Origin of the sequence: Spirosoma panaciterrae DSM 21099, from assembly GCF_000374025.1 — a bacterium.
GTDB lineage: Bacteria > Bacteroidota > Bacteroidia > Cytophagales > Spirosomataceae > Spirosoma > Spirosoma panaciterrae.
On record NZ_KB893244.1, the window covers coordinates 1 to 57671 of the forward strand.

Here is a 57671-nt window from a genome sequence, read left to right on the forward strand (position 1 = left end):
TCTCCGGTGAGCATCAGTGCGGGGGTGAACCTGTTCAACCTGACCTCGACGACTCCGCTGGGTTGTACCACCACCACGGCCATCAACGTGACGGGGGTAGAGGCTCCGATCTTACCTCCGCTTAACCTGAGCTTGTGCGTAGGCACCAGTCTGGACCTGAGTGAGTTGGTAAGTCCAACGGGTTCCTTGTCGGCTCTGTCAGGTCTGACGAATGTGTTCCGGCTGGGTAATCTGATCACGGGTCAGATCCTGACGTCTCCGGTGAGCATCAGTGCGGGGGTGAACCTGTTCAACCTGACCTCGACCACCCCGCTAGGCTGCACCACCACCACCGCCATCAGTGTAACCGGGGTAGAGGCTCCGATCTTACCCCCGCTCAACCTAACGTTGAGTGCTGGTACAAGTCTGGATTTGACAACACTCATCTCGCCAACGGGGGCACTATCGGCTTTAGTCGGTTTGACGAATGTTATAACAGCAGGCGTTCAGGTCATTACAACCCCCGTATCGATAACCGTTGGAGTGAACCTGTTCGATGTGACATCAACTACGCCACTCGGTTGTACAACGACGACGCCAATTATTATCATTGGTACCCCGAACCCTGCAGTCAATATTGCCGTGACACCCGGTGATTGTCAAACCGCTACGAATCAGTATAGTGTAACGGGTACGCTGTCGTTGACGAATGCGGTAGATGGAGTCGCTACTATTACCGATGGCAGTAACTCAACCACCGTGGTGATTACGGCGGGGGCTACTTCGGTTCCTTACGCATTAAGTGGATTGGTGTCGGGAACAGGCGCTCATACGATTGTTGTCAGCTATGCCACAAAGAGTGCCAGCACCACATATGCCGCTCCATCAAGTTGTCTTCTGGCTCAGCTACAGGTGAAAAAGTTAGTCGATAAGGCGACTGCACAACAAGGCCAGGTGCTGACCTACACATTGGTGGTTTCGAACGTAGGTAACGGCGATGCCAGTAACATTACGGTTCGTGATTCTACCTCTGGCGGATTGTCTTATGTATCGGGCTCTGTTACGACTCCGGCTGGCACAACCTTTACGCCTGGTAATCCGGTTAGCTTCTGGAATATTGCCAGTCTGACGGCGGGCCAAAGCCTGAGCCTAACCTTCCAGGCCAAAGCCGACAGCTCGGGGATTCTCTACAACGTGGCGACCATTCCGGGCGATACGGCCAAGGCCTGTACATCGGTTCCGGTGAAGGTATGCCAGGGCAGCGATTATCTGTTCGAGCTTTCTGTAGCGCCGGGACGTAGCAGTTACCAATGGTATAAAGATGGCGTCGAGATTGTAGGTGCCACCACCAACGTCCTGAGCGTGACGGCTGCTGGTACGTATTCGCTGGTGACCGATGGAGGAAGTGGCCAATGTTCGGACTTTAGCTGTTGCCCCTTCATCGTAGAGGAAGATACGTTGCCGACCTTCCAGGCGGTTGCCATACCCGTAACCTGCATTGGCAACACAGCACAGGCAAATGGGCAGATTGTTCTCAGTCAGTTTCGGACAGGCTATACGTACCAGTATTCATTGGGGAACACATTCGATGCAGGTGCTTCATTGTCTGGTGCGGCCCAGGCGATACCGACTGACGGAATCATTGCGAATAATCTGACTAACCCTGTTACGACCCAATTGTATACGGTTCGGGTTTACAATGGCAGCGGTTGTTATCAGGATGTGACGGTGATGTTGACGCCCACTACCTGCGCCTGTCCGGCAAGTGTATGCGTGCCGTTGGTAATAAGACAAACCAAAGGCCCCAAACGGACTGGTCTTTAGTATCATTTCAGAAGATAAAAGCCAATAATCTACCTTAGATCGCTTTGCCTGACAGGCCTCTTTTAGGAGTTTCTGTCGGTACGGTCTAAGGTAGTTTATTCTTAACTCGTACGGGTTTTTGTACTGCTTATATACAAATTTGCCTGATTATATTAACCTATTGTCAATTGATTTTTACTTATTTGTTGTCAACGTTTAATAAATGTGGTATAAATTTTGAAGGCGGGCGGTGATTTTGCTGAATAGGTATATTCTATAAGGAATATTGTAATTTATTAGTGGATTAGTGATTGTTTTTGGCCTGATCGTTTACCGTAATGGTATACGGCATACTTTTTGGCAAACGGTAGATTGATTTTACTGATTTGTCTATGTCGGTCCATTACATGTCTACTTTTGATAACTTTTTTGAAGGAAAGCCCGCTTTTCTGGAAGATAGGAAGCTTTGTGAAGCGAAGCCCTACCGTTTCGACCCTGTCGTCAGTATACAATCGCAGCGACTAATTGCGCTGATAACACTGCTACTGGTATCGATCGGATTTGCCAAAGCCCAATGCTCCATTACGTTAACGCCCACTGTATCGGGCTGCTATTCCGTAAGTGGGGTGAGCAAAGCAACCGTTAGTGTTGAAGTGGCCTGGAGTAATGCACCTGCCAACGACTACATTGTTGTCACAACAGGTACGCAAAGCCGGACCATTATTCCTGGCGTATCGGTTATTACGTATCCTCAGCCGTCTACAATCGTTATTACGGGTAGGCAGAACATTGTTTCTCCGCAAGTGGTAGCCTTCGAGCTTACCCTGGCCGGAGGGGCGAGTACGGGTACTGTAACCGCGAAATTTGCCGGCAACACCAGTTGTCAGGCTAGTCAGACCTATGCGATTCCGGCCGCCTGCCCTCCCACGAGTTGTACGGGTACGCAGTTGGGTGGAACCGTTTTTCGGGATTTCAATGCCGACGGGGTTAAGCAGGCAACCGAAACACAAGGGGTTGCCAGTGTAACCGTTACGGCTTTCGACTGTAATGGAACCAAATATGGCCCCGTTGTAACGGATCAGTTTGGTAAATATGTTTTTACGTCAGCTACAATCACTTATCCCGTACGGCTTGAGTTCAGAACGGCAGCCGGAAACGATATGGGGACTATTTATGGGGCCAGTAGCCATTCAAACGTGCAGTTTGTTGAGCAGGCCACCTGTGCGGTCGATTTAGGTATTGCCAATCCGTACCTCTACTGCCAGACCAACCCCCAGATTTTTATTCCCTGCTATACGTATGGTGATCCGCTCAATTTGAGCCCGACTCCACCCGTTGCTACGTCGGCTCTGTCGGCCAGCGCTGCTGCGGTGGTTAGTTTTCCGTACGACGAAAGTACAACCGGAGCTACAGGAATGAGTCACTGGTCTGATGCCGGTCAGGTAGGTACGGTATGGGGGCTGGGTTATAACCGGCTTACGAAGGATGTTTTCATGGCCGCCACCTTGCACCGCCACTCAGGGCTGGGACCTTTGGGCATTGGGGGGATTTATGTAACCCACACTAAATCGTCTACGATAACGGAAGGCTTTATTGATGTTACGACTTTGGGTGTGGATGTAGGCGCTGCCTCAGTACCCGAAAATGGCTCGGCTGGTCGAGGACTCTCGGCCGACCTGACCAAACCCAGTCATGATCCCGATGTATTTCCGCTGATCGGTAAAGTCGGGATAGGCGGGTTGGAAGTGTCGGAAGATGGACAGAAACTCTGGTTTGTTAACCTGAACGACAAAAAGCTGTATAGCATCGATATTTCGGCCTACAATGCATCCGGTACGCTGCCAACTAATTCAGATGTAAAATCGTACGTGATTCCGGACCCGGGTTGTGTAGGGGGTGAGTCACGCCCCTGGGCTTTGCACATCTATAACAGTAAGTTATATGTAGGTACCGTGTGTGATGCGTTCGACTCAAAAAGTAAGTCCAGATTACGGGCTTATGTGTATGCCTTTGATCCGAACACCTCCTCGTTTTCGTCCGTTTTCGATTTCCCATTGACCTATCCCAAAGGCTATGGTATATCACCGTTGAATTCGGCAGGGCAGGCGGGGGCCGACAGTACAGGCTGGTATCCCTGGGCCGATACATTCAGTGACCTGGTGATCGCTTCCAGCACCGCTGTTTATAAAAGTCTGGTGCATCCTCAACCCATTCTGGCTGATATTGATTTTGACGTTGATGGATCGATGGTATTAGGATTTGCCGACCGGACCGGCTTCCAGGGCGGTTATAACAACTATAGTCCTAATCCTTCGGAAACCCAGCTATATACAGTGAACCCAGCCGCCGGAGATATTTTACGGGCCTATTATTCCAACGGTTCGTATATTCTGGAGAACAATGGTCAGGTAGGACCTTATACGGGGGTTGGCGTGAATAACAATCAAGGGCCAGGCTTTGGTGAGTTTTATGACGATAATTACATAAGTGGTAATCGCTATACGCATACCGAGCTTGTATTGGGTGGTTTAGCCTTGCGGTTGGGCAGTGGCCACGTTGTAGGAGCAACGATCGATCCGGTTGCCAATATTGCCAATTCGGGCGGGGTTAAATATTGGAACAACGAAACGGGTATAGCCGAAGGGGCCGCTATTGTGTACACCACCAGTACGGCACCGGGTACGTTTGCGAAAGCAAGTGGCCTGGGAGAACCCGAACTGAACTGCGACCTGCTGGACGTGATCGAGATCGGTAACCGCGTTTGGGTCGATTCCAATAAAGATGGTGTGCAGGACCCCTGCGAAAAAGCGTTGTCAGGTGTTCAGGTTGATCTGTACAAAGGCACAACCAAAATTGCCTCAACAACGACGAATGCGGATGGCGAATACTATTTCTCGTCAAAATCTGCGCTAACGACCGGCACCTGGCTGGGCACCGATGCCGACACAACGTTACTTCCGAATACGGCTTATACCCTGGCGTTCGGCGCAGGTCAATTCAGTAACAATATTCTGACGGTACAGGGAAGTAAACTACAGTTGACCGTTGCCAACAGTACCACAACGAATGCCAGTGATCTGAATGATTCGGATGCTCTCATCGGAACCATCAACGGGGTATCTACACCTGTTATTAGCCTGACAACAGGGAATGCCGGGTACATCAATCACAATCTGGATGCCGGGTTCAGTTGTCTGACAACGACGGTTGCCAGTATATCGGTTACGGCGGCTACCTGCAATGGGGGCACGGCGAACAACAACGCACGGATTACCGTATCGGGTATTCAGAATGGCGACAAGGCGTTTCTGGTGGCCGCCAATAGTTCACTGCCTTCGTATACCGCCACGGGTAGTCAGCCCGTATCGGCATCGGCGGCTAGTTTCACGGGGCTAAGCAATCCAGCCAGTACAAGTGGGCAGAGTTATAGTGTTGTGGTTTACAACGGTCCATGCTGCTATACCGTACTTACCACAACGTTGCCCTACACCAATTGCTGCTCCTTGTCGGCTACGGCCACACCAACCGCCTGTAACAGCGTGACCAATGGCTATACGGTAGATGGCACCATCAGCATCGCCGGGAATACATCGGGTGGAACAGCTACCATTACCAATGGCATCGTAAGTACCACGGTTACCGTTGCCCCGAACGCAACGACGGCCAGCTATTCGCTGACGGGGCTGATCTCCGATGGGGCAAGTCATACGGTTACGGTGAACCTGTCGAGTTGTGGATCCGCTACGGTTGCCTACACGGCACCGGCTTCCTGTTCCGTAGCGCCACCAGCCCTGGCTGTATCGGTCAGCAACCCGGTTTGTAGTACCCTGACAAATAACTACACGGCTACCGGAACGGTGTCATTGAGTAATGTAGTGGCCGGTACGCTGACCATCACCGACAATGGTACCAGCCTGACGACCATCAGCGTAACCAACGGACAGACGACAGCCAGTTTCTCGGTGGGTGGAATCAGCGATGCCACCAGCCATACGGTAGTTGCTACGTTGAATGGCGGTACTGCTGCCAGTACAACCTATTCGGCTCCTGTTGCCTGTACCGTCTGCTCCACCAGCATCACAACGGTTAGCCTTCTCAACGGACAGGTAGGGACGGCCTATAGCCAGACTCTTACGGCCAGTGGAGGCAAACCCGGTTATACCTATTCGGTATCGGGTAGCCTGCCCAATGGGCTGACGCTATCGACCAGCGGGGTTATTTCAGGAACACCAACGGCCAGTGGCAGTGCAAGCTTCACGGTGAACGTAAGTGATGCCCAGTCCTGTTCGGATGCCCAGCCGCTAACCATCACGATCGATGCTCTACCAGTTTGCTCGCTGGTAGCCACTGCTACACCAGGGGTATGTACTACGGCGACCAATACGTATCAGGTGACGGGTAGTATCTCGGCGACAAATGCGGTTGTCAATGGGGCTGCTACCCAGTCGTTAACGGTTTCGGTCGGTAGTATCAGTACGGTTGTTACGCTGACGGGCAATGGACCCGTGAGTTACACACTGGCGGGTCTAACCTCCGATGGGTTAACCAAAACCGTATCGGTGTTAAGCAGTGCTACGGCCTGTGGCTCTACCAGCGTAACCTATGCTGCCCCGGCCAGTTGTACGGTCTGTTCGCTGAGCGTGACCACTACAGCACTTACGTCGGCTACAGTCGGTATCCCGTATAGCCAGACGATCAGTACTACGGGTGGTACGGCTCCATTGACGTTTACGACCTTAAGTGGTAATCTGCCTGCTGGATTGGTACTCAATGGGGCATCAGGGGTTATTTCAGGGACAGCCTCAACCAATGGAAGTTTCCCGGTAACCATCCTGGTATCGGATAGTAAATCCTGTACGGCGACTGTACCGCTAACGCTGTCGGTTGCCTGCGAAACGATCCTATACAGTCCCCTCACATTACCGAGTGGGCAGGTTGGAACGCCTTATTCGCAAACGTTGACACCGTTGAATGGACTGCCTCCGTATCACTTTGGCCTCACAAAGGGTAGTTTGCCCGATGGCCTGACGCTCGACGGCACCACGGGAGTTATCAGCGGTACACCAACGGCAACGGGCGCGTTCAGTTTCACTGGTTTCATCAATGATGACTATGATTGCCCGACAGTTGTAAGCTATACCCTGACAATAGGCAGTGCGCCCGTTTGCTCCCTAACGGCCACGGCCACACCAGGTCAGTGTACAACGGCAACCAACCAGTATACGCTGACGGGTACGGTATCGGCCACCAATGCCACGGGTACACAATCACTCACGATTTCGGTTGGTAGTGTCAGTACCGTGGTAAGTCTTTCGGCCAACGGACCCGTAAGTTACTCCCTGAGTGGATTAAATTCGGATGGAGCTGTGCATACTGTATCGATACTGTCATCGGCTACGGCTTGTGGCTCGGCTTCGGTTACGTATACTGCTCCGGCGTCCTGTACGGTGGCACTGGCTGGCCTGGGCGACTTTGTCTGGATCGATCTGAATAAAGACGGCATTCAGGATGGTATTGAGCCCGGTATCGAAGGCGTTAAGGTGACCTTATATGTTAACGGTGCTATTTCTTTGACGACCACGACCAATGCCGACGGTCTCTACTCCTTTACCGGCCTGACGCCGGGTAGTAGTTTCAATTACGCTGTAGGCTTTACGGCTCCCACGGGATATACGGCCACAACTCCGCTCAGTGGTACCGATAAGGCCAAAGACAGTGATGCTGACCTGATTACGGGTAAGACGGCTTCGGTAACACTGACTCCGGGTGAATTCAACCCGACTTTGGATGCAGGCTATATTGTTCCTGAATTGCCAGCCGCCGTTGCCAGCCTGGGTGACTTTGTCTGGCTCGATTCGAACAAGAACGGAATCCAGGATTTCGGCGAGCCGGGTATTCAGGGCGTAACCGCTACTCTCTATGTCAACGGGGGAACTTCATCGACGACCGTGACCGGTGCCAGTGGGTTCTACAGTTTCACGGGCCTGACACCCGGTAGTTCCAACTCGTACGTGGTCGGATTTACGGGCCCAGCGGGGTATACTGCAACCACGCCGTATAGCGGAACCGACCGGACGAAAGACTCCAATGCGAACCTGATCACGGGTAAGACTGAATCGGTGACGCTGGCTCCGGGTGAGTTCAATCAGACCCTGGATGCAGGTTATTACCCGCTTCCTCCCGTACTGACATTGGATAAAGTAGTCGATAAGTCGAAGGCGAAACAGGGGGATATTCTGACCTACACGCTGGTATTGACAAATGCCGGATCAACGACGGCTACGAACGTTACGGTTCGGGATTCGACTACCATTGGCCTGAGCTACGTGGCCAACTCGGCTTCGGCTCCGGTAGGTACTACGTTTACGCAGGGTGATCCGGTCAGCCTCTGGAAAGTAGCAAGCCTTACCCCAGGTCAAAGCCTGTCGCTGACCTTCCAGGCCAAAGCCGACAGTTCGGGCATACTCTACAATGTGGCGACCATTCCGGGCGATACGGCCAAAGTGTGTACGTCGGTTCCGGTGAAGGTATGTCCGGGCAGCGGTTACCTCTTCGAGCTTACCGTGGCCACTGGCCGTAGCAGCTATAAATGGTACCGCGATGGGATTGAGATTGTCGGTGCCACCACGAATGTACTGAGTGTGACAGCCGCAGGTACGTACTCGCTGGTTGTAGATGGAGGCAATGGGCAATGCTCCGACTTTAGTTGCTGCCCGTTCATCGTGGAAGAGGATACATTGCCAACCTTTAAGGCAGTGGCCGTGCCTGTTACCTGTGTCGGTAATGTAGCCCAGGCTAACGGCCAGATTGTTCTGAGTGAGTTCAAGGCTGGGTATACCTACCAATATTCGCTGGGGAATACGTTCAACGCATCGGCAACGCTGTCGGGAGCCGCCAAGGCAATTCCTGGTAATGGCGTGATCGTGTCGAACCTAGAGAATCCGGTTACCACGCAGAGCTATACGATCCGCGTGTACAACAGTAGTGGTTGTTATACGGATGTGACGGTATTGCTGACACCAACCGTTTGTGGATGCCCACCGAGTGTTTGTGTACCGCTGGTGATCCGGCAAACCAAAGGACCTGTAAGGGGCCACTAAGCCTACCCAGTAGTTTTCCTGCTCTATAAACTACCTTAGCTTGTATTGCCTGACGGTCTTCTCTCCCGAAGATGATCAGCAAAACGAGCTAAGGTAGTTTTGTTAAGGAGCCACGCAAATGTTGGCCATACTAAAATGGTACAATAGGGCTGATTGGTAGAATTTTATTCGTTCAATCGAGGAGATTAGGAAATAAAATGGTTACTTGAGTGTCCAGAACTCACTCAGCTAACGCACTTGTTTCTTCTTTCTCAAAGCCTCATGAAAAAGTGTATCTTTTTCTGCCTGGCAACAGGCGTTTTCCTCGTAAAGACCCTATTGGCCAGCGCTCAGTCCTTTATGCTGGAAGCTATCAAGAGCTATCCGTTCCCCAGTGGCCTGACCAGTTCAGCGCAGGGTTCCCGCCTGGCCTGGGCGTTCGATGAACAGGGGAAACGGAATGTTTACGTAGCCGAAGGACCAGATTTTACCCCCCGCAAACTGACAAATTACACCGACGATGATGGGCAGGAAATCACCAGCCTGTCGATTTCAGACGATGGCAAATGGGTGGTGTACGTACGTGGGGGCGATCATGGCTCCAACTGGGACGATGAATTGCCTGTCAACACCAATGCGTCGCCTATAGCGCCTAAAGTGCAGATATGGACAGTGCCTTTTGCAGGTGGTGAACCCAAAGCCATTGCCGAGGGCGATGAACCGACGCTTTCGCCCAAGGGCGATCGATTAGCCTTTGTGAAAGGTGGACAAATCTGGGTAGCCCCCATCGATGGGTCAGGCACAGCAAAAGCCATGTTCAACGCACGAGGTACCAACGGCTCCATCGAATGGGCGCCCGATGGCTCCAGACTGGCGTTTGTCTGCGACCGTCGGGATCATGCCTTCATCGGCGTATTTACCGACGAAAAAACACCGATCAGTTGGATAGCGCCCTCATTTTCCAGGGATGATTCGCCCCGCTGGTCGCCGGATGGCAAGCGATTGGTGTTTGTACGTACATCAGGTACGGGTGGCGCACCCGACTCCATTATGGCCCGCCGTCATCGCGGCTGGTCGATCTGGACCGCCGATGTGGCTACCGGGCAGGCTTCCCAACTCTGGCAGGCGCCCAAAACACTGGCAGGCTCGGTACCTACGACGCATGGCGGCTACAACCTCCACTGGGCGGCTGGCGACCGAATCGTATTCCTGTCGTATCAGGATGGCTGGCCGCATCTGTACTCGGTAGCCGCAACAGGTGGAACGCCCCTGCTACTGACCCCCGGGATGTTTATGGCCGAACATATTACGCTTAGTGCTGATCGTAAATGGCTCCTGTTCAGTGCCAATACGGGGCCTGATAAACTGGATATTGACCGTCGCCATGCCGTGCGGGTTCCGGTCGATAAGGCCGCGATGGAAGTGCTTACGCCCGGTTCGGGTCTGGAATGGATGCCCGTCGTTACGGGCGATGGTTCGACAGTAGCCATGTTTAGTGCAACAGCCCAACGCCCGCCACTTCCGGCTGTAATGGCATTTACCAAAGGAACGCCTAAACTGCTGGGGCAGAATCTGATTCCGGCTACATTTCCACAGAATCAACTGGTTACGCCCAAACAGGTCGTATACAAAGCGCCGGATGGCATGACCCTACACGGGCAGTTGTTTGAACCGACAGGCGGTTCAGGAAAGAAACCTGCGATTATCTACGTACACGGTGGTCCGCCACGTCAGATGCTGCTCGGCTGGAATTACTCAGATTATTACGCCAACTCTTACGCCATCAACCAGTACCTGGCCAGTCAGGGATTTGTGGTGCTGTCGGTAAACTATCGGCTTGGAATTGGCTACGGTTTCGAGTTTCATCAGCCTGCCAATGGCGGGGCATTAGGGGCGTCGGAGTATCAGGATGTGAAAGCGGGAGCGCAATGGCTGGCCGAACAACCGCAGGTCGATCCTACCCGCATTGGTATTTATGGGGGTTCGTATGGAGGCTATCTGACTGCACTGGCCCTTGCCCGTGACTCTAAACTCTTTGCGGCTGGGGTCGATATTCACGGCGTTCACGACTGGAGCCAGCAACGGGGCGTCGGTGGGGGAGAAGCACCCAGTGCCATGCGGTTTGAAAAAATCCCCGATCTGGAACCTGCCAGCAAACGGGTGTACCAATCGTCGCCCATTTCATCCATCAACACCTGGACATCGCCCGTGCTGATTATTCACGGCGACGACGACCGGAACGTTCGGGTTAGTCAAAGTACGGATCTGGTCCGTCGGCTCGAAAAACAGGGCGTATCCATGGAGACAATCATCATTCCCGACGATACCCACCACTGGATGAAGCACACCAACGCCCTCAAAATGGGTAATGCCACTGCCGACTATTTCAAACGGAAGCTTATGAAGCCACGACAGTAACGTAGTGATGTAGCCGCAACTCCCAACTCTTTTCTTAACCAATCAACAAACCCATGCAATTTTTTACGAACACGCGAAAGCTGGAAGCGTTGCTGCTGGCGGGCCTCCTAATGGCTCAGGTGCCACTTCGGGCGCAATCCATCGATGAAGCGTACAACCAGAAAATCAGGGAATACACCACCGACAAGCGGTTTTTGCCCGCATCGGTACTGAACCTGCCCGACGATCCTAAAGTGCCGTCGCCCCTCAGGCATTTCGGGCAGATCGTTGGTACGCCGGGCGTCATCCACCGGACAGCCGAGATTTACGGCTATTACCAGAAGCTGGCCCAGACATCGCCCAACATCAGCATACAGCAGGTGAGTACCACCGAAGAAGGCCGTCCGGTTCAACTGGTAGCTATCGGGAGTGAGGAGGCTATGAAACGGCTCGATCATTACAAAAAGCAACTTGCTCTGCTGGCCGATCCGCGTAAAGTTGGTAATCAGGACATCGAGAAAATTCTGGGCGATACCAAGCTGGTGTACTATCTGAACGGGGGGCTGCACTCGCCCGAAATGGGATCGCCGGAGATGCTGATGGAACTAGCGTATCGGCTCATTACCAGCCAGACACCCGAAATCAAAACCATTCGTGATAACATCATCGTCATCATCAATCCGGTATCGGAGCCCGACGGCTGGGACAAACAGGTCGACTGGTATTATCGCTATACCAAAGCCCGGAAGGACTACGACGATGGTTTTCCGAAATCACCGCCTTATTGGGGAAAGTACGTCTATCACGACAACAACCGCGATGGGTTGCAGGTATCGCAGGCCATTACGAAGGCGATGTTTAAAATCTACTACGACTGGCACCCAACCGTCAGCCTGGATTTGCACGAATCGGTTCCTCTGCTGTACATCTCAACCGGAACGGGCCCCTACAATGAAACCATCGACCCGATCACCATTGGCGAATGGCAGACAATGGCCAACCACGACATTACATCACTGGCCGCGCAAGGGATTCCGGGCGTGTTTACCTGGGCGTTTTACGATGGCTGGTATCCGGGGTATGCCCTCTGGATTTCCAACAACCACAATGCGGCTGGGCGTTTCTACGAGACCTTCGGAAATGCCGGAGCCAACACCTACCTGCGCGATCTGGCCAACCAGAAATATGCGGGCGATGAGGTGACTTCGAAAGAATGGTATCGGCCCGATCCGGCTACTGAAAAAGTGTACTGGTCGTATCGGAACGGCATCAACTACATGCAGGCGGGGGTGCTGGCGTCGCTTTCGTATGGGGCTACCAACAGCCGGATGCTGCTGAAAAACTTCTACCAGAAAGGGCTGAACAACATTCGGAAAGGCACCGAAGAAAAACCGCGTGCGTTTGTGATTCCGAAAGACCAGCGCGACCCGGCTATGGCGGCTTATCTGGTCAATCAGCTTCGGGCACAGGCTATTGACGTGCACAAAGCCGAATCCGGTAAAAATCAGGGCGATTATGTGGTGTTGCTGAATCAGCCGTACCGAAATCTGGCCGTATCGCTGCTTACCAAACAGAATTACCCCAAAGAAGCCAAGTTTCCACCCTACGACGACATTGCCTGGACGTTGGGTTATCTGTACGGCGTGGACGTTAAAGCCGAAGACAGTGTAAAATATGCGACAACCGATCTGAAACTAATCAGTGACGACGTCAAATACAGCGGGAAAGTTGATGGTGATGGCTTAAATTATGTGCTGAATTACAAGGGGCAGAATAACCTGCTGCCCGCCTTGATCTGGCTGAAAGGGCAGGGTAAACAGGCCAAAGCAGTGGTGCTGGATGCCAGAACCACGCTGGAAGGGATTAAAGATACGCTGGCGGCAGGTGCAGTGGTGTTCAAAGGATTAACGGCCGATCAGTCCCAAAAGCTGGCTACCCAGTTCGGGCTTGATTTGCAGGCGACGAAAGCGAATGCCGACACCAAACAGCATGAGGTTAGTCTGCCCCGCGTAGCGATCTACCATAGCTGGTACAACACCCAGGACGAAGGCTGGGCACGCTACACATTCGAGCAGCGCGGTATTCCATACACGTCCATCAACAAAGATCACCTGAAGGCTGGGGATCTGCGGAAGAAGTTCGACGTGATCCTGATTCCCCGGATGCGCGGTTCGGCCACCAACTTCATTCACGAAATCGACTCTCGCTTTGGACCGTTGCCGTTTACCAAAACGTCGGAATTTCCATCGCATGGTTTTCCCGATGCTACCACCGATATTACGGGAGGACCGGGTTTTGCCGGGGTCGAAAATCTCAAAAAGTTTGTGGAGCAGGGCGGTGTACTGGTTACGCTCGATAACTCATCGGCCATGATTGCCGAAACAGGTATCACCCGCGATCTGGATCAGGCCAGTGCCCCAACACTCTTCCATCCCGGCTCTATCGTGACGGTGAAAAACCGCAAGCCCGACAGCCCGATCATGTACGGTTTTCCTGAAACCTTCTCTATTTTCAGAGGCATTGCGCCCCTGCTGCAAACCAAAAAAGCCAATCGCGATATGATGGTGATGCAGTACGGTACAAAGCCTCTGAAAGACGAAGAAGAGTATAAAGGTGCGATTATGGGTATGCCCGACAAAAAGCCCGTAAAAGAAGCCACGAAGACCGCAACGCCGAAAAAAGAAGAACCGTATGTGCTCTCAGGTATGGTGCGAAACGAACAGACCATCATTGGGCATGGCGGTATTTTCAATGTTCCGGTCGGTGCAGGTCGCGTGGTCGCGTTTACGTTCGATCCGCTACACCGTTTTCTGAACCACCACGACGCACCACTGGTCTGGAACGTGCTCATCAACTGGAACCATCTGGATGCATCTGCCAATCCCACAACAACGGCTGAAAAGACAAATTCGGCCGGGAAAGTAAGCGGGCAATAAAAAGAACCGCACGGGTATAGATCGCACAGGCGTCCCCAACTGATGATTAGGATAAACTAAGATCTGTTGGGGACGCCTGTGCGATTCTATTTATTGTAGTTCAACACCCAGTTTAAACCGAATTTATCAGTGAGTGAGCCAAATAGTGCACCCCAGCACATATCGGCGAGTGGCTCCTTGATCTGACCACCTACAGCGAGTTTGCTGAAAAACAGACGGATGTCCTCTTCACGGCTGCAATTGATCGAGAGGGTAACCGAATTTCCGACGACCAGGCTAGCTCCCATCATATCGGACCCCATCAATAACAGATGCCCTTTTTGGGTCAGACCGGCGTGTAGAATCCTGTCTTTGGCTTCGTTGGCTACCTGATCGGCTATGGGCGAATCGCCTATAGTTTGAAACGTAAGTTCACCTCCCAGACATTCCCTGTAAAACCTCATCGCTTCACGGCAGTTGCCGTTGAAGTTCAGGTAAGGATTGATTTGCGTCATCGTATGCTAAGCAACGGGCCGGTCGACCTCGTAGTAAAGTCCCACAACGCCTGAACTAAACGCTTTGGATCGGGTCAACTTCAGCTTAACCCGGTCATTGATAAGGGCAAACAGGGGCTTGCCTGCTCCCAGAATGATCGGCTCCAGCTTAATCCGGTATTCGTCAATCAGGTTTTGCCCGGCAAGGGCTGCTACCAGAGACGCCCCTCCAAAAACGATGATGTCGCCACCGGGTTGTTGCTTGATCTGCGCAACTTCTTCGGCCAGGTCGTGCTGGGCCAGACGGGAGTTCGTCCAGTCGACGGTTTGCAGCGTTTTAGAGAACACGATTTTGGGGGTATTGATCATCCAATGCGCGAAATCGACCAGTTCGGGAGGAGTGTTGGGCATGGCCGGTACGGTAGGCCAGAAGCTGGCAAAGCCTTCGTAAAGTACCCGACCAACGAGCATCGTATCCACCGTTTTCTGGAAGTCGGACGCCATGAATTCACCCATCTCATGATCGTCCATTGTCATCCAGTCCTGTTCATTATTGGGGCCGCATACAAAACCATCGAGCGATACGTGCATGAATAAAATTAACTTCCTCATTGTGATAGAATTAGTTGTTGTTTACAGGGCAAATATAGGGCATTTTTGATGGCTTTTCAGGGTGACAATGCGGCAAAAAAAGGGTTGATTACGACACGGAAATTGCCTATTTTTGACCCATGAAACACATCTCCATACTCGTTCCACATGGGGCTATTTTAGGTAGTCTTGAAGGGTCGCGCCAGCTTCTTACCCAGGTAAATCAATTTGCTAAAGCGAAAGGAGCCAGGCCGTTGTTTCAGGTACAATTAGTCGGGTTATCACACGAAATTCAATTGAGTGGCGGCTCGTTTACGGCCCATGCCGATCGACTCCTTGATGAGGTCAAAAAAACCGATTTAATTATTATTCCAGCGTTGGATGGAGATATACAAAAAGCCATTGAAATAAATCGTGATTTTATTCCCTGGATTGTGAAGCAATACCAGCGCGGAGCCGAAGTAGCCAGCCTGTGTTTAGGGGCTTTTTTACTAGCGTCGACGGGTTTATTAAAAGGGCGGCAATGTGCTACCCACTGGCTGGCTACGAATGAGTTCAGGCAGTTATTTCCAGACGTAAATCTGGTTACGGAGCGTATTATTACCGACGAACAGGGCATTTATTCAAGCGGTGGGGCTTTTTCGTATCTGAATCTCATTCTTTACCTGATCGAAAAATACGTTGGTCGTGAGGTGGCGGTATTGTCGGCCAAAGTGTTCGCCATTGAAATAGAGCGAGATAGCCAATCACCTTTCACTATTTTTCAGGGACAGAAAGCACATGAGGACGATTCGGTGAAAAAAGCGCAGGAATATATTGAAGCAAATTTTCAGGAAAAAATTACGATTGATCAGCTGGCTGATTTAGTATCGGTAAGCCGAAGAAGTTTAGAGCGTCGATTCAAAAAAGCGACCTGCAATACCGTAATTGAATATATACAGCGAGTGAAAATTGAAGCCGCCAAAAAACACTTCGAAACGAACCGAAAAAATGTAGCAGAAGTGATGTTTGATGTAGGGTATACCGATACAAAATCTTTTCGAACAACCTTTAAAAAAATTACAGGTTTATCGCCCCTCGATTACCGGAATAAATACAACAAAGAAACTCTGTCTTTAAACTAATTTATTTAAAATTTAAACAGGCACTTAGCCATACATAATCCAGCACAGTCAATCAGGTTTTTTGGTCAGAATGACAGAAAACGTAGATTACAGTAAATGTCGTACTTAGCATGTTAATGTGTCGAGTTCAGATTGGCATGACCGCTTACCGCTTAAACTGCGACAGAATGTATTCGTAGAATATGGCCGTTTTTACGTCGGTGGCAATGGTTAATGCATACCCGTTATCGTCGAGGTAGGTTTGTCCAGCATTGGGTGGACGGGTGCTCACATTAGCTTTGACGTGCTCAGTGGTAAAGCATTCCGGAATAGCCAGGTAGCTCGTTGCCAGAATATCCCACATGAAATACGTGTAGTGATAACTCGGAATGGTGTCCAGAGTAAGCGCCCACAACTGCCCGGTCAGGTTCGAAAGCGGATGGTCAATCTGCGTCGCCAGTCGGGACAAAAACTGTTTGGTTACGGGAACGTGGTTCGTTACGTCGAGCGGAATCAGCGTGAGGGGTAACTCGTACGAAACCAGTTTTTGCGAACTGATCGGGTCCCAGAATACATTCCATTCGGCACTACCGTCGTGCTGAAACGTTTGCACATTCCCGGTAGTCCGAAACGCACCCGCCATCCAGACAATGGAGCCAATCTTAGCTTTTAACTCCGGTGCTTTTTCGAGTGCCAGAACCAGATTTGAGCAAGGACCCGTCATAAGAATGGACACCGGGCTATCGGCCGCTTTAAGCCTGTCAATAATCAGATCGGGGGCGCTCAGGTAGCGGTAGGGGTCGGGCGATTGGGGCAGGTTGATCAGCATCGGCAGAGCGTTGATGATTTCTGGTCGGGCACGCCATTCGCTCGGAAACGCGTTGATGCCGTAATAGTCGCCCCGGCCAAGCGGAACCGACTCCTTCCCCATGAGCTGAAGCAGCTTATAAGCTGACTCAAGAGCGGGTTCAATAAAGCAGTCGGCAGGGGTCACTGTAACCCCGATCAGTTCTACATCGGGCATGGTCAGGACCAGCAATTGCGACAATAAATCGTCGATGGCACCGTCGTGGTCCATCAAAAGAGGGGTAGGCATTACTTTTTCTTGGCTAAGTGTTTAGCGAGCAGGTTTAGGGTATGATCCAGGGCTTTGGGGTCGCTCCATTCATCATGACCGGGTACGATGATCCGGGCTTTTCCGAACTGAGCTTGTACGTTCCGAATCGAGTTGGCCCATTCGGCCAGATTGGCATCGCCAAGGTATCCCATGCCAAAGGCTGCGACACTCTTAACTAAACACCCACCATGCAGAATCCGCTGATTGGGTAGATACACCACAATGTTGTCGCTCGTATGACCTTCGCCCGGAAAGTAGCAGCGAATCGGCTCTCCACCAATGGTAAACGTTGTGTCGGATGGTAAAATGCCTTCGGGTGATGGATAGCCTTCTTTAATCGAAAGTTTCGCGGTCAGTGGCGTACTGACGACCCGAACTCCCGCTCTCTGGAGAGCACCCGTACCGCCCACCCGGTCGCCGTGTGCGTGTGTAGCAATGCAGAGCCGAACAGGTTGGTGTAAATTCTCCTTTACCCACTGAAGTAGTTGCTGGGTATTATCGGCAATCGAGTCTGTATCCCAACCCGTATCGACAAGAACAACACCATCTTTGGTCTTAATAATCAGGCCGTTGGAAGGTACTGGTTCGTTTTGGTAAAGGCCATAGGTGATATGGACATACACCTTATCGTTGAGGGGGATAACCTTGAGTTTAGGCTTCTGAATCGACTGAGCGAGGGAAAGATGGGTGAGGAGGGTTGCCAGGAAGAATACTAAGAAGCGCATGATTATCAAGGAGTTAACATTCGTGGTTAGATTTTATAGAGCGCAGATTTTTAGGATGCCGGTTCGCCGGAGCGATTATGATTTACAAGGTCATAAGGTCGTAAGCATCCTAAAAATCTGTGTTCTATTTGTTTTCAGATGGGGTCTTGGTTTGATAAGTATTCCAATTGCCGATTAGCTTATCGACCACTACAACGCCCGTTCGGTAGGCAGCTTCCAGCGCGGGGATGTAGGCCGTATAGCGCTCACCTACGGCTTTGCCGCCATTGGTCAGATTCTGGGCGGCCGTTACGCCCGATGGCTGCATGGTGTAGTTGCTGGCTGTTCGGAGAACCATATAGCGATTGATGTCGGCTTTCCCCGCTTTGGTCAGCCATTGCAACGACTGGCCGGTGCCAGTATCCTCCATCGCTGAGGTCACAAAATTACCTTTGCCGCCGGTCCAGTAGCTGACCCATTGGTTCGCCCAGTCGTTGAGGTATTTGCCGTGCCAGAAGGTCATAGCCGCAATATGGTCGCCCATCATCACCCGAGGAGGTTTTTGGGCTTCGGGAAAATCGCGGTATACAGCCCGCATTTTCTGAAGTGTTTCGCTATCGTCGAGCTTCACAGCTTTGGTGAGGCTATAAGCCCATTTCGCCAGGTCTGGATTCAGATGGTAAGCGACCTGGAAATCATTTTCCTGAACAGGTTCTTCGTAGGGTTTGGCCCGGCGTAAAGGCAGATAGCCCGTCGACCAGTCGCTGGGAATCTCGCGGGGGTCGATTTCGTGGGCCAGATCGCCATCTACCAGCCATTCGGCCCAAACGGCCGACCCGGCTGAACCATCGTTTGGGTCGATACCGGCAATGCCCGCCACCAGCCAGTAGGCTTTCGAGAGGTCGAATCGAGGGTCCATGCCCAACGCCATAATGGAGGCCGCCGAACGCGCTGTCCCCATACCTGTACAGATACCCAGCACCTGTTTGTCGGGATTGTAGCGCAGGTCGCGGTAGCCTTGAGGAAACGGAATCGTTTGCGAGAGCGGCAGCCGTTCAACCCAGTACTGAAATTCGCCCGGTCGGTCGCCCGTATCGGCCCCGATTTCGAACATGGTAACGACAACCACCCGGACCGGAATACGATTGGTGGATTGACCCAGCGTCGTTAAGCTGATAACGAGCAGTAGCGACAGGAAGAATGGTTTCATGGAGAATGGCTTATAACTGTGGTATCGGGTACTTCTATCCGACACCAAAAACAAATGATAAAAACGACCTAGGGCTTCAACACACCGATTTTCAGGTAACTGTTTTCGTGATAAACCCGGTGTGTCGCTTTCTGATAGTCAGAGTCCTGGGCTGTAAAAATGTTCACGAATTTCTGCGGATTGCGGTCGGCCAGGGGGAAACAGCTACTTTGTATCTGTACCATCAGCCGATGTCCTTTTTTGAACGTATGCAGCACATCCTGCAATTCAATAGCCACAACGGACGGTTTATTTGGGACAAAAGGCTCTGGTTTGCTGATGTTGTTGCGATACTTACCCCGCATAATTTCGCTGCGAACGAGTTGCTGATAATCGCCATAGACCACGTCTTTTTTCTGTGGATTTTGCTGGGGGGCATCGGGCGGATACACATCGATCACTTTTACCATCCAGTCGGCGTCGGTCCCAGTGGTCGACACGGTCAGTTGCGCCAGAATCGGTCCGGCCAGCGTCAGATCTTCGCTGAGCGGTTCGGTCTGAAACGTAAGTACGTCGGGCCGGGCAGCCGCGAATCGCTGATCATCGACCATGTAATCAGCCGAAAAGCCATCGTTGATTTTGCTGGCGAAGGGAACGGGATGCGCCGGATCGGACAGGAATTCAGAAAACGTAGCCCCTGTCAGGGAAGGCGAAAAGCCTAATTTACCCCCAGCCTGTAGGTACACCTGCTTTGGTTGGGTTTCTTTGGGTGGGTAAGTGTCGAAGGTTCGCCAGCGGTTCGTGCCAGTTTCAAATACCGTGGCCTCGGGCAGACCCAGCGGAGTTGTTTCGTTGAACAGATAATGTTTGAAGAATTTTGCTTCGATGTTCTGCTGGTAATAGGGCGACGTTGCCGAACCAAAATCCAGGTCATTGAGCGTTTGACCCGATGGCCCCGACCAGCCACCATGTACCCACGGGCCGACAACGAAGATATTCTGAATACCTGGATTCTGCTTTTCGATGGCTTTGTAGGTGTTGAACGTACCGTACAAATCCTGCTCGTCGTACCAGCCACCCACTACCATAACGGCATGTTTGATGCCCTTTAGATGGGGCAGAATATTTCGTTTTTTCCAGTGTTCGTCGTAATCGGGGTGCTGGAAGTTTTCGTAGTAATATTTGTTTCGGCCTTTGAAATACTGACTTTCCGAATTGGCGGTTGGGCCCATGTTCAGGTAAAAATGGTAGCCATCCGGATCGTTGATCTCAAAGAGCAGGGGTGGGTTTTGTTTGGTGGGTTGCTTATGTTCCTGAAAGTACGGGTAGAAGCTAAAGTTGGCCGCAATCTGGAAGGCTCCGTTATGAAACGCATCGTCGCGCCAGAGATCGGCCATGGGAGCCTGGGGCGAAGAGGCTTTTAGCGCCGGATGGCCCGATACCGAGCCTGCTGAGGTAAAGAAGCCCGGATAGCTAATGCCCCACTGCCCTACGTTGCCGTTATGATTTGGAAGGTTTTTGAGCAACCAGTCAATGGTGTCGTAGGTGTCCGATGCTTCATCGTGGTCGGCATTCGATTTCTTTACAGTCACATGGGGCGTCATTTCGACAAAGGTGCCTTCCGAAGACCATCTTCCCCGAACGTCCTGGTACACAACGATATAGTTGTCGCGTAGCATAAACGGATTTGGTCCTACCCGCCGACGGAATCGTTCCGTACCATACGGTTGGCAACTGTAGGGCGTGCGCTGCATGATGATCGGATGCTTTACCGATTGGTCTTTAGGGGCGTAAACCTGGGTGAACAGCTTTGTGCCATCCCGCATGGGGACCATAAATTCCGATTTGGTGTAATTCTCACGCACGTAAGCAGAGTCCTGAGTGGGCGTGTAGGGATAGGAGGGGGCCGACGGTGCGGGGGCTGGTGGATTCGATTGCGCAATGGCAAAGACCGGAATCAGCAGCAGGCAGGCAAGGTGTAGTTTCACTGCGTTGATGACATTCATTTTCGCCACAAATTAGCGTTAAATTGCATCAGGTCGGTTGAGGTACGCTCAAAACCGCCTGACATTTCCTGAATAAATGGACTGCCCTGGGTAATAGTCGGATCTGGTCGATTGGATTGTCGATTCAGGCTGAGTGGCCCAACCCGTTGGATGGTGGGCATCTTTGTCGCATTTACTGGCTTCTTTATAGAAATAGTTTTCTTATTCTGGGAATTAATTTGCGCTGTTTGGATTTGACCAGCCATTCCTTAACTTGCTCAACAACACACCTCAGGTCTTCGGGTAGCGCCTTGTTTATCAAACGGTTGCTTCGTGAATTGATGGATTTTTGCGGAAAAAACACGCGCTCGCGTGCTCACAGTTTCAACAGGTCGATGGGAGGGTTGCCAGGCTGAATGACTAGCCCTGGTTAAGCCCGACTCCGTTCAAATTCGCTTCTCGGCGGGTTGACGGGCCGGCTATTGCCTGCTTCGGCATTTGGGGAGCATTATTTTTCGCAACTATATAACCTGACTATTCATGAAACGTCGTTTTGTCATTATTGCCATGCTCCTGTTGCCGTTGCTGTGGAGTCCGCAACGGGTTCATGCCCAGACGGATTCTCTTCGGATTACGGTCAATGAGGGAACCAATATGGCGGCTGCGCTCTCGCCCGACGGGCAGTCGCTGGTTATTGATTTACAGGGAACCATCTGGCTGATGCCCGCAAAAGGGGGTACGGCAAAGGCACTGACCGACTTCCGCGATGATGCTCACCAACCGGCCTGGTCGCCCGATGGGAAGCGGATTACATATTTTTCGTACCGCGACGGTACCTTTCACATCTACAGCATACGGCCCGATGGGTCTGATTTACAGAAACATACCAGTGGTGAATTCGATTGTCGTGAACCCGTCTATTCGCCCGATGGAACGCGGATTCTGTTTTCATCGGATCGGGGAGGGAGTTACAACCTTTGGGAGCTATCCCTGAAAACGAAGGAACTGAAACAACTGACGGATAACGCAGGGAATGAGTATTACCCGGCCTGGTCGCCCGATGGCAAACGGATTGCTTATATCGCCACCCGGCCCGATGCTTCCGGTTTATATGTGCTGGAGGGAGGCAACGAAAGACTGGTCTGGAAAACAACGGCTACACTAGGTTCTCCGGCCTGGGCAAGGGATGGCTCATCATTGCTTCTTCAGATGGTGTCGGATGGGGTTACATCGCTAGTGATCAAAGATTTGGCTTCGGGTGAGGGGCCTAAAGTGATTTCGGAGGCTCGCGAAGATGTATTCCCTTTTCGACCTTCGGTAGCCTCTGATGGCTCTGTCTGGTACACGGCCGATGGAGCTATTAAGCATAAAACCACCGACTTTTCCAGAACGGATAAACTGACGTGGCAGGCTACTTTTGCCCTGAACCGGAAGCCCTACCAGCGCAAAACGTACCTGCTCGATAACCCAAAACCACGGGTTGTAAAAGGGATTCGTGGCCCTGTGGTATCGCCCGATGGGAAGGCGGTCGTGTTTTCGGCACTGGGCGATTTGTACTGGCTGGACATCGGTACGCCAACGCCAAAACAACTGACCAACGATGCGTTTATCGAAGCAGACCCCTGTTTTTCGCCCGATGGTCGGTATCTGGTGTTTTCATCGGATCGGTCGGGGAGTATCAACCTATGGGCGCGGGACCTGCAAACAGGGCAGGATCGGCAGTTGACCAATGGCACCGAAGAAATCAACACCCCTACCTTCGCGCCCGATGGCAAACGGATTGCCTTTTTCCAACTCGACCGGGCGGCTTTTGGCCGGAGTGTGTTGCATACGATTCCGTTCCCGACTTCCGAAGATCAGCCCTTTGCCACACCCAAAAAAGTCTATGACCCGCTGTTTGGCCCTGGTCCGCCGAGCTGGTCGCCCGATGGCTCAAAGTTGGCCGTTTCAGCGCTGGATGTTTACTCCAGCCGTTTTCGCGAAGGGCTGAACCAGTTTCTGCTTCTTCCTAGTATGGGGGGTACGGATATATCGGAACTGAAACCCGATTCGGCTAGTCAAACCATCAGTTTTCGTGGACATAGCGGTCCAAGCTGGTCGCCCGACGGCCGATGGATGGCCTATGTACTGGAAGGGATGTTGTGGACGCTGCCCGTTACATCCGATGGAAAACCAACGGGCCCAGCCATACAGCGAACCAAAGCCCTGGCCGATAACATGAGCTGGACTGCCGACTCAAAAAAGCTGGTGTATCTGGCCGTCGATACGCTGAAGCAAATGGATATGACGACGGGCCAGGTATCGACTATTCCGCTGGACTTTACGTATCAGGCCAAACTGCCTGCCGGGCCGACCATTATTCATGCCGGGAAACTGTTCGATGGTAAGACCAACAAGTACCTCGAAAACGTGGACATTGTGGTAGAGGGCAGCCGGATCAAAGCGATTGAACCACATAAAACCGGGCGAGCGGGCAAACTGGTCGATGCCTCGAAACTGACCGTATTGCCGGGGCTTTGGGAAATGCACACACACCAGACCATTCTGGCTGGCGAAAAACAAGGGCGAATCTGGCTTAGTCACGGCATTACCAGCATTCGCGAAACGGGAGCCGACCCGTATGATGCGCTCGAACGGCGCGAAGCCTGGGATGCGGGAGTACGCCCTGGGCCACGAGAGTTTTACACGGGTACGATCAACGAAGGGTATCGACTCTATTACGGGCTGGCAACCAGCATCCGCAGCGAAAAGCAGCTTCGGATGGAACTCGACCGGGCCCAAAAACTCGACTATGATTTGCTGAAATGCTACGTTCGGTTGCCCGACCGATTGCAGCAGATCGCCACTGACCTGGCCCACCAGATTGGTATACCCGTTACCTCGCACGAATTGTATCCGGCCGTTAAGTACAATCTCGACGGTGTTGAACATTCGTCGGCCACCAGCCGCCGGGGGTATTCGATGAAACTCTCATCGACCAACCATATCTATGGCGATGTGCTGAATCTGATCGCCAGGTCGGGTATGAACATGACCCCAACGGCTAGTTTGCAGGGAGGGTTTTCATTCCAGACCCGCCGGGATACCAGCCTGATGAGCTATCGGCCCTTCACTCATTTTTACAATGAAGTTTATCGGAACAACCTCATGGCGCAGCAGCAAACCATGCGTCGGGTCATGCCCGGTGCCGTCGAGAATTTCAAAACACTGGCTCGTAACGTGAAAAAATTCATTGATGCAGGAGGACGCGTTACGCCCGGTACGGATTCCCCACTGATTCCGTATGGGCTTAGTTTGCAGGTGGAGCTGCAAAATTGGGTCGAAGGAGGGGTGACTCCGTTCGAAACACTTCGGGGAGCTACCCTCTGGTCGGCCGAAGCGGCAGGCGTTGGGAATGATTTGGGGAGTATCGAAGTGGGAAAACTGGCGGATATGATTGCTGTTGAGGGTGACCCTCTGACGAAAATTCAGGATGCCATGAATGTGAAATATACCCTCAAAAATGGCCACGTCTGGACATTGGATGAGTTGTTAAAATGATGTAAATTAGGGCGATAGACCCGCCCGGGCGGGTCTATCGCTGAATACGTTACAGCAAACACAACACTACTGAACCATGAAGACGAATAAAACGACTGAAACAACCCAAAGTGTTTCTGATTTCCTCAACTCCGTAACTGACGAGACAAAACGGGCCGATAGTTTCGCGCTTGTCGACATCATGCAGGCACAAACCGGGTTCGGTGCTAAACTGTGGGGGCCGAGCCTGGTCGGGTTTGGCTCCTATCATTACCAATACGACAGCGGTCGCGAAGGCGATGCCCCACTTGTAGGGTTTTCGCCCAGAGCCAATGCCCTGACCTTGTATCTCGGTACATTTGAGGGGAAGGACGAATTACTGCAAAAGCTGGGTAAGCACAAAACGGGCAAGGGGTGCATCTACATTAAAACCTTACGGGATGCGAATCCCGAGACCCTCAGCGAACTCATTCGTCGTTCGGCACAACGAACGATTTCAGATGCCGTGTCGTAGGCGAATGGCGTAAAAAGGGAGAAATGATGGTATTAACCTGGCTCCAGTTATTTCATTTTAGCCTCCAGCCATTGCTTAGCCAGAGAAGCCTCAACGGGTTGTAGCCATTGAATGCATAGATCGGCCTGATCTTCCGTCAGCTCGCCGAAGCATTGTTGGTTCACCTCGTTCAACTTTTGGTAACAGGCTTCTAATTGTGTTTGCCCCTTTTCCGTGATCGTTAACCGTTTGGTCCGTTTATCAATTGCATCACCTTCTTCCTGAATTAAACCCGCTTTTTTGAGTCGGTCCAGAATTAATAAGCCCGATGACAACTCATTGAAATGAGCCCCGATCACATCGGTCTTCTTAAGGTTTGTGGTATATGCGACTGTACTCAAGTATAAAAATTCGTCGAAGCTAGTTAAGCCATACTCTTTAAAAGCCGCTATGGCCTGAAGTGTATGTAGCTTGGCAATTCGACCGAGTAATTTGACCAGTAGGCTGATCCGATCCGGGGGAACAGGCGATTGCCAAAACGTAGCAGGATTAGTTGCAGGCTCTTGACTGACCAGATAAGCCTGGCAGAACTGAGCTATGTCTGCTTTGGGATTTTGCTCTTCATAGCTCGCCCATAGATTGACCAATTCAACCGTTTTATTCATGTATATCATTTATGATGCAAATATAAAATAATATATCACCTGTGTTTTTTAAAAGCATTTGTGATATATATTTGTGAGATAAAACATCATAAATGATATAAATATGGGCAATTTGCAAGTTAACGGGTTAACGGGGGTGATTATGTCCTCTGCCGAGCCAGAACGGTTGGCAAGCTTTTATCGCAACGTGTTAGGGATTCCTTTGGCATTGAACCAGCATGGAAATACACCTGAACATTGGGAGTGCGATTACAAAGGGATTCATTATGCCATACTCCAGCAAAAGGTGAAGGCTCAAGCGAACGTAAACACCGTTTTATCATTTGCGGTGGAGGATATAGACGAATTTGTCAGGGGCCACGAGATTCAGCTAATACATCCCATTCTGGATTTAGGAGAAGGGGCTTTTGTGGCCAGTTTCAAAGACCCTGACGGCAACATCCTACGCTTTTGGATGAACAAGAAACAATAAATGACGACGAGGTTCTATCGAACCTTTAAAAGGAGTTATGATCTAGGATTTGGATTAACGATTTGCCCCTTAATTCCCGAATTTGGACTTGATCTAATCTCGAGCCAAATCCATCTTCGGGAATTAAGGGGTAAAACAAGCTGGGAAAGGGAAAACCCTAAACAGTTTTCATACCATCAACACATACGTAAATAAGAGTAGTGGCGAGTTGGTCCAGTTAACTAACCTTGGAAGGAGCTACGCCATAGGCTTTTTTGAACGCAAACGAAAAGTGCGACAGATCTTCAAAACCCAGGTCCAGATACACATCCGATGGGGCTTTGCCTTTTTCCTTGATGAGGTAATACGCTTCCTGCAAACGCCGATGCTGTAGCCAGCGGCTAGGCGAGCTATGAAATATTTTCTCGAAATCCCGTTTGAACGTGGCCAGACTTCGGCCCGTCAGGTAGGCAAATCGTTTCAACTCTACATTGAAGTGGAAGTTTCGGTTCATAAATGCTTCCAGGTCAATTTTGCCCGGTGCCGAAAAATCGAATAGTATCGGTTTTACTTCCGGGTTAACACTAAGCAATAGCAGAATCGCTTCTTTCAGCTTAAGCGTGAGCAGGTTTTCATTGCCCGGCTCTGTCAGGTGCTGGTACGGATACAGCGAATCCATGTAGCTTTTGTAAAGCGGATCGGGCTTTAGCTCCAGAATGGCGTCACCTTCCTGATGAGTCTCTGCTGTAATACCATATTCCATACTTACAGCACGAAGCATTTCCTGCGTAAGGTAGATCGACAATGACTTGAACTCCCCATGTTCGGGAGGGAACTTGGTGAATTTGACAAGGTGGTTCCGTTTACTTAATCGAAAATCGCCTTCGCGGAAGAGGTACTCGTTGGTGCCATCGGTAGTTACGAGCGTTCCGGCGATCTGGTAGCTGAAAACATGTTCGGGCACGAACTGTTCGCCTTCCCGGCTTCGGGTGTAGTAGCATGAATAGGCAATGGGCATGTGCTTTTTTTCGTCCAGCATAAGATAAAGTAGTGGATTGAGTGATTGGGTGAATACTACGTATACCACCCAATCACTCAATTGCTCAATCACTCAGTTCGTCTGCATAGCGGCAAATCGTTTTCCGGCTTCCGTTTCCAGAAAGTTTACCGAGTCGTCATGATCGGTAGAGAGGCTGACGGGAAGCCACTTTTCTAACTCGGCCCGACGGGCGGCATCGGCTTGCTTCAGAAAGCCAATGGCTTCACTGCCCAGCACCAGATGCGTAGGTGGTTCTGGGTGGTCGACTAAATTGAGCATAACCTGTGCCGCCTTGGCCGGGTCGCCTACCGGTACAAAGGTATCGCCTTTCAGGTGATTGACCACCCAGCCGACGGTCGATTCGTAGCCTTCTACTTCAGGAGCGTAACTCATGGAAGCACTGGCCCAGTCAGTACGGAAACCACCCGGTTCGATGGAGGTAACCCGAATGCCCAGCGGAGCCACTTCTTTGGATAAAGCCTCGGTAAAGCCACCTAGCCCAAATTTAGCGGCCTGATACATCGTCAGCCCCGGATTGCCTACTCGCCCACCAATCGAACTGATCTGTAGAATACGACCAGAACGTTGGTTGCGCATATACGGTAGTACAGCCCGCGTGAGTTCGATGGGCGCGTATAAGTTGGTCTCCAACTGACTGCGCACCTGTTCGTCGGTAAATGCCTCAGCCGCTCCCGTAATTCCAAACCCGGCATTATTCACCAGTACGTCGATGCGCCCGAAATGGGCAATGGTTTGCTCGACAGCCGTTTTAATTTGCTCCTTATCCGTTACATCCAGTTGAATCGGATAGAGTTGGGTGGGGTACTTTTCGCGTAGATCAGTCAATTGCTCGGGTTGGCGAGCTGTTGCGGCTACATAGTCGCCATGGGCGAGTACGGCTTCGGTCAGGCTCCGTCCGAGCCCGCGTGAACTTCCGGTAATAAACCAAATTTTTGTCATTGTCTTTGTTTGTTAACGAGGACAAAATTCGGGGGGATTCGACCGGACAACTTTGTTAAAACGCTCAAAATTGGTTTGTTGAAACGCTCATGCAAGGATCGTTAGCGAGCATCAATTGGAGTCGGGAACCGATAAACCGGCGGCCCGATTGAAGCCGACCGTTTCCCGGTAAACCTGCGGAGAAACCGTTGCATGGCGTTTGAAAAAGCGGCTGAAATAAAACTCATCCTCGAAACCTAGTTCATGGGCGACCTCCTTGATGGTTTTTGGCGTCAGGTATAATTCCCGTTTGGCTTCGATCACGATTCGGTCGCTAATCAAATCGGTCAGGGTCTTGTGGAAGTGATACCGGGTGATTTTGGCCAGGGCTTTAGGACTAATGTTTAGCAGATCGGCATAATCGCTGGGAGCATGTTTACGCCGGTAATGCTGTTCGATGGCATCTTTCAGCTTTTGGATAACAAACGGTTCCGGGTGATCGGGCAGAGTGATTGGCTCCTCCTGGGCTGGGAATTGAGCCCGTTTTAACCGAACGGCCTGTATCAGGATGATTTTGAGGTAGGAAATCAGTAACTCCTGCTGAGCCAAGTCAACTTTCTGAACCTCAGCCGCCATTTGCTGAGCCAGCCCTTCGAACTGGTTCATCTGCTCCTGCGTCAATTGAATATATGGCGGCTGGTAGCTATTGTTGAACAGAAACCCATTCGCCGAGATTTCTGCATGATGCCTGAAAATACAGAAAAACTCTGGATGGAAATCAATCACCCAGCCACGGACGGCTTCGTTCGTTTGAAGCTGAAAGGGCTGGAAGGGCGAGAAGGCCAGCAAGACATGGCCCGAAATCGGATACTGGGTAAAATCGGCCGTCAGGTCTGCCGCTGCTCCATTCCACAAGATCAGGCTGAAGTAATTGTAGCGTTGTAGAGACGAAAAAAGCGCGGAGTCCTCGAACGGATAAATGCTGAAAGCCAGGTTTCCGTTCTGAGGATTGACCATTGTATAGCGGTCGTGTGTGTACATGCGGGAGTAACAAAAACGGCTCTATAGATTGTTCACTATCGGGTGCTACCTACCCCGATTCGTACGGCGCGTCTTTGGCTTTTACGGTGTTTCGTAGCGTACTGATCTCCTGCTCCAGTTTGGCAATGTAAGCCGACTGAGCAGAAAAAACCTCCTGCATGTCTGCTTCGGTGTAGCGGGGGGTAATGTGTTGTGGACAATTCCAGTCAAAGGCGTCGATCCGAAACAGCAGCATCCGCTCGGGGGTATGAGCGTAGTGGGTAGGGTCCAGTTTGGCGAACAAATCCGGTCGGTCGGCTAGCTCTACAACGGAAGCTTGTGCGTAGATTTTCAACCGTGTCTGTCGGGGATAATCCATCAAAAAAAGCGATACCTGAGGATGAGTAAGGATATTCCCGACGGAGATGTATTGTTTGTTTCCTTTAAAATCGACCAGTCCCAACGTATGTGAGTCGAGAACATGCAGAAACCCGGCAGGGCCACCCCGATGCTGGATATAGGGGTAGCCGTTTTCGCCGATGGTAGCCAGATAAAAACTATCCCGTTGGCTAATGAAGCTTATTTCCGGTCGGCCAAGACCATCGACATACACGGCCTTTTCGAATCGGGCATAGGCATTCCGGCTACCGAATTTCTCCTGAAGTTTGCGTACGTTCTCGGTAAACGCAAGCGATGCATAGTTATTGGCCATATTGTTTAGCTAGGTGTAAAGTTTTGACGGAAGTGCTTGTCAAAACTTAGCGAAACTTACGATCTTTTTCGTCAATCGGGGCATCGTTGATACTGGCAAAACGTTTGCGCATCAGGCCGTTATCGTCAAACTCCCATAATTCATTGCCATAACTTCGGAACCATTGACCCGTGGTGTCATGCCATTCATACTCAAAACGAACAGCCATCCGGTTTTCACGAAATCCCCACAGTTCTTTTTTGAGCTTATAGTCGAGTTCGGTTGCCCATTTGCGGGTCAGAAAAGCCTTAACCTCATCCCGGCCGTTGATAAATTCGGTTCGGTTTCGCCATTCCGTATCGGCCGTATAGGCCCGACTTACCTTTTCGGGGTCGCGGGTGTTCCATGTATCTTCGGCCATTTGTACTTTCTGAAGGGCTGTTTCGAGGGTAAACGGAGGAAGAGGCAGCCGTTTCTCCTGATCGGACTCGGGTTGGTTGAGTACGTCGTCCCACAGGGTATCACCACAGGCATCGGTAGCAAACGGACGGCCATCGTTAAAAAAATCGTTAAATGGGTTCATCGTATTTTGGGGTTTAAACGGGTTGCTTACCGAGCCAGCCACATGGGTCATTCGCTCGGTAAGCGGATGTGAAGAACTACACCGTTGCCAGTTCGGGCGCTGCCGGAAAGTCAATGGGAATGTTGGTCAGGTTGTGCAGGTAATTCATGATGATTTTGTCGGCAATGGCGACTACCACATCCACGAGCGATTCATGGGTATAGCCCGCAGCATAAAAAGCATCCAGCACGCTGTCGTTGTTCAGGTGCCCTCGTTGCTGGGCGATGGCCTGAGTCAATCGGACGAGGGCATCGTATTTTGGATTGAATGAAGCTGAACCACCACGAATTTCCAGTATCTGGTCGTCCGTGAATCCATTTAACTTACCCAGGGTGGTATGGGCCGCCAGACAGTAGTTACAGCCGTTTACCTGGCTGACAACCAGATTGATAACCTCTTTCTCGCGTTTGTTGAGAGACGATTTGGCCTGCTGAAGCTGGAGATAGCTACTCAGTGCGTTGTTTGAATAAGCAATGGTGGCATACAGATTCGGTACAAAACCTAACCCTGCCTGTAGTTTGTCGAAAATAGCCTGATTCTCGGCCGATACCTGGCTGCGAGTGGGCACGTCAAATGGTTTCATGTTTCTGCTAATGGATTGATTAAAAGGCCATCGTCGGAGGCTGTCGGTTAGCTGCCTGCGATTGATAAGACAAAATTGGCGTATTGGATGGCCTAAGAGAATGGAGAATCAACGCATTAGCATGGACACTTTTTCGGCTGGAAGAGACCCCTGTTTATAGAACGCAGATGGTTCTGATTTGTATGATTGCTTATGATCTACACACCTCATAACCATCTGCGTTCTATCATTTACCACTTGCCAGTTTTCCAGACGTAGAACGCAGATAACGGGTAGCAATTTCTTTGGCGATCTGCTCGGGGAGCGCCTGTTCGCTATTGGTCAGCACAATAACGGCCAGCCCGGCCTGTGGGAAACGGGCGTACTCCGTTCGGAAACCGGGCAATGAACCACCATGATGAATCCAGGATGTGCCCATCAGTGTATCGATTCGCCAGCCCAGGCCATACGGATACGGTGTCCCGTCTGTCAATACGAAGGGTTTCTGCATTTCTTTCTGGCTGGCTTCGGTCAGGATTTTCGTTGTACCCAGGGCGGCTTCCCATTTAGCCAAATCCAGTACGGTCGATAGAAAAGCTCCGCTAGGACGCAAGGCCCGATACGGGATGGCCCGGTGCAGATGATCTTTTTCCCATTCATAGCCGTCTACCCGATTGGGAACGACTTCGCTCAGGGTTGTGGTGCGGGTGGCGGTCAGGCCAACGGGTTTAAAAATCCGCTCTTTCAGAAAGGTAGACCAGGGTTGCCCCGATACTTTGCGAATAATATCGGCCAGGGCAAAATAGCCGACATTGCAATACTGCCATTTGGTACCAATCGGAAACTGGAGTGGCAACGGAAAAGCGGATTGAACAACTACCGAATCGGGCTGAATTTTAGTGGGATCAAAAGCGGGCGCTTCCCGAACGATACCTGATGTATGCGACAGCAGGTGACGCAACGTAATGCCCTGCCAGGTTTGTGGTGCCTGCGGGTAGTATGTATGGATGTCATCGTCGAGGGTTAGTTTGCCTTCCTGCGCTAAAATCAAAATACCTGACGCAATGAACTGCTTACTGACCGACGCAATGGCATATACGCTTTGAGGAGTAGCCGGTACGTTCAGTTCGACATTGGCCAGCCCATACCCTTTACTCAGCACAACCGCTCCCTGCCGAACCACCGCAATCGAAACGCCCGGAATGTGTTTGTTCCGCATATGGCTCTGAACAATAGCATCGATGCTATCGACCGGAACTGAACTGGTCATTTGGGCAAAACCAGACTGAGTCAACAATAAGAACGTGAACAGCCAGCTTAGGGAGCACTTCTGTATGGATGCGTAGTACATAGTATATGAGGAAGTTATGCGGTTGACTAACTAAAGCGAATGGGTAATGACGCCAGAGGGAATCTGCCCTGGCTACATTTTAGTCCATATGGATTCGGCTGATCAGATCAAAAAATAGCTGGGCGGCTGGTTCGATCAGTTCGTCGTTGAAATCGTAATCGTCGTTGTGAAGGGCAGGCGAGGCTGTCCCGGCCCCGATGCCGAACATAGCTCCTGGGTAGCGTTGGGTAAACAACCCGAAATCTTCACCCCACTTAAACGGGTCCGGCTTTTCGAAGAAAGGAAAGCCTAGCCTTTGTGCACTCTGCTTGATCTGTTCAAACGCTTCCGGGTCGTTCTCATTGGCAAAAAACGATTCGGTATACGTAGTTTGTGTGTCGATACCGCTGATGGCCGTAAGCTCCGCCAATGCTGATTCTAACTGGTTGGTCAAGAATTCCATAGTACGGGCTGTACGGGTTCGTAGGGTCAGATGCACTTCGCCATATCCGGCTGAAATTCCATACGATTTTTCGCCCATCATCGTATGAACGGGCGTGATGAGCGTAAAGTCGTCGGAAGCGGGGTCAGGGATTTGCAGCGTCTTGCTTTTGAGCATAAACTCAGCCATCACGTAAGCTGGATTGATACCTTTTTCGGGTTCGGCTGAGTGAGAAACTTTCCCTGTAAACGTAATAATCATACTCAGCACCGACGCGGTAAAGGGGCCCCGCTTGCAGACGATAACGCCCTGTTCGTAACCCGGCAGATTATGGAGGGCAAAGACCCGGTTGGGCTGGATGGCCGCAAAAAGAGGGTCGTTGATTACGGCCAGCGCACCTTGTCCCGTTTCTTCGGCGGGTTGGAAGAGTAAATAAACTTTCCCGCTGTTAATGGATTTTTCAGACAATAAAGCCGCTAATCGGGCCAGGATGGCGGTATGTCCATCGTGTCCGCACTTATGCGAAACGCCCACTACCTGCGACCGATGGGCAAACGTGTTGACCTCCTGAATGGGCAACGCATCGGTATCGGCCCGAATGAGGGTAACCGGCCCCGTTGTATCTGTTCCATATTGTAGTAGTAATCCTGTGCCGCCTATTTCGTACAGGGCATCGGGATGAAACCGGCCGACAAACGTCTTGATACGCTGTTGTGTCTGCACTTCCTGACCAGAAACTTCCGGGAACTGATGCAGTTCGCGTCGGAATTGGGTGAAGAGGCTCGTAGAAGGAGGAGGCATATCTGAACGTTTATTGCTTAAACCACTCCCGAATGCTGGCTGGGCGCTTATCAATCAGGCTATAATAAACCCCCAGTATCGTGTTGATGAGCAGACAGATGATCACCGTGGTTACCTGCCCTCTCAGGCTTTTCATCGGAATAACCATAGCGAACATAACCAGCCAGACAAGGGTCATGAGGATACTGACGACTATTTTCTTGACTTTTGACATGGTGAAGTCCTGTTTAAACCCATTCCTTACCGGCTGCCTGAATACTTGGCGGGAGCACTGTTTTTCGGAATGGTTTTCTGGATGAATTTTCGCAGGTTTTCATTGCTGGTCGCCAGATCTTCTTTGCGGAGGTACATCATATGGCCGCTCCGGTAGCCTTCCCAGTCCATGCGGTCTTTCAGCTTGCCGCTGGCGTCGATTTGCCACATGCTGTACTTGGCGTTGAAGTAATCGCAGGCACCGTCATAATAGCCCGACTGTACCAGCAGGTGCAGATACGGATTCTGATTCATAGCCTGGCGTAGATTGTCGCCCGTGTGGTTGTTGGTGTTGTCCCAGGGAAATGTGGGGCCAAACATATAGTATTTCAGATCGGTTTTGTAGTTCAGTTCGTCGCGCATGAACAGGTTGATGGCGGGTGTAAACGAGTGCAGCCAGGAGGTTAGTTCTGAATTGTACTCAGGGCTGACGCCCGCATCTTTGCTATCCAGACCCAGGTAGCGTGAATCCAGCCGCCCAACGGTTTGCCCACGGCCCCGTAGCAATTCCTTCCAGAAGAAATTCGTTGGCACATCCAGATTCTGTTGCAGCACTGCTGTTTCCGATAGCCCCGAATAACGAGCCACTTTAGCGGCAATTTCTTTCCGTTTCTGATCACTGATGGAGCCGCCCAGGGCCAGCGCAGGCAGGTATTCCTGGATGGTAAACGTTTCGACTTCGGGCAACAGATCGGTCAGGTCTTTTTTCTGCAGATCGGCAGGTAAGGCTTTATGGTACCAGGCTGTAGCCGTAAAATAAGGCAGTTTCAGAACACCCTGGGCCGGGCCATCCCGCTCAATACCCAAACTTGTTGGCGATACCAGAATTACCCCATTCAGATACATCCAGTGGGCGTTCTGCAACTCCAGCGCCAGGCCCGAAACCCGCGTGGTCCCGTAGCTTTCGCCGATCAGGTACTTGGGAGAAGCCCAGCGATTGTACCGACTCACGAAGGTGTTGATCCAGTCGGCCAGGTATTTAATATCGGCATTAACGCCAAAAAACAGTTTGGCCGCCGGGACATCTTTATTGACGGGGCGTGAAAAGCCCGTATTGACCGGGTCGACGTACACAATGTCAGCTACGTCCAGAATGGAGTGCGGGTTATCTTTGATGCCATAAGGTTGAACGGGATACCCTTCATCATCCACTTTCAGAATCCGTGGGCCCGTATAGCCGATCATCATCCAGACCGACGCTGTGCCCGGCCCTCCATTGAACGAAATCACCAGTGGGCGGCTGGCTCGGTCGGAAACGTCGGAGCGTTCGAAATACGTGAAAAAGACCCCGGCCACGGGCTTCCCTTCTTCGTCCCAAACCGGAATGGTGCCTGCTGTTGCTTTGTAGGGTACGCGTTGTCCTTTGATGGTTACCTGTCCGTTGGTCACCACCTGTGAATCGATGTTCAGGGTTCGGGAGGCTGGTTTATCATCTTTGGGTTTAGGCGTTTCGGAGGAGGCTGGCTTTTGGGCGTGGGTGTTTATCAGGTAAGTAAAGCCAATGAGCAGCAGGAAAATGTGTTTCATGAATACGGAAATGGTAATAAGTGGAGTGAATACGTTGCCTCGAGGCCCGAATCCTATTTTTGATCGAAGATAGATAGAATACCAGTAAAATAGGTGCTTAAGCGTCGGATCTGCTTATATCTAGCGGGGGTGATTTGGTGAGCCATAGAAAATTTTGATATTCTAGAAAATAATGAAGTAAAAGTTGGATTTAATAGGCTGAATTGAATAAAGCCCCCTATTTTTCTGTAATTTACCCCATTACCCAATCAAACCCTATGAAAAAACTCTTCCTGTGCTGTCTACTGGCCAGTCTTGGGGCTTCGGCCCAGTCGCTCTCAAAGCCTGAGCAGGGCCTCATTGCCTCCGTAAAAAAGAATATGCCCGAAACCGAAGCGTTTCTGGAAAAAGTGGTCAACATCAACAGTGGTACATTGAATAAAGAAGGGGTTCGGCAGGTTGGTAAGTTGATGGCCGACGAATTTGATAAGCTGGGTTTTAAAACCGAATGGGTCACGTTGCCTGACTCGCTGAACCGGGCGGGCCATCTGGTGGCTACCCGACAAGGCAAAAAAGGCAAAAAGCTTTTTCTGATCGGGCATCTGGATACGGTTTTTGAAAAAAGCCTGCCGATGGACCCCTACACCCGCGTCAACGACTCAACGGTGGCTGGGCAGGGGGTGAACGATATGAAAGGGGGTGATGTGGTGGTGATTGCCGCGTTGAAAGCGCTGCATGAACAAAAACTGCTCGACGATACATCCATCACCATTTACTTCACAGGCGACGAAGAAAGCTCAGGTGGCCCCGAAAGCCGACGTGATTTTATCGAACGTGCCCGGAAATGCGATGTAGCCCTCGGCTTCGAAAGTGCACAGGGGCTGCGTTACGTAACGACCGGGCGTCGGGGAGCCAGTGGCTGGACCTTGAATGTAAAAGCACGGTCGGGCCATTCGTCGCGTATTTTCAGCGATCTGGGTTACGGAGCCATTTATGAAGCTGCCCGTATCCTGACCGAGTTTCGACGGACATTGGGGCAGGAGCAATACCTGACGTTCAACCCGGGCCTGATTGTGGGTGGGGCCGAGGTGAAGTATGATGAAAAAACAGCCAAAGCGGTTGTAGATGGCAAAACGAATATTGTGGCCGGAACGGCGTTGGTGAAAGGCGACTTACGGTTTCTGACCGAAGCGCAGAAAGAAAAGGCGCGGGCCAAAATGCGGGAAATCGTCGATAAAAGCCTGCCTCTGACCAAAGCGACGATCACATTTACCGATGGAATTCCGGGAATGGAACCGACTGCTGCCAATGACGAATTGCGGAAACAGGTCGATAAAATCAGCCGGGATATGGGCATTGGTCCGGTAGAAGCGTTTGACCCGGGTGCACGTGGCGCGGGTGATATTTCCTTTGTGGCGCAATACATGCCCTGCCTGGATGGGCTGGGTGCGTCGGGCAAAGGGGCACATAGTATCGAAGAGACCATGAACAGCAAGGAGTTTCCAGTACTGATTCAGCGAGCAGCGGTGATGATTTACCGCATGACCCGCTAATAGCCTACATCCTAATCTTGGTTCTTTCTTACTGGCGCATGGGGGCTGTATCCTCACAGCCCCCATGCGCCAGTAATTGTTTTATCTGCCGAAAAGCGTTTAAGAGGATACAGAGACAGTGCCTGATCCTCATTCCGTTTTGTTATAACCATCACGATTTATCATACAAAGGATCACAAACGGGCTACTACATTTGCCCTGATGTCAGTTGTGCCGCTGGCCTATATGGTTGGGCAAGTACAGCGCACTACGACTGGTTTCATTTTGTTGATATAGGGATATGATAACGACAGATATTTGCATCATTGGGGCCGGGCCGGTGGGCCTGTTTGCTGTTTTTGAAGCAGGATTACTAAAAATGCGCTGCCACCTGATCGACGCCCTACCGCAGGTAGGAGGGCAACTCTCGGAAATTTATCCGCAGAAACCGATCTACGATATTCCAGGGTATCCGGAAGTAAAGGCACAAACGCTGGTCGATAACCTGATGGACCAGATTGCGCCCTTCAAACCGGGGTTTACGCTGGGTGAACGGGTAGAGTCGCTCGAAAAACAGGACGACGGTTCGTATGTGATTACGACTAATGAAGGTACCGCTGTTCATTGTCAGGTCGTCGTGATTGCCGGAGGATTGGGTTGCTTTGAGCCTCGCAAGCCCGAAATTACCAACCTGGAGCAGTTTGAAGGAAAAGGGGTGGCCTATATGGTAAAAAATCCGGAACTGTTCCGCGATCGTCGGGTAGTACTGGCGGGTGGGGGCGACTCAGCCCTCGACTGGACTGTCTTTCTGGCCGATATTGCGCAGGAAGTGACACTCATTCACCGGAGTGATTCGTTTCGGGGAGCGCCCGATTCGGCCGAAAAAGTCGTCGAGCTGGCTCGTCAGGGGCGCATTAAACTGCTGTTGCAATCGAACATCACCAGCATACAGGGCAATGGCCATCTGAAAGAGGTGAGCGTGACGGCTAAGGATAAGTCGGTACAGATACTGGCTGCCGATCACCTGATTCCACTCTTCGGCCTGACGCCCAAGCTCGGCCCCATTGCCGATTGGGGATTACAAATCGATAAATCAGCCATCAGCGTCAACACCGTCGATTACTCGACCAATGTTGAGCGGATCTACGCCATCGGCGACATTAATACCTATCCGGGTAAGCTCAAACTGATTCTGTGCGGTTTCCATGAGGCCGCTCTGATGTGTCAGAGTGCGTTCCAGTACGTATATCCGAACCAAAAGCTAAGTTTCAAATACACGACCGTAAACGGTGTCCCTACTTTTTAAATGGTCATTCGGTGGTCATGGATTGCCATTCGTTGTCACTGATCGTCTATCACTACAACGAATGACAATCCATGACAGTCAATGACTACGAAATACCATGATTACATTCACGATAGAAGACCGCGACGGAACGCGGCAGGCCCTCGAAATTCCAGAAGGTATTAACCTGAGTTTGATGGAAGTGCTGAAAGCATCGGACTACAACATTCTGGCAACGTGTGGGGGTATGGCCTTGTGCGCTACCTGTCATGTGCAGGTGCTCGAAGGGCTCGATGCCTTAGCTCCGGCGCAGGATGCCGAGCTGGATATGCTCGATACACTTCCCAATGCCGAATCAGATAGTCGACTAGCCTGCCAGATCCGGGTCAATGAAACGCTGGAAGGAGCCCTTTTCGCCATCCGTGGAGAGGACCACTAGCTCTCAAATGAAACTTTATGCATGAGTTTTAACGAACTTTCTGCTTTACGAGGAGTAAACCAATTTTTCTTCATTTGTAGTATGTTTAGTTATCGTCATGCCCAAACGGCTTTTTTCGTCGGGCTACTGGTTTCGCTTGTGTTGCAGGCCGGATTTACGTTTGGTTTTGCTCCCAAACGCGAATTTTATCAACTGAAAATTTATCACCTGAAAGACAGTCCGCAGAAAGAACGGCTGGAGAGTTACCTTAGGCAGGCGTACTTGCCAGCCCTGCATCGGGCGGGTATTGGCAAAGTGGGAGTATTTAAGCCCGCTACCGAGGCCGATTCACTGATTTACGTCCTTATTCCATTTAAGTCCGTCGATCAGTTTATGGGCCTTTCCGAAACGCTTGCCAAAGACAAACAGTATGGCGTTGATGCGCAGGATTATATCAACGCTGAGTACAGCAACCCCGTCTATAAAAATTTTGAATCGGTTTTGATGCAGGCATTTGCGGGTATGCCGGCCCTGATTGCCCCGACATTAACGGCTGGTCCGTCGGAGCGCATTTATGAATTGCGTCGTTACGAAGCTGCTACCGAAAAGCTGCACGAAGCGAAAGTTGCCCAATTTAACAATGGCGAACTCGACATCTTCAAACGATTGGGATTCAATACGGTGTTCTGCGGGCAGGTAAAGGCAGGCAGTAAGTTGCCCAGTCTGATGTATATGACGTCGTTTGAAAGCAAAACCGAGCGCGATGCCCATTGGAAAGCTTTCGGCGCCGATCCTGGCTGGAAAGCCCTGAATGCAAAACCTGAGTACGCGCATAATTTTCTCCGGGCCGATATTTACCTGCTCCATCCAACGGCCTATTCAGATATTTAGTCGGAATCAATCAACAACTACCACCGGGTTGTAAGGGCAATGGTACACATTAGGACGTGTGCAAAGCCGTTGCAACCCGGTGGTCTTGTTTGATAGCCAGTCGGATGTATGAAAAATCGTGTAGCTTCAGGAAGTGTGTTTATTTTTACACATAACCTAAAATCTCATGAAAAAACGTTTACTCTGGCTGCTTCCCATCGTACTGCTTTTCGTTGCCTACCTGATTCCGGTTCCAAAGAAAGATGCGGTTGAATTATACGATGGCTCCGATAAAAAGCTCATTGATGGTTTGTCGGCTTTCCGAAAACTTCCCACCAGAACGATTCACACCCAAGGCTACGACTGGACGTATCTGGCACTCGGAAATGGTCCTAAAACCATTCTTTTTTTGCATGGCATGACGGGCGGTTACGACTTCTGGTGGCAGCAGATGAACGCCTTTAGTCCCGACTATCGTGTGGTTAGCGTTACATATCCACCAGTCGATAACCTGTCGGATTTGGGTAAGGGCGTTGTGGCAATTCTCGACAAAGAACGGATCGGTTCCGTAATTGTGGTCGGGAGTTCGTTGGGTGGTTATCTGACACAATACCTATTGGCAACGTATCCGCAACGAGTCGAAAAAGCGGTTTTGGGCAATACGTTTCCCAAAAATGACCTCTATGAAGAGGCCAATCATACTCGGATCACTGTGGCTAAGTTGATGCCCGAATGGGCGGTGATGAACGCGTTGCGAGGAAATCTGGAAAGCCAGGTCATACCCGCTTCTGAAAGTAATCCACTGGCGAAAGCGCAACTGCTTGAAAACACATACGGGCGGATGACAAAGGCACAGTTTCTGGCTCGATACCAATGTGTGATCGATACATTTCAGCCGATAGATGGGAAGCAAACGAAGATTCCTTTACTGATTCTGGAATCGGATAATGACCCACTTATTTTCCCTCAGCTTCGAACCCAGTTGAAGCAGTACTACACTACCGCTCAGGTCTATACCTTCCACCAGAAAGGCCATTTTCCCTACCTGAACGCAGCCAAAGAATACAACGCTATACTGCGTAGCTTTCTGGGAAATCCATCCTAATGGTTGAATGATTGAATGGTTGAATGATTGAATGGTTGAATGATTGAATTGTTGAATGGTTGGCTCTTGGCCTATTCAATCATTCAACCATTCAATCATTCGATTACAACGACCCGCGACGGATCATGTAGAAGGGGTTTTTGACCTTGATGCGCTGGTTGTCGAGCAGGAGAGAAGCGGCCGTATAGCCCATTGCTTCGAAGTCAGTTGTGATAACCGTGATGTTCAGAAGTTCTTTGAGAGTCGTTTCGTTAAACGAAATGATACCAATCTCATGCCCTAGTTCATAGGGTGACTGACGTACTTTTTTTACCAGTTCAGACAGGTCCGTTTCTTCAATCACCACATAAGCCGTGCCTTCCTGTAGGTTCTCCTGCAGGGCATTCTCTTTGATGCCGAACTCTTTGTTGTAATTGACGCAGAACGAGCGAAAGCCATGCGCAATTTCGGTTGGGTAGTTGCCATCGCCGGGCAGGATAAGCACCAGACGGTTGTACTTCATCAGCAGATCCTGGGCGTTTTCGAGCGATTCGCAAATGTCTTTGTCGAAATTCTGGTAAACACTCAGCCGGGGTTCAGTCAGTTCCTGCACATCCTTATCGAGCAGGACTAGCTCATGGGCCGGAATAGACTCCAGTGTTTCCATATAGTTCGCTTTATCCAGATCCTGCGTGAAGTGCGGCATAACCACATAGTAATTGTATTTACCCAGATTCTTCTCAATGATCTCCCTGAAATGACAGGCACTGTAATGATGAATCTGTAGATCGACCGTCGCCTTATCGCCCAGTGCTTTCAGAAAGGCATAATAAATGATTTTCTTGTAGGAACTGAGCTTATTGAAAATGAGCAGAATCTTCAGTTTGGGAGTTGCCTGCGACAGCACATAATAGCCTTTTCCCTGCACCGATGTAATGTACCCCAGCTCACGAAGTTCACGGTACGCTTTTTCAACGGTATCGCGGGCCAGGTAATATTCTACGCTTAATTCACTGATAGACGGTAGCTGCTCGTTGTTTTTTAACACACCCCGTTCGATGTCGGTAATCACCGACTGCACAATCTGTTTATACTTCGGCGTTTTGTCTTTGGGATTAAACTGAAGTTTATAAACGGGTGCTGATGAATTAGGATACAGATCGGCAAAACTGTCGTAGGCTTGCCGTCTGGACTGGGTTGCGGGGGACTCCTTCGCTACCATAACAACTAGATTTTATGGATTATTCTGTGGTACTGGCAAGTGACTATCTACATTCGGCCACGAAAAGCATGGATAAGCTTCCAAAAAAGAATAGACATAAAGAAGAAATTATCTGACTTTTTTTATGCAAACGTTATCGGAAACGTTACCGAGTTGGTATAAGCTGGTGATTTTGTTGTAAAAAAACAGGTTTATTTCATAAAGCAGGTTTATAAGTGGTCAATTAATTTCAGATCGAAAAGTTCATAAGTTGTACTTAACAGCGAATCCTTCCTTTTCATGTCTTCACTGCTCAATGAGATCCCGTGCAGATACTGAAGCGATGGCTTCGTTCGGACTGGCTAAGCAGGAAGGGTTACGATAAAGCCATTCGTCCTGCGTATTAAGTTGAACGATTTAAAAGGCCCTTTTCTGATCGATGAAGTTTGTTGACTTCAGTAAAAAAGACGTATAAAAGGAGAGTACAGGAAGGACAACATCGTTACATACGGTATTTTTGCCGAAAATCCGGTTCAGATCAGTCTATGAAAGTTGGCTTATTTATCCCCTGCTACATCGATCAGTTTTATACGAAAGTAGCCATTGCCACACTGAAGTTACTGCAAAATGTTGGTTGTCAGGTCGATTACCCTCTGCAGCAAACCTGTTGCGGTCAGCCAATGGCCAATTCAGGCTATGAACATCTGACGGGGGGCTGCAATGAAAATTTCGTACGAAACTTTGCGGGCTATGACTACATCGTTTCGCCGTCGGGAAGTTGTACGTTACATATCAAACATCACCTGCATGCGTCGAACGAGTCGGAAGCGTCGGCGATCCGATCCCGAATCTATGAGCTGACGGAGTTTTTGACGGATGTGGTGAAAGTGTCGTCATTGAAAGCCACGTTTCCGTACCGGGTAGGGCTTCACCAGAGTTGTCATGGGCAGCGTGGACTGCATCTGTCGCAGATGTCGGAACTGATGGCTCCTCCGTTTTCTAAACCGGCGCAACTGCTTAATCTGGTCGATGGGCTTGACCTGGTTCAATTGGACCGACGGGATGAATGCTGCGGGTTCGGTGGAACGTTCTGTGTAACGGAAGAAGCCGTTTCGGCCAAAATGGGCAAGGATCGCGTAGCCGATCATCTTCGACACGGGGTAAACTACATTACCGGGGTCGATGTGTCCTGTCTGATGCATCTGGAAGGGATTCTGAAGCGGGCTAATTCGGCCGTTCAGGTCAAACATATCGCAGAGATTTTAACCGCAACGGTATAATCATGAACCAGCTAAATTTAGACCACGCCAGTGCCGCTGTTGAGTTCAACAAAGATGAGCCACGGGTCGACTGGCACGATGAAACCCTTTGGTTTGTGCGGACCAAGCGCGACCGGGCGGCTGCTCAGTTACCCGAGTGGGAGCAGTTGCGTGAAGCCGCTTCGCAGATCAAAAACCATGTGCTGTCGAATATGCACGATTTGCTGGCGCAGTTTGAGGAGAATGCCAAACGCAACGGGATTACGGTGCATTGGGCCGAGAATGCCGACGAGCATAATGCCATCATTCATAAACTGATTCAGGATGCAGGGGTTACTCGGATGGTGAAATCGAAGTCGATGCTGACTGAAGAATGTCATCTGAACGACTACCTGACCCGGCATGGTATTGACGTGATCGATAGTGATCTGGGCGAACGGATTGTGCAGATGCGTAAAGAGCCACCGTCCCATATTGTGTTGCCTGCCATTCACCTGAAAAAGAGTGATGTGGGCGAAACGTTTCATGAACACCTGGGCACCGAAAAAGGCGCTACCGACCCGCAATACCTGACCGAAGCGGCTCGACAGCACCTGCGCGATACCTTCCTGACACGAAAAGTAGCGCTTACGGGGGTGAACTTTGCCATTGCCGAAACGGGTGGGTTTGTGGTCTGTACCAACGAAGGGAATGCCGATATGGGCGCGCATCTGGCCGATGTGCATATCGCGGCCATGGGGTTTGAGAAGATCATTCCACGAGCCGAACATCTGGGGGTTTTTCTTCGCTTGCTGGCCCGCTCGGCCACCGGACAGCCCATTACTACCTTTTCGAGCCATTTTCATCGCCCCCGGCCCGGCCAGCAAATGCACATCGTGATTGTTGATAACGGGCGAAGCCGCCAGCTTGGTCGGCCCGATTTTCGGAATTCGTTGAAGTGCATCCGGTGTGCGGCTTGTCTGAATACCTGTCCGGTTTACCGGCGCTCGGGCGGGCATAGTTACCACAGTGCCATTGCCGGACCCATCGGGTCGATTCTGGCTCCCAACCTGGACATGAAACTCAATGCCGATCTGCCTTTTGCATCGACACTCTGTGGCTCCTGTTCCAACGTTTGTCCCGTTAAAATTGATATTCATGATCAGTTGTACAAATGGCGGCAGGTGCTCATGAAAGAAGGCTACGGGCCCGGCAGCAAAACAGCAGCCATGAAAGCGATGGCTACGGTGCTGGAGTCGCCTGGTTTGTACCGGATGGCTGGAAAAATAGGCCGGGGTGTGCTGCGGTTTACCCCTGTACTGGCCGAAAATCGATTCAATCCTTGGTACAATCAGCGCGAAATGCCCGAACCACCCGCCGAGAGCTTCCGCGATTGGTACATCAACAACAAGAAAGCATGACCACCCGCGAAAAAATCCTGGCGAATATCAAAGCCAACCAGCCCGATCTACGCCCACTGCCCGAACAGTTTACGTTCGTTTCGACGTTTCCCGATCTGACGAAACAGTTTATTGATGTACTCACATTTGTGGGCGGTCGGGCGCTAGTTGTACCAGACTATGCGGCTATCCGGAGCGATTTAGAGACGCAATACCCCAATCTGACAAGTGTTGCTACTACCATCCCCGAACTGGCTGATCTGGCCGATCGGACGATGGTCGTATCGGACCCGCACGAACTGGCCGATTTAAACCTGGCAATCATTGAAGGGCCAGTAGCAGTGGCCGAAAATGCCGCTATCTGGGTCGATGAAACCCAATTGCCGCAACGCGTGGCCCCCATGATTACGCAATATCTGGTGATCGTCATCCGGCAGTCGACCCTGGTGCCCAACATGCACGATGCCTATAAGCGGTTGAAAGTGGATACCACGGGTTTTGGTACGTTTATCTGCGGCCCCTCGAAAACGGCCGATATTGAACAGAGTCTGGTAATTGGTGCCCACGGTGCCCGGTCGCTTACCGTTTATCTGCTGCCTTAAAAGATTAAGTTGAGAAGTGGTAGATAGCTGACCATCGTTTCTTTGTGTACTATCTACAGATTCACCCAGTTGGCCTATTGGTTTACCGAACGTATCGATTGTTCGGTAGGCATGCTGCCCTTACTCAACTATGCCTTCGTTTACGTTCCGAATTGTTTTTCTGCTCCTTTGCTCTACACTAGCCTTTGCTCAGCCTTCTAAAACGGACCATCAGATATGGATTCGGGGTACGTTTGTCGATGAATCCAATAAACCCGTGCCGTTTGTATCTATCGCCTTGTACCCCGTTTCAGGTTCTACACCCATTGCCGGTGTCGTTGCTGACGAAGCCGGGACGTTTGCTTTGCAGGCTAAACCAGGGCAGTACAGCCTGAAAGCTACCGCCGTTTCGTATCAGGAAAAAGTGATTGCCGACCTTCGCGTAGCTACTCAGGATATACAGCTTGGTGTGTCGGTGATGAAATCCAGTGCAAAAAAGCTGGAAGAAGTCGTCGTCGTTGGCGAGAAAAGCCAGATGGAGCTATCACTCGACAAGCGAATTTTTAACGTTGGCAAGGACCTGGCTAACGCAGGTGGCACAGCGTCTGATATTCTCAAAAACATCCCCTCCGTAGCCGTTGATGGAGAAGGAAATGTCAGTTTACGGGGAAGCAACAGTGTTCGAATTCTGATCGATGGAAAACCATCAGGTCTGGTTAGCTTAAAAGGAGGGGCCGGTTTGCAGCAATTGCAGGGCAGTATGATCGAGCGGGTAGAGGTGATCACCAACCCGTCGGCCCGGTATGAAGCCGAAGGCATGGGAGGCATCATAAACATCGTCCTGAAAAAAGAACGAAAGGAGGGATTCAATGGCTCGTTCGACGTGATCACCGGCTATCCGGCCAACTTTGGAGCCGCTGCCAACGTCAATTATCGACGCAAAAACCTGAATTTCTTTATCAATTACACCGCTTCGTATCGAAATACGCCGGGTCGAAATTCCATTTATCAGGAAGTATACCGCAACGATTCCACCTTTATTTCTCAGCAGAATTCAACGAATCAGTTAAAAGGGCAGAACAACAATGCCAGGGCGGGTATCGATTATTATTTCAATCCTAAAAGCATCCTGACAGCGGCTTACACCTGGCGCCTTAGCAAAGGCAAACGCTTTTCCGACATTCACTACCTGGACTATGTGGGTAATCTGGCCAATCCGAAAGGCATTACCAACCGGACCCAGGACGAAACGGAGACTGAGCCAAATTCCGAATATGTGGTCAGTTATAAGAAAACGTTCGCGCGGGAAGGCCATGAACTGACTGCTGATGTTCGGTATCTGGACAATTGGGAAAAGTCGGACCAATATTTTACCCAACAGACCTTGTTGCCCGATGGAGCACCATCAGGCATTCCGAATATTCTGCAACGGGCGGTGAATGACGAAACCGAAAAGCAATTTCTGGTGCAGGTCGATTATGTACGCCCGTTTCGAAAAGATGGCAAGCTGGAAGGAGGGCTTCGGAGCAGTACCCGCAATATGACCAACGATTATACGGTTACGCAACAGAATGCGGATGGAAGCTGGTTTGCGTTGCCGAACCTGACGAATGATTTTCTCTATCAGGAAAAAATAAATGCCCTGTATGGAATCGTGGGGAATAAGATTCGGAAATTTTCCTACCAGGTGGGCCTGCGGGCTGAGTGGACCGGCGTAACCACCACACTTAAGCAAACGAACGATGTAAATCCACGCAGTTACGCCAATCTGTTTCCAAGCCTTCACGCCACCTACGACTTACCCCACCAACATGCGTTGCAGGCCAGCTATAGCCGTCGGGTACGTCGTCCGCAATACAATGATCTGAGCCCGTTTATGACGTTTAGCGATAGCCGGAATTTTTTCAGTGGTAACCCCGACCTGAATCCTGAATTTACCGATGCGTTTGAATTAGGCCATATCAAGTATGTAGATAAAGGCTCGTTTAGTACATCGATTTATTATCGGTATACCACAGGAAAAATTATTCGCATTCGCCGGGTCGATACGCTGGGTAATTCGACTACCCGGCCCGAAAACCTGGCAACTGAGCATTCGTATGGAGCCGAGTTTGCTGGTTCGTATGCGCTTTACAAATGGTGGAAGCTGGACGGGAGTCTCAATTTTTTCCGGGCCATTACCAACGGGGGTAACCTGGATGCCAGCTACCAAAGCGATACGTATAGCTGGTTTGCCCGAACAAGCTCTCGGTTTACATTCTGGAAAAATACGGATGCTCAGGTACGGGCCAATTATGAAGCCCCTCAGAAAACCCCACAAGGAAGTCGACGGGCCATTGCTACACTTGATCTGTCATTTAGTAAAGATATTTTAAACAATAATGGAACACTGGTTTTTAACATAATCGATGTGTTTAACTCGCGTAAGTATCGTTCTATTACCGAAGGGGCCAATTTTTATACAGAAAGTAGCTCGCAGGGACGACTAAGACAATTCAATCTGACGTTCAACTACCGGCTTCGGCAGGCGAAAAAGAAAATGAAAGATGGGAGTGAGGTTGATTTTTAACTAGTTTTGTGGTCCAAAACGGCTGAATTTCAACGTCAGTGTAAACAATTTACCTTATAGTAAATTTGAAAGTCACTTACGGTAAAAAATATTGAAGTAAGCTTTTGATTGAACAGCAACACCACCGTTCGCTGTAACTGTTCAATCAATTTTTGTTAATAAATCACAGATGTAAATGAAATCAATTGCGCTTGCCCTCGTAACTCTTTGTGCTGTTATAACACTAACCAGTTTGTCTCCTGCTAAAGATCAGGATGCTGTCAGCCAGGCCGTTGAACAACTGCGAGTATTGATGATCTCGCCCGATAAAGCCAAGCTGGAAGCCTTGGCTGCTGATCAGTTAAGTTATGGGCATTCGAGTGGAAAAATTGAAGATAAAGCTGCTTTTGTAGAAGCATTGGTCAGTGGAAGCTCCGATTTTGTCAGTATTGAATTGGCCGATCAGGTAGTTACTGTCGTTGATAATACAGCTCTGGTTCGGCACAAACTATTGGGTGAAACACTCGACAAAGGCAAGCCAGGGCAGGTCAAATTGTCGGTCTTGCTGGTGTGGATCAAGCAAAAAGGTGGCTGGAAGCTACTGGCTCGGCAAGCCGTAAAAATCTAGACGGTAAGCAAAAAAATAGGCCCATCAGAACTCTGGTGGGCCTATCCTGCAAAACCTATGATAAAACGTATTAGTCAAATTACGTCAGTATTATTTGGCTAACTCTCCTGAACTCACCTGCCTGATTCTCAAAACGGGAGTGGTAGCTGAGATAATTTTAGTTGCCAGATCACAGCAGGGAGCTGAATAAACTAAATAGAATGGGTTACGCGGCAGGGGTTGCTATACGTACCCCTTACTTCTTCTTTACCAGTTGCAGCGAACTGTCGTTGATCTCGAACGTATGGCTTTTGATCAGATTGATCACTTCCGCCCCCGCCAGTAGGGTAGGGCCATAGCCATGAGCGGCATAGGGATTAATGGGTCGGTGATAATAAAAGGCAGGATCAAATCCCATTCCCGTACCAACACAAACCCCCTCGACCTGTCCGGTTGCATTCACTTTGGTAGCTACAGCATTCCAGCCCAGCAAGGTGGCGGGGGCATAGGCCAGTGGGTCGAGCCAACCCCGATTGATGGCATGAGCGAAACAATACACATAAATAGCTGTAGCGGAAGTTTCCAGATAGGAGTCGTGTCGGTCAAGAAGCTGGTGCCAGAAACCCGAACCTGACTGCTGAGCAGCCAGCCCTTTGGCATGGGCTCTTAGCAGCTCCAGAATGGCCGGACGATTAGGATGATCTTCGGGCAGAACATCCAGCAATTCCACGGCTGTCAAAATGCCCCACCCATTGGCACGGCCCCAATGAAACTCAGGGTGAACGCCCATTCCTTCGACCCAGCCGTGCATATAAAGCCCTTTTTGGGTGTTGAACATTCGTTTTGAGAACTGGAGAACCTGTTTTGTCGCTTCGTCGTAGTATTTGCGGTCGCCTGTAAGTTTGCCCATTTGGGCGAGTGCCGGTACACTCATAAACAGGTCGTCGAGCCAGAGTGTGTTGGGTTGAGGCCGATTCCGGGCCAGGGTGCCATCGGCCAGCCGGAATTCTTTGGTCTGGATGTAATGGATGTAATTGTCGATCATAGGGCGTAGATCGGCTTTGATACCCCCCGCCCGACTGGCTTTGATCATAGCCGCACACATGGCACCAGCATCGTCAAGGGCATGGGGTGCCAGCACAGAACGCATAGGCGTATTGGCGTGCGGATCGGCCGTTACCTGTGCCCGAAAATACGGGACCTGTTCGGCAATAAACTGAAGCCGTTTGTTGGTATAGTCGGCATAACGCGTATCGCCCGTAGCCTGGCTGGCAAGCAGCATACCCATGTAGGTAACCCCCCATTCATAACTGATGAGCCGGAAATCGCCAGGTTTAAAGATAGCATTGGCGTTAAAAGCTCCACCCGACGGAATGTCTTTCTTTGTTTCTTTATCGATAAGTTGCGTGGGGGTATTCGCATCCAGATAGGTGTAGATTCGGCGGAGTACGCTGGTCACTTCCTCAGTATTGGGCTGCCCGTAAGGGACCGGGTAATCGGGTTTCAGCAGGTGAAGCGGAGTGGTTGAATCATTGGCTTTAGGTTGCTGGGCGTAAAGAGGGCTAGCAGCAGACAATACCACGAGCAAAAAGCTAAAAAAGCGGTTGGTAAAGGGAGAGTTTACGGGAGAAACAGGCATAAAACAGATTTGGAATTAGGTTGGTACTCAACGGCACTTCCCTATAAATAGGTGAATTGCTGCGTTGAATACTCTAAAGTTTATAAAAACCTGCTGATTCTGCGTCATGTGCGGTTCGGCCCTCACTTGCGTATACGTTTTCCCGAAAAGCGAGAGAAAAAGAGTAACCTATGCATGGCTTCTCGATGGTAAGAGTAGTTACCAGATATGAAGAGTAGATGAAAAAATTTCGTTCGGCCTTAAGTAGTAGTGTATTGACAAATGACGATTTGTTTTCTATAAAAACCATCAAGTGTTTCTGAAAAATCTGGGTGGTGTATACACCCGATAAAATACAGCCCTGATAAAAATCGGGTGTAGAAAGCCTGTTGAAACTCTGGACTTTAGTGGACATAGCAACCGTAGTGTCCAGAGTTTATCATACTGGCGTAAGAAGAATTAGTGCAGGGAATTTATATGCCGATTAAAAAAACGAATACCAAAATAGGTGTAAATCAGTACGGCTATTGTTTCGCAAACTACTTCAGTCGAATTATAGGAAGTAATACCGCTTGTGTAATTCTTAAACCAATTGATTAACAGGGTAATATAGGCGATAGGGGCTACCAATATGGCTAGTATAATTAACGTCAACAGTAATCGCTTGTCCATTTTGTTTTGAATTAGTTGGATGGCTCAATGGCATTTTCTTCATTCACGTAGGGTATGATAACAATTGAGTAATTGGGTTTAAGCCGATGCTGAATTTTTTTGTAATTGGTAAAAGAATGCTAACAGAACTCTATTGAAAAGGCGTTATTTTATTAGACGTAAAACACCTGAATCCGTCAATCGTTGAACAAAACTTTTGCCAATCGCAATTTGGCGCTCTTTTTTGAGAAAGTTATCAACTTAAGTGGTAAAATAAACGGATAAAGTAAAGCAAATAGTAATTCTTTTAAGTATAAAGTGCCAATTTTGACGCAACGGTTTTTTATAACCATTTTGATGCCAATATGATTGTTGTGATTCAGCGAGTTACGCAGGCTTCTGTTTCGATTGACGGGCAGATTAGCGGTCAGATAGGGACGGGCTTTCTGATTTTGTTAGGTATTACCCATGCTGATACCCGAGACGATGTGGAATGGCTAAGCCGAAAAATTGTCGGTATGCGCGTGTTCAATGATGCCGAAGGGAAAATGAACCTGGATCTGGCTGCTGTCAATGGCGATATTTTACTGGTTAGCCAATTTACGTTGCACGCCAGTACTAAAAAGGGCAATCGCCCCAGTTTTATCGAAGCGGCCCGACCCGAAGTGGCCATACCTCTTTATGAAGCGATGATTGCCCAACTTACAGCCGATCTGGGTAAACCGATTCAGACAGGAGAGTTTGGGGCCGATATGAAAATTTCGTTGCTCAACGACGGGCCTGTTACCATTGTCATTGACTCGAAAAATAGGATTTAGTGACCCGATTTGTCGATTTATCTGAACGATCCACTAATTTTACTAAAACCATCCCTTGCCTGTCGGACGATAGATCGGTCAGGCAAATTGCCGAATGGATTTTTTGCCTTCCAATATTACTGCCTATGCTGAAGCTCATACCTCGCCCGAAAGTGAGTTGCTTCATCGATTAAGCCGCAATACCCGTGCTCATATTATGGCCCCTCGTATGCTCTCGGGGCATTTGCAGGGACGTTTTCTCTCCATGATTTCGTGCATGGTGCGACCGCAACGGATTCTTGAACTGGGAACCTATACGGGCTATTCGGCTGTATGCCTGGCCGAAGGGTTGACCGACGATGGGCGGCTCATTACCATCGATCAGAACGAGGAACTGGAGGACTTTGCCCGGTCGTATTGGCTGCAATCGCCTTATCATACCAAAATTGATTTTCGGGTTGGCTTCGCTGCCGATATACTGCCAACCCTTACCGAAACGTTTGATTTGGTATTCATTGATGCCGACAAACGCAACAATTCGATCTATTTCGACCTGATTTTTGATAAACTCAGACCGGGAGGCTTTATACTGGTCGATAATGTCTTATGGAGTGGCAAGGTTGTTGAGTCTGTAAAACCATCGGATCTGGATACGGCGGCTGTGCTGGCATTCAACCAGAAAATTCAGGACGATCCGCGCGTAGAGAATGTGCTGTTGCCCGTGCGAGACGGGATTATGATGATTCGAAAACGATAATTACGCTTGAAAATGAGCCGCCGAAGCGGTACGAAGTATGAAAAAACGAATGCATAGCCTAACCCTTCTTTTTGTGCTGACGGGCCTGCTGGCATCGGCGCAGGTAAGTGTGCCCGTTGTGCCAGAGCAACTCGCTTTTGCCGACATCTCGGTGCGGCTTGACCCCGATGCCCGGCGTATCGTTCAGCAGGATGTGAACGCTCTCCTCTCCAATCGGCAATACTGGACGGCTAAACTGGATCGGGTAGTGCTCTATTTCCCGATGATCGAGGCCATTCTGATCGACGAAGATGTACCAACCGATTTTAAATTCCTGGCTGTACAGGAAAGTTCGCTTACGCCGGATGCGGTGTCGTCGTCGACAGCAGTAGGGTATTGGCAATTCAAACGCGAAACGGCTCTTGATCATGGCATGCGGGTCGATGATGAAATTGATGAACGTAAGAGCATTACGGCTTCTACCCATGGGGCCGCCAAATACCTGAAACGCAGCAATGCTCAGTTTAACAACTGGGTTGCTTCGTTATATTCATACTACCTGGGGGCGGGCGGTATTGCCAAATTGATCCCGCCCGATTGGTCGTATGCCCGCGAAGTAGCTCTCGATGGTCGTACAGATCGTTATATTCTGCGATTTTTTGCCCACAAAATTGCCATCGAAAATGCGCTGCAAACGCATCAGACCAGCAACCGATTCGCCTTGATTGAATATCCAAACGGAGGAGGCAAGACCATGAAAGGGATTGCTGAAGAACTGGGCGTTGATGAATTTGAACTACGTAAATACAACCGATGGGTATTGGGCGATGCTATCCCAACCGATAAGCCGTATGTCATGGCTGTTCCGGTCGTAAATACGCAAATCAATGATGTCCGGCAGAAAATCGTTACGGTAAGTGGCAAGAAAACGCCCGATTTTGTTCAGAATGATGTGGGTTTCCCGGTCTTACGTCGGGTCACCACCGGGTTGAGTAGTAAGAATGAACCTATACTCTACGAGATCAATGGGTTGCCGGGTATTCAGGCGCAGGCGGGTGATGATGCCGGATCGCTGTCCCGGAAAGCAAAAATTAGTCTGTCGAGCTTTCTGCGCTACAACGACATGACCGATCGCGACCCCATCATTCCCAATGATGTGTATTATCTGGCCAAAAAACGGAAGAAAGCCCTGGTGCCCTTCCATACCGTTCGGGAAGGCGAAACCGCCCGTAGTATTTCGCAGCGGTATGGCTTACGTCTAAAAAAACTGATGCGGTATAACCGCCTGGATCGGGTGCAAAAGCTGGTAACTGGCCGGGTAATGTGGCTTCGTGAACGTAGACCCAGTAACAAGCCCGTCGAAGTGATCAACGGGCCAACGCCACCAGTTTACGATCCAACACCAACGCCCCCACGACGGACTGAGGCCGTTGTGACAACGCCTATAGCGGGCGGCAACCGAACGGTAAGCGGGATGGATGGTGTGCCACGGAGCGCTTCGGAACGTAAACTCTATCAGCCGAAACTGGTAGGTGGTGGTGTCACGCCAAACGACGGTACGTCGGAACCCGCAGCCCCTCAGCGCACAGAGCCCGTTCGGCCCACTACACCACCCACAACGAGTCGGTCGGTGCCAGCCAGCAGTGTGCCCTCAGGTAGCTCGGATGGCTCCCAACGGGTTGTAATCGTACGGACGCCCGATAGTTCGCAGCCCAGCAAAACGGTTCCCGTGGCCACAACACCAGAGCGAGCTAAGCCGACCGATGAGCCAGTTGCATCCACTCAGAAGCCAGCATCGGCCCCGCAGTCGAAACCGACTTCAGCATCGGATATGGACATGGGCCGTCCTGAAACCAGCAAGTACGATGGGGCGCGTGAACAGCAGGCCGACGGTTCGCTGACAACGGTAACGCCAGTAGCTCCTACGAAAGCTCCGCCCCGGCCAGCAGCTTTGCCAGTGGCTAAAAACGACCCGCGACCGGATGCCTCTTCCAGCTCATCTGTAGAGCCTAAACCCGTTTCGCCAACGACCTCAGCCACCACTCGTCAGACTACGGCCGGATCAACGAGCCGTTCGGCTGCCAGCCATACGGTGGAGCCTGGGCAAACGTATTACAGCATTTCCAAACAATATGGCCTGACGGTCGACGAACTGCTGTCCATGAATAACCTGACGCGGGATAATGTGCTGGAAGTGGGGCAGCAACTGATTGTAAAAGCCACTCCCGACAGCCGGGTAGTGCAGCCGTCTACAGCAGCCAAAACGTCAGCTACTGAATCGACGCAGCCAACGGTGACCTATCATACCGTAGCCAAAGGTGAGACCATGTTCCGAATTTCGAAAAACTATGGGGTAACCATTGAGCAGATTCAAAGCTGGAATAACCTGTCGGATGTGACGGTGCGTGAAGGACAAAAAATTAAGATTCTTAAATAAATAAATGCGTGAAAGAATGAACGAGCGAAAGAGTGAATAGCCTGCTGGATTGTCTTCACTCTTTCACTCTTTCACTCTTTCGCTCTTTCCGACTATGATTCTGCTTGACCATACCTGTATCAGCGACGATGTAGCTGAGAAGTTTTTCGTCTGCAACTTAGATAAGTGCAAAGGTGCCTGTTGCGTAGAAGGCGATATGGGGGCTCCTCTTGAAAACGACGAACCGGCTATCCTCGACCGGATTTATGACGACGTTAAACCGTATCTGTCTGCTGAAGGAATTCGGGTCATTGAGAAACAGGGTGGGTATGAGCCTGATGGACATGGCGGCTATGTGACTACCACCGTAGGCGGACGCGAGTGTGTTTATGCGATCTGGGATGAGCGGGGTATTCTCAAATGCGGAATCGAAGAAGCCTACAACGATGGTAAAGTCGATTGGAAGAAACCGATCTCCTGCCATCTGTACCCTATTCGAGTTACTAAATACGATTCCTTTCACGCGCTCAACTACGACCGATGGCCTATTTGCAATCCTGCCTGTAGTTTTGGCGAACAACTAAATGTACCTATCTACAAATTTGTCCGTGAAGCGCTCATCCGGGCCTACGGCGACGATTGGTACAACCGATTAGTGAGAGCAGTTGAAGAAAAAACGACTAATTAACGGATTAGTACACAGCGATTCGCGGAGTAAAAGGAAACACATAGAGCATGATTATAAATCGGTGTGTCTCCTTTTACTCCGCGAATCGCTGTATTACAACGCTTTTCTGATGGAGCAGCGCGATTACTTTGAAGAGGTGTACGAGGTTGTACGACTGGTGCCGAAAGGACGGGTTACGACCTATGGTTCCATTGCCCGTTACCTGAGCCTGCGGGCAGGGGCACGCATGGTTGGCTGGGCCATGAACGGTTGCCATAATCGCCCGGATGTACCCGCCCACCGAGTGGTCAATAGCGTGGGTGTCTTGTCGGGTAAGCACTTTTTTGGTGGACCGACCATCATGGAACAGCTTCTGGAAGATGAAGGGGTTCGGGTGAAGAATGACAAAGTGGTGGATTTCAAGACCGTGTATTGGGACCCAACTGTCGAGTTAGCCCTGTAATTTCATCAGTCTGTTGGCTTATTGATCCAGGTATTGCTGATAGGCCACCAGTTTATCCGCCAGCCGTTTTGCCAGATAGGTATTTACGTCTTTCAGCGTGTCTAAAATAACCGTAGCCTCCTGAAAATATTCCCGCTTCTTAGCACTGCTCCAATGCGCGGGTGGAACTTGTAGGTTCGTAATGCGGTCGGCCAGTTTGACAGCGCCTACTTCGGGGCGTAATGCTTTTATACGCGTCAGACTATCGAACATTTTTTCCGATTTAGGCAAATCGGTCGCTTTCGTCAGCGCTTTTACGGCTGTGGCTAGTTCGTGGCCAAATACATGCGTCAGCTCTTCCGTTGTGGTCGGGGTATCTTCCAGAACATCATGCAATAAAGCCACCTGCACGGCAAACTGAACGTCGAAGTGATCGGAATGGTGAGCTGCCACCAGAATTTCCATCGCTACATTGCTCAGATGAACCACGTAGGGGAGGGGTGTTCCGGGAATAGTCTGGTTCTGCTCGGTATGTTTGAGTGCCGCGAACGTAATTGCGTGCTGGTAGCTAGTCTGAATATCCATCTGAAAAGTAAAATCCAGTTCAAGAGCGTTCATCCGCGAAGGGGCTAACCAATTGCCGGAGAGGCCTGTACTGCATTTACCAGCGAATCAATGACCGACTTAAGTTCCTGAGCCAGTACCGGATCGGTGATTTCACCATGCCCATTCAATCGCATTTTGACAGAGGGTACGATCAACGAAGCCCCTTCGGGTAAGTGGGCGGTCAGAACTTCCAGGGTATGGAACAGCAACGCATGCGCCCGCGACCCGCCCGATGCCGATGGCCCCGCACTGATCACGCTGACGGGTTTATAGACAAACTCACCGGATGAGGCCAGCCAATCGAGCATATTTTTCAACACACCCGGCATTCCATGAATGTATTCGGGCGTACAGATCATCACCGCATCAGCCTGCCGAAGCTGGGTTCGAAGCCTGCTCACAGAATCGGGAGCTGGCTCCACATCGCGTTCAGGACTAAAATGCGGCAGATCGTCCAGGCCATCATAGATCGTGATGGTAACACCCGATGGAGCAAGCGTGGCGGCTGCCCGCAATAAGGATGTATTGGTAGAGGCTGCCCGCAGACTGCCCGAAATGGCGAGAATGTTCATGATGTTGTTGGTAAACTATCAACGCAACACCTTCGTGATCTCGTTTAGTTTCTCCATTTTCTGGACGAAATCGCCTTTAAGCTGGTTTCGAATGGCCGTTAGATTGTCGAGGGTTTCCTGCAAACTATCGGGTAAAATCTCTTCCAGCACTTCCCGAAAGCGTTTGGCAAAAGTCGGCGACTTGCCATTGGTGGAGATGGCAATTTTCAGATCGCCTTTTTTGACGACCGAACTCAAATAAAAATCGCACAGGTCGGGCGTGTCGGCTACGTTGACCAGAATACGCTGGCCTTTGCAATCGGCCTGTACCTGCTGGTTTACAGCTTTATCGTTTGTACCAGCAATAACCAGGTCTTTATCCGACAAATGACTAAGATGGTACGGTTCGTGGATGAGGTGGATTCTGGAGGACTGACTGGCCAACGCCTGAATTTCGTCCCGAATGATGGGCGCAACGAGGGTAATGCGGGCATTGGGTGAGTTGCTGAGCAGAGCCGTCAACTTCTCCAGACCAACGTAACCACCACCAACAATCAGGATGTGCAGGTTTTCGGCTTTAACGAATATGGGAAACAGCGTATTCATAGAAAAGTCGTCAGTCGATAGACGTTGCTGTAAAATTTGGAAACCCAAATCTACTTCGCAACAGGCTACTATCGACTGACGACGAACGACTAATTACTTTTTTTAGAACTTAAAGCCTACACTGGCGCT

Annotated in this window: 47 protein-coding genes (1 of these 47 running past the window's edge); 23 read left to right on the top strand and 24 right to left on the bottom strand. The window is 50.4% G+C overall.

What is annotated here, in order from left to right:
• The 4 genes from B153_RS37060 to B153_RS0133410 form a co-directional block, all read left to right on the top strand.
• A partial coding sequence (locus B153_RS37060) for a DUF11 domain-containing protein (RefSeq protein WP_157635034.1) occupies window positions 1–1803 on the top strand: 1803 nt, incomplete at its 5' end.
• Between the two features lie 386 nt (window positions 1804–2189).
• Window positions 2190–8882 (top strand): SdrD B-like domain-containing protein, encoded by a 6693-nt coding sequence (locus tag B153_RS0133400; RefSeq protein WP_169518512.1) that lies wholly within the window; start codon window positions 2190–2192, stop codon window positions 8880–8882.
• Between the two features lie 261 nt (window positions 8883–9143).
• Window positions 9144–11279 carry a S9 family peptidase gene (locus B153_RS0133405; RefSeq protein WP_020601116.1) on the top strand — a complete coding sequence of 712 codons (2136 nt, stop codon included), beginning with the start codon at window positions 9144–9146 and terminating at the stop codon, window positions 11277–11279.
• 53 nt (window positions 11280–11332) lie between these two features.
• The gene (locus B153_RS0133410) at window positions 11333–14194 is read left to right on the top strand and encodes a M14 family zinc carboxypeptidase (RefSeq protein ID WP_020601117.1); all 2862 of its coding nucleotides are present in this window, start codon (window positions 11333–11335) and stop codon (window positions 14192–14194) included.
• An 86-nt stretch (window positions 14195–14280) separates the two neighbouring features.
• On the opposite strand, the gene B153_RS0133415 is transcribed toward B153_RS0133410, so the two are convergent.
• The gene (locus B153_RS0133415) at window positions 14281–14688 is read right to left on the bottom strand and encodes a VOC family protein (RefSeq protein ID WP_020601118.1); all 408 of its coding nucleotides are present in this window, start codon (window positions 14686–14688) and stop codon (window positions 14281–14283) included.
• 6 nt (window positions 14689–14694) lie between these two features.
• Window positions 14695–15279 carry a dihydrofolate reductase family protein gene (locus B153_RS0133420; protein ID WP_026262648.1) on the bottom strand — a complete coding sequence of 195 codons (585 nt, stop codon included), beginning with the start codon at window positions 15277–15279 and terminating at the stop codon, window positions 14695–14697.
• Between the two features lie 119 nt (window positions 15280–15398).
• Here B153_RS0133420 and B153_RS0133425 point away from each other — a divergent pair, with 119 nt between their 5' ends.
• On the top strand, window positions 15399–16382 hold the full coding sequence (locus tag B153_RS0133425) for a GlxA family transcriptional regulator (protein ID WP_020601120.1): 984 nt from the start codon (window positions 15399–15401) through the stop codon (window positions 16380–16382).
• Between the two features lie 145 nt (window positions 16383–16527).
• Here B153_RS0133425 and B153_RS0133430 read toward each other — a convergent pair whose 3' ends face one another.
• The 5 genes from B153_RS0133430 to B153_RS37950 all read right to left on the bottom strand — a co-directional run bounded on the left by B153_RS0133430 (window position 16528) and on the right by B153_RS37950 (window position 21538).
• On the bottom strand, window positions 16528–17457 hold the full coding sequence (locus B153_RS0133430) for a nucleoside hydrolase (RefSeq protein WP_020601121.1): 930 nt from the start codon (window positions 17455–17457) through the stop codon (window positions 16528–16530).
• The gene (gene bla, locus B153_RS0133435; protein WP_020601122.1) at window positions 17457–18203 is read right to left on the bottom strand and encodes a subclass B1 metallo-beta-lactamase; all 747 of its coding nucleotides are present in this window, start codon (window positions 18201–18203) and stop codon (window positions 17457–17459) included. The genes B153_RS0133430 and bla overlap by 1 nt, the downstream gene beginning before the upstream one ends.
• A 124-nt stretch (window positions 18204–18327) precedes the next feature.
• Window positions 18328–19392 carry a purine nucleoside permease gene (locus tag B153_RS0133440; RefSeq protein WP_020601123.1) on the bottom strand — a complete coding sequence of 355 codons (1065 nt, stop codon included), beginning with the start codon at window positions 19390–19392 and terminating at the stop codon, window positions 18328–18330.
• A gap of 68 nt (window positions 19393–19460) precedes the next feature.
• The gene (locus B153_RS0133445; protein ID WP_245564989.1) at window positions 19461–21359 is read right to left on the bottom strand and encodes a CocE/NonD family hydrolase; all 1899 of its coding nucleotides are present in this window, start codon (window positions 21357–21359) and stop codon (window positions 19461–19463) included.
• A gap of 14 nt (window positions 21360–21373) precedes the next feature.
• Window positions 21374–21538: a hypothetical protein gene (locus B153_RS37950; RefSeq protein ID WP_020601125.1), complete on the bottom strand. Its 165-nt coding sequence runs from the start codon at window positions 21536–21538 to the stop codon at window positions 21374–21376.
• A gap of 358 nt (window positions 21539–21896) precedes the next feature.
• Between B153_RS37950 and B153_RS0133455 the strand changes: the two genes are divergently transcribed.
• Together B153_RS0133455 and B153_RS0133460 are read left to right on the top strand one after the other, a co-directional pair.
• Window positions 21897–24896, top strand: a complete 3000-nt coding sequence (locus tag B153_RS0133455; protein WP_020601126.1) for a DPP IV N-terminal domain-containing protein — start codon at window positions 21897–21899, stop codon at window positions 24894–24896.
• A gap of 76 nt (window positions 24897–24972) precedes the next feature.
• Window positions 24973–25389: a DUF1801 domain-containing protein gene (locus B153_RS0133460; protein ID WP_020601127.1), complete on the top strand. Its 417-nt coding sequence runs from the start codon at window positions 24973–24975 to the stop codon at window positions 25387–25389.
• A 47-nt stretch (window positions 25390–25436) separates the two neighbouring features.
• Here B153_RS0133460 and B153_RS0133465 read toward each other — a convergent pair whose 3' ends face one another.
• Complete coding sequence (locus B153_RS0133465) at window positions 25437–26033, bottom strand: MarR family winged helix-turn-helix transcriptional regulator (protein ID WP_157635036.1); 597 nt, start codon at window positions 26031–26033, stop codon at window positions 25437–25439.
• 103 nt (window positions 26034–26136) lie between these two features.
• Here B153_RS0133465 and B153_RS0133470 point away from each other — a divergent pair, with 103 nt between their 5' ends.
• Window positions 26137–26505, top strand: a complete 369-nt coding sequence (locus tag B153_RS0133470; protein ID WP_020601129.1) for a VOC family protein — start codon at window positions 26137–26139, stop codon at window positions 26503–26505.
• 217 nt (window positions 26506–26722) lie between these two features.
• Here the strand turns inward: B153_RS0133470 and B153_RS0133475 are convergent, their stop codons facing one another.
• The 10 genes from B153_RS0133475 to B153_RS0133520 form a co-directional block, all read right to left on the bottom strand.
• Window positions 26723–27523 carry a helix-turn-helix domain-containing protein gene (locus tag B153_RS0133475; RefSeq protein WP_020601130.1) on the bottom strand — a complete coding sequence of 267 codons (801 nt, stop codon included), beginning with the start codon at window positions 27521–27523 and terminating at the stop codon, window positions 26723–26725.
• A gap of 72 nt (window positions 27524–27595) precedes the next feature.
• On the bottom strand, window positions 27596–28483 hold the full coding sequence (locus B153_RS0133480) for an oxidoreductase (RefSeq protein WP_020601131.1): 888 nt from the start codon (window positions 28481–28483) through the stop codon (window positions 27596–27598).
• Between the two features lie 111 nt (window positions 28484–28594).
• Window positions 28595–29503: a helix-turn-helix domain-containing protein gene (locus B153_RS0133485; RefSeq protein WP_040762491.1), complete on the bottom strand. Its 909-nt coding sequence runs from the start codon at window positions 29501–29503 to the stop codon at window positions 28595–28597.
• A gap of 49 nt (window positions 29504–29552) precedes the next feature.
• Window positions 29553–30194 carry a pyridoxamine 5'-phosphate oxidase family protein gene (locus tag B153_RS0133490; RefSeq protein WP_020601133.1) on the bottom strand — a complete coding sequence of 214 codons (642 nt, stop codon included), beginning with the start codon at window positions 30192–30194 and terminating at the stop codon, window positions 29553–29555.
• Window positions 30195–30240: 46 nt separating this feature from the next.
• Window positions 30241–30870, bottom strand: a complete 630-nt coding sequence (locus tag B153_RS0133495; protein WP_425423156.1) for a nuclear transport factor 2 family protein — start codon at window positions 30868–30870, stop codon at window positions 30241–30243.
• Complete coding sequence (locus B153_RS0133500; RefSeq protein WP_020601135.1) at window positions 30833–31378, bottom strand: carboxymuconolactone decarboxylase family protein; 546 nt, start codon at window positions 31376–31378, stop codon at window positions 30833–30835. Before B153_RS0133500 ends, B153_RS0133495 begins: the two co-directional genes overlap by 38 nt.
• Window positions 31379–31604: 226 nt before the next feature.
• The gene (locus tag B153_RS36335; protein ID WP_083928279.1) at window positions 31605–32708 is read right to left on the bottom strand and encodes a serine hydrolase domain-containing protein; all 1104 of its coding nucleotides are present in this window, start codon (window positions 32706–32708) and stop codon (window positions 31605–31607) included.
• A 79-nt stretch (window positions 32709–32787) separates the two neighbouring features.
• Window positions 32788–33930, bottom strand: a complete 1143-nt coding sequence (locus tag B153_RS0133510) for an amidohydrolase (protein ID WP_020601137.1) — start codon at window positions 33928–33930, stop codon at window positions 32788–32790.
• A gap of 10 nt (window positions 33931–33940) precedes the next feature.
• Window positions 33941–34144, bottom strand: a complete 204-nt coding sequence (locus B153_RS0133515) for a hypothetical protein (RefSeq protein ID WP_020601138.1) — start codon at window positions 34142–34144, stop codon at window positions 33941–33943.
• A 26-nt stretch (window positions 34145–34170) separates the two neighbouring features.
• On the bottom strand, window positions 34171–35709 hold the full coding sequence (locus B153_RS0133520) for a S10 family peptidase (protein ID WP_020601139.1): 1539 nt from the start codon (window positions 35707–35709) through the stop codon (window positions 34171–34173).
• A gap of 257 nt (window positions 35710–35966) precedes the next feature.
• Here B153_RS0133520 and B153_RS0133525 point away from each other — a divergent pair, with 257 nt between their 5' ends.
• From B153_RS0133525 to B153_RS0133545, 5 genes are all read left to right on the top strand, one after another.
• Entirely contained in the window at window positions 35967–37241 is a 1275-nt protein-coding gene (locus B153_RS0133525; RefSeq protein WP_020601140.1) for a M20/M25/M40 family metallo-hydrolase, read from the top strand.
• Window positions 37242–37521: 280 nt separating this feature from the next.
• Window positions 37522–38526: an NAD(P)/FAD-dependent oxidoreductase gene (locus B153_RS0133530; protein WP_020601141.1), complete on the top strand. Its 1005-nt coding sequence runs from the start codon at window positions 37522–37524 to the stop codon at window positions 38524–38526.
• Window positions 38527–38623: 97 nt separating this feature from the next.
• Window positions 38624–38944, top strand: a complete 321-nt coding sequence (locus B153_RS0133535; protein WP_020601142.1) for a 2Fe-2S iron-sulfur cluster-binding protein — start codon at window positions 38624–38626, stop codon at window positions 38942–38944.
• A gap of 81 nt (window positions 38945–39025) precedes the next feature.
• On the top strand, window positions 39026–39814 hold the full coding sequence (locus tag B153_RS0133540; RefSeq protein WP_020601143.1) for an NIPSNAP family protein: 789 nt from the start codon (window positions 39026–39028) through the stop codon (window positions 39812–39814).
• 166 nt (window positions 39815–39980) lie between these two features.
• The gene (locus B153_RS0133545; protein ID WP_020601144.1) at window positions 39981–40898 is read left to right on the top strand and encodes an alpha/beta fold hydrolase; all 918 of its coding nucleotides are present in this window, start codon (window positions 39981–39983) and stop codon (window positions 40896–40898) included.
• Window positions 40899–41001: 103 nt separating this feature from the next.
• Here B153_RS0133545 and B153_RS0133550 read toward each other — a convergent pair whose 3' ends face one another.
• Window positions 41002–42099, bottom strand: coding sequence for a GntR family transcriptional regulator (locus tag B153_RS0133550; RefSeq protein WP_020601145.1), 1098 nt, complete (start codon window positions 42097–42099; stop codon window positions 41002–41004).
• A 524-nt stretch (window positions 42100–42623) separates the two neighbouring features.
• On the opposite strand from B153_RS0133550, the gene B153_RS0133555 reads away from it, so the two are divergent.
• The 5 genes from B153_RS0133555 to B153_RS0133575 all read left to right on the top strand — a co-directional run bounded on the left by B153_RS0133555 (window position 42624) and on the right by B153_RS0133575 (window position 48473).
• On the top strand, window positions 42624–43358 hold the full coding sequence (locus B153_RS0133555) for a (Fe-S)-binding protein (protein ID WP_020601146.1): 735 nt from the start codon (window positions 42624–42626) through the stop codon (window positions 43356–43358).
• 2 nt (window positions 43359–43360) lie between these two features.
• The gene (locus tag B153_RS0133560; RefSeq protein ID WP_020601147.1) at window positions 43361–44737 is read left to right on the top strand and encodes a lactate utilization protein B; all 1377 of its coding nucleotides are present in this window, start codon (window positions 43361–43363) and stop codon (window positions 44735–44737) included.
• Window positions 44734–45318 carry a LutC/YkgG family protein gene (locus tag B153_RS0133565; RefSeq protein ID WP_020601148.1) on the top strand — a complete coding sequence of 195 codons (585 nt, stop codon included), beginning with the start codon at window positions 44734–44736 and terminating at the stop codon, window positions 45316–45318. The genes B153_RS0133560 and B153_RS0133565 overlap by 4 nt, the downstream gene beginning before the upstream one ends.
• A 130-nt stretch (window positions 45319–45448) precedes the next feature.
• Window positions 45449–47866, top strand: a complete 2418-nt coding sequence (locus B153_RS0133570) for a TonB-dependent receptor (RefSeq protein ID WP_020601149.1) — start codon at window positions 45449–45451, stop codon at window positions 47864–47866.
• 175 nt (window positions 47867–48041) lie between these two features.
• Window positions 48042–48473, top strand: coding sequence for a nuclear transport factor 2 family protein (locus tag B153_RS0133575; RefSeq protein ID WP_020601150.1), 432 nt, complete (start codon window positions 48042–48044; stop codon window positions 48471–48473).
• A 235-nt stretch (window positions 48474–48708) separates the two neighbouring features.
• Here B153_RS0133575 and B153_RS0133580 read toward each other — a convergent pair whose 3' ends face one another.
• On the bottom strand, window positions 48709–50091 hold the full coding sequence (locus tag B153_RS0133580) for a glycoside hydrolase family 88/105 protein (RefSeq protein ID WP_020601151.1): 1383 nt from the start codon (window positions 50089–50091) through the stop codon (window positions 48709–48711).
• 995 nt (window positions 50092–51086) lie between these two features.
• Between B153_RS0133580 and dtd the strand changes: the two genes are divergently transcribed.
• The 5 genes from dtd (at window position 51087) to B153_RS0133610 (ending at window position 55800) form a co-directional block, all read left to right on the top strand.
• The gene (dtd, locus tag B153_RS0133590; RefSeq protein WP_020601153.1) at window positions 51087–51539 is read left to right on the top strand and encodes a D-aminoacyl-tRNA deacylase; all 453 of its coding nucleotides are present in this window, start codon (window positions 51087–51089) and stop codon (window positions 51537–51539) included.
• Window positions 51540–51633: 94 nt separating this feature from the next.
• A complete protein-coding gene (locus B153_RS0133595) occupies window positions 51634–52275 on the top strand; it encodes an O-methyltransferase (protein ID WP_020601154.1) in 642 nt (213 codons plus the stop codon).
• Window positions 52276–52312: 37 nt separating this feature from the next.
• Window positions 52313–54691 carry a LysM peptidoglycan-binding domain-containing protein gene (locus tag B153_RS0133600; RefSeq protein WP_020601155.1) on the top strand — a complete coding sequence of 793 codons (2379 nt, stop codon included), beginning with the start codon at window positions 52313–52315 and terminating at the stop codon, window positions 54689–54691.
• 94 nt (window positions 54692–54785) lie between these two features.
• Window positions 54786–55358 carry a DUF3109 family protein gene (locus B153_RS0133605; RefSeq protein ID WP_020601156.1) on the top strand — a complete coding sequence of 191 codons (573 nt, stop codon included), beginning with the start codon at window positions 54786–54788 and terminating at the stop codon, window positions 55356–55358.
• A gap of 109 nt (window positions 55359–55467) precedes the next feature.
• On the top strand, window positions 55468–55800 hold the full coding sequence (locus B153_RS0133610; RefSeq protein WP_020601157.1) for an MGMT family protein: 333 nt from the start codon (window positions 55468–55470) through the stop codon (window positions 55798–55800).
• Between the two features lie 18 nt (window positions 55801–55818).
• Here the strand turns inward: B153_RS0133610 and B153_RS0133615 are convergent, their stop codons facing one another.
• The 4 genes from B153_RS0133615 to B153_RS0133630 all read right to left on the bottom strand — a co-directional run.
• Window positions 55819–56397, bottom strand: a complete 579-nt coding sequence (locus B153_RS0133615) for an HD domain-containing protein (RefSeq protein ID WP_020601158.1) — start codon at window positions 56395–56397, stop codon at window positions 55819–55821.
• 11 nt (window positions 56398–56408) lie between these two features.
• Complete coding sequence (locus tag B153_RS0133620; RefSeq protein ID WP_020601159.1) at window positions 56409–56957, bottom strand: NADPH-dependent FMN reductase; 549 nt, start codon at window positions 56955–56957, stop codon at window positions 56409–56411.
• An 18-nt stretch (window positions 56958–56975) separates the two neighbouring features.
• Entirely contained in the window at window positions 56976–57542 is a 567-nt protein-coding gene (locus tag B153_RS0133625; RefSeq protein WP_020601160.1) for a precorrin-2 dehydrogenase/sirohydrochlorin ferrochelatase family protein, read from the bottom strand.
• Between the two features lie 102 nt (window positions 57543–57644).
• On the bottom strand, window positions 57645–57671 hold the final stretch of the coding sequence (locus B153_RS0133630; RefSeq protein WP_026262650.1) for a porin family protein. It continues 897 nt past the right edge of the window; 27 of the gene's 924 nt are visible here — the last part of the coding sequence; its start codon lies beyond the right edge, outside the window; the stop codon is at window positions 57645–57647.

Bases quoted from the DNA above. Each gene is read 5' to 3' on its own strand.
- B153_RS0133400 (WP_169518512.1), top strand. From the start codon at position 2,190: ATGTCTACTTTTGATAACTTTTTTGAAGGAAAGCCCGCTTTTCTGGAA.
- B153_RS0133405 (WP_020601116.1), top strand. From the start codon at position 9,144: ATGAAAAAGTGTATCTTTTTCTGCCTGGCAACAGGCGTTTTCCTCGTA.
- B153_RS0133410 (WP_020601117.1), top strand. From the start codon at position 11,333: ATGCAATTTTTTACGAACACGCGAAAGCTGGAAGCGTTGCTGCTGGCG.
- B153_RS0133415 (WP_020601118.1), bottom strand. From the start codon at position 14,688: ATGACGCAAATCAATCCTTACCTGAACTTCAACGGCAACTGCCGTGAA.
- B153_RS0133420 (WP_026262648.1), bottom strand. From the start codon at position 15,279: ATGAGGAAGTTAATTTTATTCATGCACGTATCGCTCGATGGTTTTGTA.
- B153_RS0133425 (WP_020601120.1), top strand. From the start codon at position 15,399: ATGAAACACATCTCCATACTCGTTCCACATGGGGCTATTTTAGGTAGT.
- B153_RS0133430 (WP_020601121.1), bottom strand. From the start codon at position 17,457: ATGCCTACCCCTCTTTTGATGGACCACGACGGTGCCATCGACGATTTA.
- bla (WP_020601122.1), bottom strand. From the start codon at position 18,203: ATGCGCTTCTTAGTATTCTTCCTGGCAACCCTCCTCACCCATCTTTCC.
- B153_RS0133440 (WP_020601123.1), bottom strand. From the start codon at position 19,392: ATGAAACCATTCTTCCTGTCGCTACTGCTCGTTATCAGCTTAACGACG.
- B153_RS37950 (WP_020601125.1), bottom strand. From the start codon at position 21,538: ATGCCCACCATCCAACGGGTTGGGCCACTCAGCCTGAATCGACAATCC.
- B153_RS0133455 (WP_020601126.1), top strand. From the start codon at position 21,897: ATGAAACGTCGTTTTGTCATTATTGCCATGCTCCTGTTGCCGTTGCTG.
- B153_RS0133460 (WP_020601127.1), top strand. From the start codon at position 24,973: ATGAAGACGAATAAAACGACTGAAACAACCCAAAGTGTTTCTGATTTC.
- B153_RS0133465 (WP_157635036.1), bottom strand. From the start codon at position 26,033: ATGAATAAAACGGTTGAATTGGTCAATCTATGGGCGAGCTATGAAGAG.
- B153_RS0133470 (WP_020601129.1), top strand. From the start codon at position 26,137: ATGGGCAATTTGCAAGTTAACGGGTTAACGGGGGTGATTATGTCCTCT.
- B153_RS0133475 (WP_020601130.1), bottom strand. From the start codon at position 27,523: ATGCTGGACGAAAAAAAGCACATGCCCATTGCCTATTCATGCTACTAC.
- B153_RS0133480 (WP_020601131.1), bottom strand. From the start codon at position 28,483: ATGACAAAAATTTGGTTTATTACCGGAAGTTCACGCGGGCTCGGACGG.
- B153_RS0133485 (WP_040762491.1), bottom strand. From the start codon at position 29,503: ATGTACACACACGACCGCTATACAATGGTCAATCCTCAGAACGGAAAC.
- B153_RS0133490 (WP_020601133.1), bottom strand. From the start codon at position 30,194: ATGGCCAATAACTATGCATCGCTTGCGTTTACCGAGAACGTACGCAAA.
- B153_RS0133500 (WP_020601135.1), bottom strand. From the start codon at position 31,378: ATGAAACCATTTGACGTGCCCACTCGCAGCCAGGTATCGGCCGAGAAT.
- B153_RS36335 (WP_083928279.1), bottom strand. From the start codon at position 32,708: ATGTACTACGCATCCATACAGAAGTGCTCCCTAAGCTGGCTGTTCACG.
- B153_RS0133510 (WP_020601137.1), bottom strand. From the start codon at position 33,930: ATGCCTCCTCCTTCTACGAGCCTCTTCACCCAATTCCGACGCGAACTG.
- B153_RS0133515 (WP_020601138.1), bottom strand. From the start codon at position 34,144: ATGTCAAAAGTCAAGAAAATAGTCGTCAGTATCCTCATGACCCTTGTC.
- B153_RS0133520 (WP_020601139.1), bottom strand. From the start codon at position 35,709: ATGAAACACATTTTCCTGCTGCTCATTGGCTTTACTTACCTGATAAAC.
- B153_RS0133525 (WP_020601140.1), top strand. From the start codon at position 35,967: ATGAAAAAACTCTTCCTGTGCTGTCTACTGGCCAGTCTTGGGGCTTCG.
- B153_RS0133530 (WP_020601141.1), top strand. From the start codon at position 37,522: ATGATAACGACAGATATTTGCATCATTGGGGCCGGGCCGGTGGGCCTG.
- B153_RS0133535 (WP_020601142.1), top strand. From the start codon at position 38,624: ATGATTACATTCACGATAGAAGACCGCGACGGAACGCGGCAGGCCCTC.
- B153_RS0133540 (WP_020601143.1), top strand. From the start codon at position 39,026: ATGTTTAGTTATCGTCATGCCCAAACGGCTTTTTTCGTCGGGCTACTG.
- B153_RS0133545 (WP_020601144.1), top strand. From the start codon at position 39,981: ATGAAAAAACGTTTACTCTGGCTGCTTCCCATCGTACTGCTTTTCGTT.
- B153_RS0133550 (WP_020601145.1), bottom strand. From the start codon at position 42,099: ATGGTAGCGAAGGAGTCCCCCGCAACCCAGTCCAGACGGCAAGCCTAC.
- B153_RS0133555 (WP_020601146.1), top strand. From the start codon at position 42,624: ATGAAAGTTGGCTTATTTATCCCCTGCTACATCGATCAGTTTTATACG.
- B153_RS0133560 (WP_020601147.1), top strand. From the start codon at position 43,361: ATGAACCAGCTAAATTTAGACCACGCCAGTGCCGCTGTTGAGTTCAAC.
- B153_RS0133565 (WP_020601148.1), top strand. From the start codon at position 44,734: ATGACCACCCGCGAAAAAATCCTGGCGAATATCAAAGCCAACCAGCCC.
- B153_RS0133570 (WP_020601149.1), top strand. From the start codon at position 45,449: ATGCCTTCGTTTACGTTCCGAATTGTTTTTCTGCTCCTTTGCTCTACA.
- B153_RS0133575 (WP_020601150.1), top strand. From the start codon at position 48,042: ATGAAATCAATTGCGCTTGCCCTCGTAACTCTTTGTGCTGTTATAACA.
- B153_RS0133580 (WP_020601151.1), bottom strand. From the start codon at position 50,091: ATGCCTGTTTCTCCCGTAAACTCTCCCTTTACCAACCGCTTTTTTAGC.
- dtd (WP_020601153.1), top strand. From the start codon at position 51,087: ATGATTGTTGTGATTCAGCGAGTTACGCAGGCTTCTGTTTCGATTGAC.
- B153_RS0133595 (WP_020601154.1), top strand. From the start codon at position 51,634: ATGGATTTTTTGCCTTCCAATATTACTGCCTATGCTGAAGCTCATACC.
- B153_RS0133600 (WP_020601155.1), top strand. From the start codon at position 52,313: ATGAAAAAACGAATGCATAGCCTAACCCTTCTTTTTGTGCTGACGGGC.
- B153_RS0133605 (WP_020601156.1), top strand. From the start codon at position 54,786: ATGATTCTGCTTGACCATACCTGTATCAGCGACGATGTAGCTGAGAAG.
- B153_RS0133610 (WP_020601157.1), top strand. From the start codon at position 55,468: ATGGAGCAGCGCGATTACTTTGAAGAGGTGTACGAGGTTGTACGACTG.
- B153_RS0133615 (WP_020601158.1), bottom strand. From the start codon at position 56,397: ATGAACGCTCTTGAACTGGATTTTACTTTTCAGATGGATATTCAGACT.
- B153_RS0133620 (WP_020601159.1), bottom strand. From the start codon at position 56,957: ATGAACATTCTCGCCATTTCGGGCAGTCTGCGGGCAGCCTCTACCAAT.
- B153_RS0133625 (WP_020601160.1), bottom strand. From the start codon at position 57,542: ATGAATACGCTGTTTCCCATATTCGTTAAAGCCGAAAACCTGCACATC.